This window comes from Azotobacter armeniacus (assembly GCF_054779355.1).
In genome coordinates, this window is the sequence record NZ_BAAGYK010000020.1 from 1 (window position 1) to 55,913 (window position 55,913).

At 68.0% G+C, this 55,913-nt stretch carries 50 protein-coding genes and 2 pseudogenes (1 of these 52 running past the window's edge); 33 read left to right on the top strand and 19 right to left on the bottom strand.

The window, feature by feature from the left end; translation table 11 throughout:
* Positions 1-177 precede the first annotated feature (177 nt).
* The 10 genes from ACYVD0_RS04770 to ACYVD0_RS04815 form a co-directional block, all read right to left on the bottom strand.
* Complete coding sequence (locus ACYVD0_RS04770; protein WP_460425736.1) at positions 178-564, bottom strand: type II toxin-antitoxin system VapC family toxin; 387 nt, start codon at positions 562-564, stop codon at positions 178-180.
* On the bottom strand, positions 561-806 hold the full coding sequence (locus ACYVD0_RS04775; RefSeq protein ID WP_460425737.1) for a type II toxin-antitoxin system Phd/YefM family antitoxin: 246 nt from the start codon (positions 804-806) through the stop codon (positions 561-563). Before ACYVD0_RS04775 ends, ACYVD0_RS04770 begins: the two co-directional genes overlap by 4 nt.
* Positions 807-940: 134 nt before the next feature.
* Positions 941-1,765: a peptidoglycan DD-metalloendopeptidase family protein gene (locus ACYVD0_RS04780; protein WP_460425738.1), complete on the bottom strand. Its 825-nt coding sequence runs from the start codon at positions 1,763-1,765 to the stop codon at positions 941-943.
* Between the two features lie 25 nt (positions 1,766-1,790).
* Entirely contained in the window at positions 1,791-2,555 is a 765-nt protein-coding gene (locus ACYVD0_RS04785; RefSeq protein WP_460425739.1) for a M15 family metallopeptidase, read from the bottom strand.
* A gap of 4 nt (positions 2,556-2,559) precedes the next feature.
* A complete protein-coding gene (gene xseA, locus ACYVD0_RS04790) occupies positions 2,560-3,930 on the bottom strand; it encodes an exodeoxyribonuclease VII large subunit (RefSeq protein WP_460425740.1) in 1,371 nt (456 codons plus the stop codon).
* A 73-nt stretch (positions 3,931-4,003) separates the two neighbouring features.
* Positions 4,004-4,876: a DMT family transporter gene (locus tag ACYVD0_RS04795; protein WP_460425741.1), complete on the bottom strand. Its 873-nt coding sequence runs from the start codon at positions 4,874-4,876 to the stop codon at positions 4,004-4,006.
* 136 nt (positions 4,877-5,012) lie between these two features.
* Complete coding sequence (locus tag ACYVD0_RS04800) at positions 5,013-5,777, bottom strand: AraC family transcriptional regulator (RefSeq protein WP_460425742.1); 765 nt, start codon at positions 5,775-5,777, stop codon at positions 5,013-5,015.
* Positions 5,778-5,908: 131 nt separating this feature from the next.
* Positions 5,909-6,886, bottom strand: coding sequence for a D-2-hydroxyacid dehydrogenase family protein (locus ACYVD0_RS04805; RefSeq protein ID WP_460425743.1), 978 nt, complete (start codon positions 6,884-6,886; stop codon positions 5,909-5,911).
* Between the two features lie 105 nt (positions 6,887-6,991).
* Positions 6,992-7,534 carry an ISAs1 family transposase gene (locus ACYVD0_RS04810; RefSeq protein ID WP_460425744.1) on the bottom strand — a complete coding sequence of 181 codons (543 nt, stop codon included), beginning with the start codon at positions 7,532-7,534 and terminating at the stop codon, positions 6,992-6,994.
* Positions 7,528-7,935, bottom strand: coding sequence for an ISAs1 family transposase (locus ACYVD0_RS04815; protein WP_460425745.1), 408 nt, complete (start codon positions 7,933-7,935; stop codon positions 7,528-7,530). Before ACYVD0_RS04815 ends, ACYVD0_RS04810 begins: the two co-directional genes overlap by 7 nt.
* A 186-nt stretch (positions 7,936-8,121) precedes the next feature.
* On the opposite strand from ACYVD0_RS04815, the gene ACYVD0_RS04820 reads away from it, so the two are divergent.
* The 3 genes from ACYVD0_RS04820 (at position 8,122) to guaA (ending at position 13,167) form a co-directional block, all read left to right on the top strand.
* Positions 8,122-9,975, top strand: a complete 1,854-nt coding sequence (locus ACYVD0_RS04820) for a 3'-5' exonuclease (RefSeq protein WP_460425746.1) — start codon at positions 8,122-8,124, stop codon at positions 9,973-9,975.
* Positions 9,976-10,038: 63 nt separating this feature from the next.
* Complete coding sequence (gene guaB, locus ACYVD0_RS04825) at positions 10,039-11,508, top strand: IMP dehydrogenase (protein WP_460425747.1); 1,470 nt, start codon at positions 10,039-10,041, stop codon at positions 11,506-11,508.
* A gap of 78 nt (positions 11,509-11,586) precedes the next feature.
* On the top strand, positions 11,587-13,167 hold the full coding sequence (gene guaA, locus ACYVD0_RS04830; RefSeq protein WP_460425748.1) for a glutamine-hydrolyzing GMP synthase: 1,581 nt from the start codon (positions 11,587-11,589) through the stop codon (positions 13,165-13,167).
* A gap of 164 nt (positions 13,168-13,331) precedes the next feature.
* On the opposite strand, the pseudogene ACYVD0_RS04835 reads toward guaA, so the two are convergent.
* Positions 13,332-13,475 (bottom strand): annotated as a pseudogene (locus tag ACYVD0_RS04835) (IS4 family transposase); the annotation flags it as partial.
* A gap of 355 nt (positions 13,476-13,830) precedes the next feature.
* Between ACYVD0_RS04835 and ACYVD0_RS04840 the strand changes: the two are divergent.
* The 3 genes from ACYVD0_RS04840 (at position 13,831) to tadA (ending at position 16,427) form a co-directional block, all read left to right on the top strand.
* The gene (locus tag ACYVD0_RS04840; protein ID WP_460425749.1) at positions 13,831-14,199 is read left to right on the top strand and encodes a 2Fe-2S iron-sulfur cluster-binding protein; all 369 of its coding nucleotides are present in this window, start codon (positions 13,831-13,833) and stop codon (positions 14,197-14,199) included.
* A 334-nt stretch (positions 14,200-14,533) separates the two neighbouring features.
* Entirely contained in the window at positions 14,534-15,907 is a 1,374-nt protein-coding gene (locus ACYVD0_RS04845; protein ID WP_460425750.1) for a multicopper oxidase family protein, read from the top strand.
* Positions 15,908-15,950: 43 nt separating this feature from the next.
* Positions 15,951-16,427 carry a nucleoside deaminase gene (gene tadA / locus ACYVD0_RS04850; protein ID WP_460425751.1) on the top strand — a complete coding sequence of 159 codons (477 nt, stop codon included), beginning with the start codon at positions 15,951-15,953 and terminating at the stop codon, positions 16,425-16,427.
* A 12-nt stretch (positions 16,428-16,439) separates the two neighbouring features.
* On the opposite strand, the gene mltF is transcribed toward tadA, so the two are convergent.
* Positions 16,440-17,903 (bottom strand): membrane-bound lytic murein transglycosylase MltF, encoded by a 1,464-nt coding sequence (gene mltF, locus ACYVD0_RS04855; protein WP_460425752.1) that lies wholly within the window; start codon positions 17,901-17,903, stop codon positions 16,440-16,442.
* A 148-nt stretch (positions 17,904-18,051) separates the two neighbouring features.
* Between mltF and purL the strand changes: the two genes are divergently transcribed.
* Together purL and ACYVD0_RS04865 are read left to right on the top strand one after the other, a co-directional pair.
* Positions 18,052-21,948, top strand: coding sequence for a phosphoribosylformylglycinamidine synthase (gene purL / locus ACYVD0_RS04860; RefSeq protein WP_460425753.1), 3,897 nt, complete (start codon positions 18,052-18,054; stop codon positions 21,946-21,948).
* A 117-nt stretch (positions 21,949-22,065) separates the two neighbouring features.
* A complete protein-coding gene (locus ACYVD0_RS04865; protein WP_460425754.1) occupies positions 22,066-22,383 on the top strand; it encodes an NGG1p interacting factor NIF3 in 318 nt (105 codons plus the stop codon).
* A gap of 66 nt (positions 22,384-22,449) precedes the next feature.
* On the opposite strand, the gene ACYVD0_RS04870 is transcribed toward ACYVD0_RS04865, so the two are convergent.
* Positions 22,450-22,770, bottom strand: a complete 321-nt coding sequence (locus ACYVD0_RS04870; protein WP_460425755.1) for a hypothetical protein — start codon at positions 22,768-22,770, stop codon at positions 22,450-22,452.
* A 406-nt stretch (positions 22,771-23,176) separates the two neighbouring features.
* Here ACYVD0_RS04870 and ACYVD0_RS04875 point away from each other — a divergent pair, with 406 nt between their 5' ends.
* Genes ACYVD0_RS04875 through ACYVD0_RS04885 form a run of 3 tightly spaced genes read left to right on the top strand, consistent with a single transcriptional unit; the run spans position 23,177 to position 24,852 of the window.
* Positions 23,177-23,539, top strand: coding sequence for a CidA/LrgA family protein (locus tag ACYVD0_RS04875; RefSeq protein WP_460425756.1), 363 nt, complete (start codon positions 23,177-23,179; stop codon positions 23,537-23,539).
* Positions 23,536-24,252, top strand: a complete 717-nt coding sequence (locus ACYVD0_RS04880) for an LrgB family protein (RefSeq protein WP_460425757.1) — start codon at positions 23,536-23,538, stop codon at positions 24,250-24,252. The genes ACYVD0_RS04875 and ACYVD0_RS04880 overlap by 4 nt, the downstream gene beginning before the upstream one ends.
* 9 nt (positions 24,253-24,261) lie before the next feature.
* Positions 24,262-24,852, top strand: coding sequence for an LON peptidase substrate-binding domain-containing protein (locus ACYVD0_RS04885; protein WP_460425758.1), 591 nt, complete (start codon positions 24,262-24,264; stop codon positions 24,850-24,852).
* Between the two features lie 10 nt (positions 24,853-24,862).
* Here the strand turns inward: ACYVD0_RS04885 and ACYVD0_RS04890 are convergent, their stop codons facing one another.
* Positions 24,863-26,182 carry a bifunctional DedA family/phosphatase PAP2 family protein gene (locus tag ACYVD0_RS04890; RefSeq protein ID WP_460425759.1) on the bottom strand — a complete coding sequence of 440 codons (1,320 nt, stop codon included), beginning with the start codon at positions 26,180-26,182 and terminating at the stop codon, positions 24,863-24,865.
* A gap of 202 nt (positions 26,183-26,384) precedes the next feature.
* On the opposite strand from ACYVD0_RS04890, the gene ACYVD0_RS04895 reads away from it, so the two are divergent.
* The 18 genes from ACYVD0_RS04895 (at position 26,385) to ACYVD0_RS04980 (ending at position 43,997) form a co-directional block, all read left to right on the top strand.
* Complete coding sequence (locus tag ACYVD0_RS04895) at positions 26,385-27,650, top strand: glutamate-5-semialdehyde dehydrogenase (protein WP_460425760.1); 1,266 nt, start codon at positions 26,385-26,387, stop codon at positions 27,648-27,650.
* The gene (gene nadD, locus ACYVD0_RS04900) at positions 27,650-28,294 is read left to right on the top strand and encodes a nicotinate-nicotinamide nucleotide adenylyltransferase (RefSeq protein ID WP_460425761.1); all 645 of its coding nucleotides are present in this window, start codon (positions 27,650-27,652) and stop codon (positions 28,292-28,294) included. The genes ACYVD0_RS04895 and nadD overlap by 1 nt, the downstream gene beginning before the upstream one ends.
* 20 nt (positions 28,295-28,314) lie before the next feature.
* Positions 28,315-28,668, top strand: coding sequence for an RsfS/YbeB/iojap family protein (rsfS, locus tag ACYVD0_RS04905; RefSeq protein WP_460425762.1), 354 nt, complete (start codon positions 28,315-28,317; stop codon positions 28,666-28,668).
* 7 nt (positions 28,669-28,675) lie between these two features.
* Entirely contained in the window at positions 28,676-29,143 is a 468-nt protein-coding gene (gene rlmH / locus ACYVD0_RS04910) for a 23S rRNA (pseudouridine(1915)-N(3))-methyltransferase RlmH (RefSeq protein WP_460425763.1), read from the top strand.
* Between the two features lie 15 nt (positions 29,144-29,158).
* Entirely contained in the window at positions 29,159-31,075 is a 1,917-nt protein-coding gene (gene mrdA / locus ACYVD0_RS04915) for a penicillin-binding protein 2 (protein ID WP_460425764.1), read from the top strand.
* Positions 31,065-32,210, top strand: a complete 1,146-nt coding sequence (rodA, locus tag ACYVD0_RS04920) for an FtsW/RodA/SpoVE family cell cycle protein (RefSeq protein ID WP_460425765.1) — start codon at positions 31,065-31,067, stop codon at positions 32,208-32,210. The genes mrdA and rodA overlap by 11 nt, the downstream gene beginning before the upstream one ends.
* Positions 32,211-32,224: 14 nt before the next feature.
* A complete protein-coding gene (mltB, locus tag ACYVD0_RS04925; RefSeq protein ID WP_460425766.1) occupies positions 32,225-33,253 on the top strand; it encodes a lytic murein transglycosylase in 1,029 nt (342 codons plus the stop codon).
* Positions 33,250-34,239 (top strand): septal ring lytic transglycosylase RlpA family protein, encoded by a 990-nt coding sequence (locus ACYVD0_RS04930; protein ID WP_460425767.1) that lies wholly within the window; start codon positions 33,250-33,252, stop codon positions 34,237-34,239. Before mltB ends, ACYVD0_RS04930 begins: the two co-directional genes overlap by 4 nt.
* A gap of 62 nt (positions 34,240-34,301) precedes the next feature.
* Positions 34,302-35,462: a D-alanyl-D-alanine carboxypeptidase family protein gene (locus ACYVD0_RS04935; RefSeq protein WP_460425768.1), complete on the top strand. Its 1,161-nt coding sequence runs from the start codon at positions 34,302-34,304 to the stop codon at positions 35,460-35,462.
* 70 nt (positions 35,463-35,532) lie between these two features.
* Complete coding sequence (locus ACYVD0_RS04940) at positions 35,533-35,811, top strand: YbeD family protein (protein ID WP_460425769.1); 279 nt, start codon at positions 35,533-35,535, stop codon at positions 35,809-35,811.
* The gene (gene lipB / locus ACYVD0_RS04945; protein ID WP_460425770.1) at positions 35,811-36,467 is read left to right on the top strand and encodes a lipoyl(octanoyl) transferase LipB; all 657 of its coding nucleotides are present in this window, start codon (positions 35,811-35,813) and stop codon (positions 36,465-36,467) included. The genes ACYVD0_RS04940 and lipB overlap by 1 nt, the downstream gene beginning before the upstream one ends.
* Positions 36,464-37,441, top strand: coding sequence for a lipoyl synthase (lipA, locus tag ACYVD0_RS04950; RefSeq protein WP_460425771.1), 978 nt, complete (start codon positions 36,464-36,466; stop codon positions 37,439-37,441). The genes lipB and lipA overlap by 4 nt, the downstream gene beginning before the upstream one ends.
* 381 nt (positions 37,442-37,822) lie before the next feature.
* Entirely contained in the window at positions 37,823-39,619 is a 1,797-nt protein-coding gene (locus ACYVD0_RS04955; RefSeq protein ID WP_460425772.1) for a pyruvate oxidase, read from the top strand.
* On the top strand, positions 39,619-40,725 hold the full coding sequence (locus tag ACYVD0_RS04960) for an enolase-like domain-containing protein (protein ID WP_460425773.1): 1,107 nt from the start codon (positions 39,619-39,621) through the stop codon (positions 40,723-40,725). Before ACYVD0_RS04955 ends, ACYVD0_RS04960 begins: the two co-directional genes overlap by 1 nt.
* Before the next feature lie 12 nt (positions 40,726-40,737).
* The gene (locus ACYVD0_RS04965; protein WP_460425774.1) at positions 40,738-41,709 is read left to right on the top strand and encodes a hypothetical protein; all 972 of its coding nucleotides are present in this window, start codon (positions 40,738-40,740) and stop codon (positions 41,707-41,709) included.
* On the top strand, positions 41,706-42,347 hold the full coding sequence (locus tag ACYVD0_RS04970) for a gluconate 2-dehydrogenase subunit 3 family protein (RefSeq protein ID WP_460425775.1): 642 nt from the start codon (positions 41,706-41,708) through the stop codon (positions 42,345-42,347). The genes ACYVD0_RS04965 and ACYVD0_RS04970 overlap by 4 nt, the downstream gene beginning before the upstream one ends.
* Complete coding sequence (locus ACYVD0_RS04975; RefSeq protein WP_460425776.1) at positions 42,337-42,834, top strand: hypothetical protein; 498 nt, start codon at positions 42,337-42,339, stop codon at positions 42,832-42,834. The genes ACYVD0_RS04970 and ACYVD0_RS04975 overlap by 11 nt, the downstream gene beginning before the upstream one ends.
* Positions 42,798-43,997, top strand: coding sequence for a GMC family oxidoreductase (locus ACYVD0_RS04980; RefSeq protein ID WP_460425777.1), 1,200 nt, complete (start codon positions 42,798-42,800; stop codon positions 43,995-43,997). Before ACYVD0_RS04975 ends, ACYVD0_RS04980 begins: the two co-directional genes overlap by 37 nt.
* A 75-nt stretch (positions 43,998-44,072) precedes the next feature.
* Here ACYVD0_RS04980 and treA read toward each other — a convergent pair whose 3' ends face one another.
* Together treA and ACYVD0_RS04990 are read right to left on the bottom strand one after the other, a co-directional pair.
* Positions 44,073-45,713, bottom strand: a complete 1,641-nt coding sequence (gene treA / locus ACYVD0_RS04985) for a trehalase domain-containing protein (RefSeq protein WP_460425778.1) — start codon at positions 45,711-45,713, stop codon at positions 44,073-44,075.
* 775 nt (positions 45,714-46,488) lie between these two features.
* A complete protein-coding gene (locus ACYVD0_RS04990) occupies positions 46,489-47,805 on the bottom strand; it encodes a lytic murein transglycosylase (RefSeq protein ID WP_460425800.1) in 1,317 nt (438 codons plus the stop codon).
* A 627-nt stretch (positions 47,806-48,432) separates the two neighbouring features.
* On the opposite strand from ACYVD0_RS04990, the gene ACYVD0_RS04995 reads away from it, so the two are divergent.
* Genes ACYVD0_RS04995 through ACYVD0_RS05010 form a run of 4 tightly spaced genes read left to right on the top strand, consistent with a single transcriptional unit; the run spans position 48,433 to position 54,569 of the window.
* Positions 48,433-49,707: a TolC family protein gene (locus ACYVD0_RS04995; protein ID WP_460425779.1), complete on the top strand. Its 1,275-nt coding sequence runs from the start codon at positions 48,433-48,435 to the stop codon at positions 49,705-49,707.
* A complete protein-coding gene (locus ACYVD0_RS05000) occupies positions 49,704-50,981 on the top strand; it encodes an efflux RND transporter periplasmic adaptor subunit (RefSeq protein WP_460425780.1) in 1,278 nt (425 codons plus the stop codon). Before ACYVD0_RS04995 ends, ACYVD0_RS05000 begins: the two co-directional genes overlap by 4 nt.
* Positions 50,982-50,991: 10 nt before the next feature.
* Complete coding sequence (locus ACYVD0_RS05005; RefSeq protein WP_460425781.1) at positions 50,992-54,216, top strand: efflux RND transporter permease subunit; 3,225 nt, start codon at positions 50,992-50,994, stop codon at positions 54,214-54,216.
* Positions 54,213-54,569: a DUF3147 family protein gene (locus ACYVD0_RS05010; protein WP_460425782.1), complete on the top strand. Its 357-nt coding sequence runs from the start codon at positions 54,213-54,215 to the stop codon at positions 54,567-54,569. The genes ACYVD0_RS05005 and ACYVD0_RS05010 overlap by 4 nt, the downstream gene beginning before the upstream one ends.
* Positions 54,570-54,622: 53 nt before the next feature.
* Here the strand turns inward: ACYVD0_RS05010 and arfA are convergent.
* The 3 genes and pseudogenes from arfA to ACYVD0_RS05025 form a co-directional block, all read right to left on the bottom strand.
* Positions 54,623-54,772: pseudogene (gene arfA / locus ACYVD0_RS05015) on the bottom strand (alternative ribosome rescue factor ArfA); the annotation flags it as partial.
* Between the two features lie 156 nt (positions 54,773-54,928).
* On the bottom strand, positions 54,929-55,381 hold the full coding sequence (locus tag ACYVD0_RS05020; RefSeq protein WP_460425783.1) for an Lrp/AsnC family transcriptional regulator: 453 nt from the start codon (positions 55,379-55,381) through the stop codon (positions 54,929-54,931).
* A 269-nt stretch (positions 55,382-55,650) separates the two neighbouring features.
* Positions 55,651-55,913, bottom strand: the end of a protein-coding gene (locus tag ACYVD0_RS05025; RefSeq protein ID WP_460425784.1) for an IS5 family transposase. The gene runs 487 nt beyond the window's last position; only the last 263 of its 750 coding nucleotides appear in the window; its start codon lies off the right edge, out of view — the gene reads right to left on this strand; the stop codon is at positions 55,651-55,653.

Genomic DNA, 55,913 nt, shown 5'->3' on the forward strand with positions numbered 1-55,913 from the left:
TGGCGTCGGGTCGCATCATGATGACGGGCTCCAGAAAGAAATCGGGAGCACAGCATCGGCGGGCCTTTACCTCGGTTGAAGATGGGGTTCATGGAGCGCTTTCGATCGAAGCGCTGCATACGATGGTTCATAGGGCTGCAGTCGGGGACAGACCCGGGTTTGCGTTCGGTTCAGGGGTCAAGCCTGCCACACCGGTCCAGGGTATTGCGCAACCAGCGCATCGGCTGTCAGCAGGACGATGCCCTCGACCATCGCCTGGGCGATCAGAATTCGGTCGAATGGGTCTTTGTGAATCGGTGGCAGGGTGTCGATCGCAACGCTGTGCTCGCTGGTGATCGGCAGTTCGTTGTAGCCATTGTCCAGCAAGCCTCTGCGTAGTACTCGCGCGTCGACCTGGAAATCGTTCCTGCCGAGGCCGCGTTTGATGGCGATTTCCCATAGGCTCGCGGCGCTGAAGAACAGTTCGTTTTCCGGTTCTTCAAGCAGTGCACGGGTATTCGCCGAGAGTCGCTCAGGTGTGCCGGCGGCCCACAGCAGCAGATGGGTATCGAGCAGCAGCTTCAAGCGTCGCCTCCAAACAGCTGCTCGATTTCTTCGCTGCCCATGCGGTCGAAATCGTCCGGCACAGCGATCTGGCCGGCCATGAAACCCAGACGTTTCACCCGTGTCGTGTCGGGGGCATCCAGTCGAGAGACTTTCACCAGGGGCTTGCCCGCCTTGGCAATGATGAAGGGCTCCCCTTTGACAGCTTGTTCGATCAAGCGCGAAAGATTGGTTTTCGCCTCATGGATGTTGACTGTGTGCATGGGGTTGTCTACTTGACTTAGTTCAATGAGCTTAGTCCGACATGGCGTCGCTGGCAAGGATGGCAGACCCAAGGGCGGGGGTCCCGGTTACTCCGCGAGCAGGAAACCGGGGGTTGCCGTTGTTTGCTCGACCATCACTTGCTGAACGCGCCGATGAAGATCGCCGGATCGACCCGGGCGTCGTTGAGGCTGACGTTCCAGTGCAGGTGCGGTCCGGTGGCCCGGCCGGTGGCGCCGACCCGGCCGAGCACGGCGCCGCGGGGCAGTTCGTCACCGACCTGCACCTCGACCTTGGACAGGTGGCAGAACATGCTCACGAGCCCCTGGCCGTGGTCGACGAACACCGTCTTGCCGTTGAAGAAGTAATCGCCGACCAAGGTCACCTTGCCGGCCGCCGGGGCTTTGACCGGGGTGCCGGCCGGCACGGCGAAGTCCAGTCCGGAGTGAGGGTTGCGTTCTTCGCCGTTGAAGAAGCGACGCAGGCCGAAGGGGCTGGACAGGGGGCCGGCGACCGGCTTGTCGAACAGCAGGTTGCTCGGCTGGCGCGGATCGAAGCGCCGGTAGGCGTCGGTCTGCTCGGCCAGCTCGCGCTCGATGCGCTTGAGGTCCTCCGGGTTTGGGTCGACCTGGCGCTGGTTCTTCAGGGTGATGCGCTGTTCTCGGTAGTGGCGGAGCTCGACCTGGAAGGCGAGGGAGCGGCCGTCCGCCTCGATCCGCTGCGTGCCCGGCTTGACCGACAGCGGGATGCCGACGATGGCTATCCAGCGCTTGCCGTCCTCGCGGACCGTTAGCACCGGCTTGTCCTGGTAGCGCACCTGCGGCGCCATGAGGCCGTCACCCAGGTCGATGACCGCCACGCCGCCGGGCACCGGCTTGTCCAGCAGGCGGCTAAGAAAGCCTTCGGCATGGGCGGGCAGGGCGAGGAGCAGGGCAAAACAGGCGGCGAGCAGGCGTGACATGACGGGCTCCGGCAATTCGAGGGTTTCAGGTCGGGCTGGCGAAGCGTTCGGCCAGTTGCTGCTGCCACAGGCCTTCCAGGCTGGGCGGCTCGGTCGGGCCGTAGAGCGCCGCCGGCTGGCCGCGGTACCAGGCCCACAGCTGGTCGCCGAAATCGTAGTGCCACCACTCGCTCGGCAGGTTGCTGAAGCCGGCCTCGAGCATGGCGTTATGCAGCAGCCGGCGGCGGTCGCGGATGGCCAGTGCGGCGCCGTCGCCGGCGGCCGCCGTCTCGTAGTGGGCGCTGAACGCGCGGGGACCGACCTCGTCGAAGTGCGAGCCCATGTCCAGCCCGCGGCCCTGGGTGTCGCACAGGGTCACGTCTACCGCACCGCCAGTCAGGTGCGGGCTCGGCGCCTGCGGGTCGCGGCTGGGCGGCGAGACGAACTGGCGGGTCAGGCGCTGCAGGGTCGCCGCGTCGGCCTGCGGATGATGCCGCGCCATGGCTGATTCCAAGGTGCGATACAGGTGCTGTTGCACGGCGATCGGCCGCCAACCGTCGAGCACCACCAGCGCCAGGCCGGCGGGCAGGCGCTCGGCGGCGCGCAGTAGGCGCTCGAAGACTTCCTGGCGCACCTGGCAGTCGTCGACGGCCTCGGGGATGCCGAGGTGGCGGTAGGCCGGGTAGACCCGCAGCGCGGGGGCCAGGCGCAGGGTGCACAGAGCTTCGCCGAAGTCGGCCACAGGGATGCGGGCGACCTGCGCCCAGTCGGGTTCGGCGAAGGCCGGAATCGCCCGGTTCAACTCGCTCATCGGTTCAGTCCGACTGTGGCTGGGGTGGGGAGGGGGCCTCGACGCGCAGATCCAGCTCGCCCTCGGCGAGACGCGCCCTGAGGCGCTGGCCGGGGCGGGTCTGGGCAGCGGCGCGGATCGCCCGGCCCTGTTCGTCGAGGAGGATCGCATAGCCACGGCCTAGGGTCGCCAGCGGGCTGACCGCCTGCAGGGTCTGCGCGGTGGCCTCGAGACGCTGGCGGCGCTCGCGCAGGGCGCCCTGCATGGCGCGCGGCAGGCGTTCGCCAAGGTGTTCCAGGCGCTGGCGCAGCAGGCCGAGCAGGCGCTCGGGATGCTGGGCGGCGAGGCGGGTATCGAGGCGCGCCAGGCGCTCGGTACTACCCTGCAGATGCCGCTGCATGGCGCGTTGCAGGCGCAGTTCCAGATCGTCGAGGCGCTGGGCCTGCTGCTGCAGACGCTCGCCGGGATGGCGCAGGCGCCGGGTCAGGCCGTCGAGCTGCAGGCGGCGGGTGGCGAGCAGGTGCTGCATGCGTTGCTGCAGGCGGCGCTGCAGACCGTCGAGGCGGCGCTCGAGGTCGCTGCTGTCGGGGGCCAGCAGTTCAGCGGCGGCCGAGGGGGTCGGCGCGCGCACGTCGGCGACGAAGTCGGCGATGGTCACGTCGGTCTCGTGGCCGACGGCGCTGACCAGCGGCGTTGCGCAGGCAGCAATGGCACGGGCCACGGCTTCCTCGTTGAAGCACCAGAGGTCCTCCAGCGAGCCGCCGCCGCGGGCCAGAATCAGCGCGTCGAAGCCCCGGCGGTCGGCCAGTTCGAGGGCATGGAGGATCTGCGCCACCGCCTCGCGGCCCTGCACCGCGGTGGGAATCAGGGTCAGCTCGATCTGCGGCGCGCGGCGGTGGAACACCGAGACGATGTCGCGGATCACCGCGCCGGTCGGCGAGCTGACGATGCCGATACGCTGCGGGTGGGCCGGCAGCGGGCGCTTGCGCTCGGCGGCGAACAGGCCTTCGGCGGCGAGCCGCTCCTTGAGCGCCTCGAAGGCAAGGCGCAGGGCGCCGTCGCCGGCCGGTTCGACCAGGTCAAGGATCAGCTGGAAGTCGCCGCGCCCCTCGTACAGCGAGACCCGGCCGCGCACCCGCACCGCCAGCCCGTCGCACAGGGCCTCGCGCACGCGCAGGGCGTTCTGCCGGAACAGCGCGCAGCGCACCTGGGCCTGGCGGTCCTTGAGGGTGAAATAAATGTGGCCGGAGGCCGGGCGGGCGAGGTTGGAGATCTCGCCCTCGACCCAGACCTGGGCGAACACGTCCTCCAGCAGCACGCGGGCGCGGCCGTTGAGCTGGCTGACGGTGAGGATTTCCCGGTCGAGGCCGAGACGTTGGAAGGGATCGGTGAGCATGGCCGGCATCATAAGCCGCCGCGGCGGCGTCGGGAACCGCGCTGGCACCTACCGGCCAAACGCAGCTATGGCATTAATTGAGATCGTCGACCGGCGGGGCGCGCCTGCTCAGGCGGGCGGAAATCACTGTGGCCAGCAGGATCAGCGCGCCGCCGGCGAGCATCCGCAGTCCGGGCCGCTCGTCGAACAGCCACCAGGCGAAGAGGATGCCGTAGACCGGCTCCAGGGCGAACACCACCGAGGCGCTGCGGGCATTGAGCATGCGCAGGCTGGCGACGAACAGGCTGTGCGCCAGGGCCGTGCAGAGCAGGCCGAGCAAGGCTATCCACAGCCAGTCGAGGGCGCGCACTGTCGGCAGTTGCGACCAGGCCAGCGGCAGGCTGCAGGCGAGGATGGCGAGGTTCTGCCAGAGCGCGGCCTGCGCCGGCTTCACGCCCGGGGTGGTGGCGCGGTTGGACACCGATACCAGGGCGAACAGCAGGCCCGAGAGCACCGCCCAGACCAGGCCGAGGGTAGCCTGACTGTGGAGATCCAGGCTCGGACTGACTAGCACCAGGCCTAGGCTGACCAGGGCGACCACGCCCCATTCGGCCGCACGCACCCGCTCGCGGAACAGCAACCCCTCCAGCAGCACGGTAAAGGCCGGGAAGCTGGCGAAGCCCAGGGTGGCCACCGCCACGCCGGACACCTTCACCGCGATGAAGAAGCTCCACCAGTGCCCGCCCAGGAGCAGGCCGGCGCCGGCCAGCGCCAGGCGGCGCCGCCAGCTGGGGCGCAGCCAGTTTCCGTTCGGGCGGGCGAACGGGAGCAGGGCGGCCACGGCGAACAGCGCGCGGCCGAACACGATTACCAGCGGCGCGGCCAGGGCCAGCTTGCCGAAGATGCCGGACAGGCCGAAGAGCAGGGCGCCCAGATGCAGGGCGAACAGGGCGGAGCGATGTTGCATGGGGAGTCCGAAGGCGATGGGGCGGAGGTTCATGCGGGGCGCATCCCGCAGAGGGTGCCGCGTGCACTGGAGGACGGTGCGGGACTCCCGGTCGATCCGGGCAGTCTAGGCAGGCCGCTGGCCGCGGTCTGTCGCGCTACTCGCAGCCTTTGTCGCGCGACTCGCGGCGCAGCTGGCGCGGGGTGACGCCGAGCTGGCGGACCAGAGCGGCGGTGAAGGCGCTCTGCGAGGCGTAGCCGACCCGTGCGGCGATCTCGCCGACCGGCAGGGCACTGCCCAGCAGCAGCTCGCGGCCCAGGCGCAGGCGCCGGGCGCGCACATGCTCCATGGGCGTCAGCCCGGTCTCGGCGAGGAAGCGCATATGGAAGCGCGCCGCGGACAGGCCGCACAGCCGCGCCAGGTCGGCTACCTGCAGCGGGTGGGCGCAGTGGCGGTCGATGTGCGCGTCGATGGCCGTCAGCGGCAGGCTCGCCGGCGCATGGGCTGCGCGGGCATCGCTGAGGCTGACCAGCAGCAGTGCGGCGCCCTGCTGGGCGATCACCTCGTCGTGCAAAGGGCTGGCCGCCAGCCAGCTCACCAACTGGCTCTGCGCGGTGTCGAGCTGGACCCGGCCGGGATTTTCCAGCAGCCGCCGGCTGGCATCGGCATGCCGGCCCAGGCGCTGCCGCAGCCAGTCGTCCGACGGCAGGTCCAGTACCAGGCAATGGCTACCGGCCGGGGCGACGCAGCTGTGGTGTTCTTCCGGCGGGACCACGGCGAGGCTCTGGCTGAGCACTTGGCAGCCGTGGCCGGCCACTTCGAAGTCCAGACAGCCGGACAGGCCGAACACCAGCTGGGCATGGGCGTGGCTGTGGGCGAGCTGTTCATGGTGGTAGCGGCGCAGGGACAGGACCTGGTGCATGCTGGGCTCCTCGGGCGAGCCAGCAGTGTATACCCGCAGCGATCCTGCTGCCGAAGCCCCCTCGCGAGCGCCCCGAGCGGCAACGCCGTACCGGAGCCTCGGTTGACCCATCGACTCAACCAGACAGGCCACTACTGCCCCGCCAGCACCTGCGGATTGGCCAAGTTGCGCGGCTCACCAGCGAAGAACGCCAGCAGGTTGTCGAAGGCGTCGCCGAAGTACAGCTCGTAGCCATGCTTCTCCACGTAGCCCAGGTGCGGGGTGCAGAGCACCCGCGGGTGGTTCAGCAGCGGATGGGCGGGGTCGAGGATCGGCTCCTGCTCGAACACGTCGAGGGCGGCGAAGCCCGGCCGGCCGGCGTCCAGCGCGCGGAGCAAGGCGCCGGGGGCGATGAGTTCGGCGCGGCTGACGTTGACCAGAAGGGCGTCGGGCTTCATCCGCGCCAGGTCCTCGGCACCGACGATGTGCCGGGTGGCGGGCACCAGGCGCAGGTTGAGGCTGAGCACGTCGGCCTCGGCGAAGAAGGCCTCGCGCGACTCGGCGGCGCGGTGGCCGTGGGCGCGCGCGGCGCTACGCGACTCTTCGCTGCCCCAGACCAGCACCGGCATCTCGAAGGCCTGGGCGTAGCGGGCCAGGCGCTGGCCGATCTTGCCGTAGCCCCAGATACCCAGGGTCAGCCCGGCCAGGCGTTCGCCGAGGTTGGTCTGCCAGCGGCCCTCGCGGCAGGCGGCAATGGCCGGCTGCAGCCGGCGGCGGGCGTTGAGGATCAGCGCCCAGGCCAGTTCCGCCGGGGCGATCGGCGAGCCGCGTCCCTCGGCCACGGCGACGCCGTGGCGGGTGCAGGCGTCGAGGTCGAGGTGGGCAGCGATCTTGCCGGTCTGGCTGATTAGCCTGAGCTGTGGCAGGCAGGCCAGCAAGGTTTCGTCGATGCGCGTGCGCTCGCGGGTCAGCACCAGTGCGTCGGCGTCGGCGAAGCGCTCGGCGAGCCGCAGCGGGTCATTCTCGGCATCATGGAAGATCTCCAGGCTGTGGCCGGCGTCGCGCAGCCGGGCGAAGCAGTCGAGGGTGTGGATGACGTCCTGGTAATCGTCGGGGATGACGATGTGCATGGCGGTGGCTCCTTGGCGGGTGGGACCGATTTCTAGCAGAAAGGGTTCGGGCCGTCACGGTCGGCAGGGCCTTCAGTCCGAGGCGATCCGGCCAGGGCAATCGCGCTATGAACCTTCTGCCCCAAATAGCAGCTGTGTTCGGTACGGCGCATGGGGGCAGGCGCGCATGCGCCGCCTGTCGATGCTCGGCTTGCTGCTGTCGTTCTGTCGTATCAGGTTCAGGGCGGCCCGACGTATCACGGCCAGGTTGCTGGCCGAGTGATCCTTGCGACTGCGATTGGCATCCTCCCGAAACTGCACATCCAATACCCAGTGCTGGCTGTTCTCGATGGCCCAGTGCTCGCGCACCACGCCGGCAAACTGCTCCAGATCGCCGATCGAACTCAGGAAATAGCGGCACTCGCGCGTTTCCTGGCCGCCCACCTGGCGAGTCGACTCCACTCGCCCCAGCGCCGTCAGCCCTTTCCACTCGGCCCTCGGCTCCAGCCAGTCCAGGTTGTGGCTCAGGCTGTAGCGACGCACCTCGAGACGGCCATGCTCCTTGTCGAGCGTTTCCAGGATCGGCAGCGCGCCCTTGCCGGTCTGATCGTCCAGCCAGAGCGCCACCTCCTCGCGCAGGGTCGGATGGTTGTCCTTCAGGGTCAGCACGTAGTCTGGGTCGCGAAGGCGCTCATCAGGTGTACGGCACTGCCGTTCCGGCGCGAGCCGCGCAGGGTCTTGCCGTCGAGAGCGATGTGCCGGGCGTCGAGGTCCGGCAGGCTGTCCTGCATCCAGCGCGCGAAGGCGTCGGCGAAGGCCTTGCGCTCCAGGCGCCCGATGACGTTGCTGAGGGTATCGTGCGAGGGAATGCCGTTGGCCAGCGGCAGGAACTCGCGCAGCCAGGCTTCGTTCTCGTGGGCGAAGTCCTCGATGCTGACCTGGTCGTCATAGCCGCACAGGCTGGCGCAGAGGGTGATCATGACGATGTCCTGCAGGGCCTGCAGCTTGTTGCGGGTTTCACGGCGGGGGTCGATGAGTTCGGCGAAGCAGGGCTGGGGATTGGGCAGCATGAGAGGGGCTCGAAAAGATCGATCCACTACCGGCCATCGTCGCCAAAGGCAAGAGGGATATAGCGCGATTGCCCTGGCGATCCGGCGGCGAAGTGAGACGCTCGTGCGGGAAATCCTCTACCATGGGTGGCTTTCGTCCCGCCCCGCCAGGGCGGAATCCGTCGCCACCGGATACCGGGAGCCCCCATGGCCGTACTCATTCCGCCGCTCAGCGCCTGTCTTTCCCGCATGACAGCGGGGCAAAGACGGGTTGCCCGAGTGCTGCAGGACAGCCTCGCAGACGACTGTCTGGTCTGGTACGACATTCGCCCGGGCAGGGCGCGCTGCCATTCCGACTTCATCGTCCTGCATCCCGGGCGCGGTCTGCTGTTCCTCGAGGTGCGGGACTGGACGGCGGGCAGCATCAAGCGGATATCCCTCTCCACCTGCACCCTGGAAACCGCCGAGGGGTGCCATGAGGTGGCGCATCCCCTGGCGCAGGCGCGGCACTGCGCCTTGCAGGTGGTGAACGATCTGCTGCGCAGTCCGCTGCTGCGCCAGGCCGAGGGCCGCGACGCCGGCAAGCCGGTCTACCCCTTTGGCTGGGGCGTGATCTTCAGCGATATCGGCCGCGCCCAGGTGGAGCAGGGCATCCCGCCCGAGGTGCGCGAGCGGCTGCTGCCGGAGCAGCGGGTCCTCTATCGAGACGACCTGCGCGAAACGGCGCCGGAGGCCTTTCGGCAGCGCCTGTGGCGGATGTCCGAGCCGGGCTTCCCCTGCCGGCTGACACGGGTGCAGATTGACCGCATTCGCTGGCATCTGTTTCCCGAGCTGCGCATCGGCGCCGACGGCCTGATGGCGCCGCTACCCGCGGATGCAGCGGCCGTCGCGCCGCTGTCGGACGGTATGCAGGTCATGGACTTGCTGCAGGAGCACCTCGCCCGCAGTTTGGGCGAGGGGCACCGGGTCATCCACGGGGTGGCCGGCTCGGGCAAGACGCTGATCCTCGGCTACCGCTGCCTGCAGCTGGCCGGGACGCTGGACAAGCCGATCCAGGTGTTGTGCTTCAACATCACTCTGGCGGCCAGGCTGCGCCGCTTCGTCGCCTCGCGCGGTATCGGCGAGCGGGTGCAGGTCCAGCACTTCCACGCCTGGTGCGAGCAGCAGCTCGAGACCTGGCAGCTGGAGGTGCTGGAGGGCGAGGACGAGTACTACTGGCGCGTTGCTGACTCGGTGATTGCCGGGCTGGCGCGCGGGCAGATTCCCCCTGGCCAGTACGGCGCGCTGCTGATCGACGAGGGGCACGACTTCGAGCCGGAATGGCTGCGTCTGCTCACTCGGCTGGTCGATCCCGAGAGCGGTTCGCTGTTGTTGCTCTATGACGACGCCCAGTCGATCTACCGGAAGCGCTCGGCACAGGGCTTCAGCCTGGCCAGTGTGGGCATCCAGGCCTGGGGCCGCAGCAGCGTGCTCCGTCGCAACCACCGCAATAGCCGGGAAATCCTCGAATTTGCCGGTCGTCTGGCCGGGGAGCATATGCAGGCCGGTGAGGGCGACATTCCACTGCTCGAGCCGCAGGCGGCCCGGGGTTCGGGGCCAGTGCCGGTGCTGCGCCGTTTCGAGCGGCTGGCCGGCGAGCTGGCCCACGCCGCTCGCTGTCTGCAGCAATGGCATGCCGAAGGCGTGCCCTGGAAGGACATGGCTGTGCTCTATCCGGAGGGCGGCGCTGGCCAGGCAATGGCCGAGGCGCTGGCCGGGCTCGGCGTGCCTCATGTGTGGCTGGACGGCCGCGCGGCCCGCAGCGGCTACTGTGCCGAGGCGGAGCGGGTGTCGCTCATGGCCATCCACAGCAGCAAGGGCCTGGAGTTCCCGGCGGTGGTGCTGCTCGATGCCTCCTTCGTGGCGCCGGGCGAGGTGGCCGACGCGGCGCTGCCCGAGCGCTTGCGCCTGCTCCATGTCGGCATCACCCGGGCGCGGGAGCGGTTGCTGGTCGGCTTCCACCGGAACAACGCGATAGCCCGGGCGCTGGCAAGAGACGAACTGCGCTGCTACGCACATTGAGCCGGCCCCGGTGGCTGGGTATAATATCGCGCTTCCATTTTTTCCCGCCTGGGAGCCCCCGCCATGCTGCGTATCAGTCAAGAAGCCCTGACTTTCGACGACGTTCTCCTGATCCCTGGATATTCCGACGTACTGCCCAAGGATGTCAGCCTCAGGACTTGCCTGACCCGCGGCATCGAGCTCAACATTCCGCTGGTATCTGCCGCCATGGACACCGTCACCGAGGCTCGTCTGGCCATCGCCATGGCCCAGGAGGGCGGCATCGGCATCATCCACAAGAACATGACCATCGACCAGCAAGCCGCCGAGGTGCGCAAGGTCAAGCGCTTCGAGGCCGGTGTGCTCCGCGACCCGATCACCATCGAGGCCGACGCTACTGTCCGCGACCTCTTCGAACTGACCCGCCAGCACAACATTTCCGGTGTGCCGGTGCTCTCCAACGGCGATCTGGTGGGCATCGTCACTTCCCGTGACGTGCGCTTCGAAAGCCGCCTGGATGCCCGGGTGCGCGAGGTGATGACACCGAAGGAGCGCCTGGTCACTGTCCGCGAGGGCGCCGACAAGGAGGAGGCCCGCCAGCTGCTGCACAGGCACCGCATCGAGCGCGTGCTGATCGTCGACGACGCCTTCCGCCTGAAGGGGATGATGACCGTCAACGACATCGAGAAGGCCAAGGCCTACCCGCTGGCCAGCAAGGACGACCAGGGTCGTCTGCGCGTCGGTGCTGCGGTGGGCACCGGTGCCGAGACGCCGGATCGCGTGGCGGCGCTGGTCGCCGCCGGGGTCGATGTGGTGGTGGTGGACACCGCCCATGGCCACTCCAAGGGCGTGATCGAGCGCGTGCGCTGGGTCAAGCAGAACTTCCCCGACGTCCAGGTGATCGGCGGCAACATCGCCACCGGCGAGGCCGCCAGGGCACTGGCCGAGGCCGGCGCGGACGGCGTCAAGGTGGGCATCGGGCCGGGCTCGATCTGCACCACCCGTATCGTTGCCGGGGTTGGAGTGCCGCAGATCAGCGCCATCGCCAATGTCGCCGCTGCCCTGCAGGGCACCGGCGTGCCGCTGATCGCCGACGGTGGCATCCGCTTCTCCGGCGACCTGTCCAAGGCCATCGTCGCCGGCGCCTACTGCGTGATGATGGGCTCCATGTTCGCCGGCACCGAGGAGGCGCCGGGCGAGGTCGAGCTGTTCCAGGGCCGCTCCTACAAGGCCTATCGCGGCATGGGTTCACTGGGGGCCATGGCGCAGACCCAGGGCTCGTCCGATCGCTACTTCCAGGACTCCTCCGCCGGCGCCGAGAAGCTAGTGCCGGAAGGCATCGAAGGGCGCGTGCCGTACAAGGGCGCGCTGGCGGCGATCATCCACCAGCTGATGGGTGGCCTGCGCGCCTCCATGGGTTACACCGGCAGCGCCACTATCGAGGACATGCGCACCAAGCCGCAGTTCGTGCGCATCACCGGCGCCGGCATGGCCGAGTCGCATGTGCATGACGTGCAGATCACCAAGGAAGCTCCGAACTACCGGGTAGGTTGATTCCGAGTTTCGATCTTCGACACGGGGCTGCTTGATTCAGCCCCGTGTCGTTTGTGAATTCCGTTACGAGAGACGGCCATGGCCCACCAAGACATCCACGCCCACCGTATCCTGATCCTGGATTTCGGTTCCCAGTACACCCAGCTGATCGCCCGCCGGGTGCGCGAGATCGGCGTCTATTGCGAGCTGCATCCGTTCGACATGAGCAATGAGGACATCCGCGCCTTCGCCCCGCGCGGCATCATCCTCGCCGGCGGGCCGGAGTCGGTGCACGAGGCTGACAGCCCGCGAGCGCCGCAGGCGGTGTTCGACCTCGGCGTGCCGCTGCTCGGCATCTGCTACGGCATGCAGACCATGGCCGAGCAGCTCGGCGGCAAGGTGCAGGGCTCGGATCTGCGTGAGTTCGGCTACGCCCGCGTCGACGTGGTCGGCAAGGCGCGCCTGCTCGAAGGCATCGAGGACCATGTGGACGACGACGGCGTGCTCGGCCTCGACGTGTGGATGAGCCACGGCGACAAGGTCACCGGGATTCCCCCGGGCTTCCATGTGCTGGCCAGCACCCCGAGCTGCCCGATCGCCGCCATGGCCGACGACAAGCGCTGCTACTATGGCGTGCAGTTCCACCCGGAGGTGACCCACACCAAGCAGGGCCTGCGCATCCTGACCCGCTTTGTGCGCGAGATCTGCGGCTGCGAAGCACTGTGGACACCGTCCAGCATCGTCGAGGACGCCATCGCCCAGGTGCGCGCCCAGGTCGGCGGCGCCAACGTGCTGCTCGGCCTCTCCGGCGGCGTCGACTCCTCGGTGGTCGCGGCGCTCCTGCACCGCGCCATCGGTGACCGGCTGACCTGCGTGTTCGTCGACAACGGCCTGCTGCGCCTGCACGAAGGCGACCAGGTGATGGCCATGTTCGCCGAGAACATGGGCGTCAAGGTGATCCGTGCCGACGCCGAGGCGCAGTTCCTCGCCAACCTCGCCGGTGTCTCCGACCCGGAGCAGAAGCGCAAGATCATCGGCCGCACCTTCATCGATGTGTTCGACGCCGAGGCCGCTAAGCTCGAGGGCATCAAGTTTCTCGCCCAGGGCACCATCTACCCCGACGTGATCGAGTCGGCCGGCGCCAAGACCGGCAAGGCCCATGTGATCAAGTCCCACCACAACGTCGGCGGCCTGCCGGAAGAGATGAACCTCAAGCTGGTCGAGCCGCTGCGCGAGCTGTTCAAGGACGAGGTGCGCAAGATCGGCCTGGAGCTGGGCCTGCCCTACGACATGGTCTATCGCCATCCATTCCCTGGTCCGGGCCTGGGCGTGCGCATCCTCGGCGAGGTGAAGAAGGAATACGCCGACCTGTTGCGCCGCGCCGACCACATTTTCATCGAGGAGCTGCGTAACTTCGACTGGTACCACAAGACCAGCCAGGCGTTCGTGGTGTTTCAGCCGGTCAAATCGGTCGGTGTGGTCGGCGACGGCCGCCGCTACGCCTGGGTGGTCGCCTTGCGCGCGGTGGAAACCGTCGATTTCATGACTGCACGCTGGGCGCACCTGCCCTACGAGCTGCTGGAGAAGGTCTCCAACCGCATCATCAACGAGATCGAAGGCATCTCCCGCGTTACCTACGACGTGTCGAGCAAGCCGCCGGCCACCATCGAGTGGGAGTGAGGCGGCGGCTCATGCAGCCGACGTCTGCCATCGCTCCGTTCATTTCCCGCCCTCTGGCTGCCGCCGACGTCCCACTGGGCGTCGGTGGTGCTTCCCCGCTCCGCCGGCCAGCGGCTTCTCCCTGTTCGGAAAAGCCGGTCGGACCCTGAGTGATCCCCACAAAATCACCCCAGCTCCTGGGCTTGCCGGTGGACCTCCCGCCGCAGGGCCAGCTCCGGGTCCCGCAGCCTCTCCCGGGAAATGTCTCCCGCATAAGTACGTGCATACTCCAATCCTGGCCGCCACAGCGAGAGCACGCGATTGCTCTGCTCCAGCATGGCCGGCATCACGAAATGATGATATTCGATATATCATTCGCATTTGATAATTAAGTGCAAGTAAGAAATATATTATGAAGTTTTCGACAAACCAGTCGTAAGTTTTATTTAGATGTCTGGCTAATGATTTTGATGATAATTTTCCCGAAATTTTCCGATGATTAAAATCATTGTGTTGGTGGCGCTTCGTAAGTATTATCGCCCTCACGGTCCTGTTGGTAAGGGGCTGTTCCTACAGAGTTTTACAGCTTTTCCAAGTTGCTATTCGTTGTTGGTGCATCTTTGCAGTTGTTGTGATGAATGCACTTGAGTTGGACTGGTAATTAATTGCAGAAAGGATTTTTGTATGGCTACGATTTATTTTTCTTCGCCGCTCATGCCGCACAACAAGAAAGTCCAGGCGGTCGCCGGCAAGCGTTCCACGCTGCTGGGTGTCGCTCAGGAAAACGGCATCAAGATTCCTTTCGAGTGCCAGGATGGTAAGTGTGGCTCTTGTCTGGTCAAGATCACCCATCTCGATGGCGAGCGCATCAAGGGGATGATGCTGACCGACAAGGAGCGGAGCGTTCTCAAGTCCATCGGCAAGCTGCCGAAGTCCGAAGAGGAGCGTGCTGCCGTGCGTGATATCCCGCCCACCTACCGTCTGGCCTGCCAGACCATCGTCACCGACGAAGACCTGCTGGTCGAGTTCACCGGAGAGCCGGGCGGCGCCTGATCGCCGCCGCTTTCGCCAAAACCTCATGGCTGTCGCGGCCATGAGGTTTTTCATTTTCGGCCTTCTTTTTTATAGTAGCCGGTTCTTTGCAATCTCCCGCCTGTTGTCCGCGCCTGCCTGGCCGGGTGCGCCGTCATCCCGGTAAAACTCCCGTGTCGTCCATCGCGTGCCCGGTTGCTTGCCGCCAGGGTCTTTCCGAGCGCTGCGAAAGGGTGGTTGATGCGGCGATGGTTGATCTCGATGGATAATGAGAAACTATTTCATCAATGGCCGGATGCCGCGCCCACGATCAACCGCCCGATGGCTGTGCCATGCCGGGCAGGAGCCTGACTTCATGAGTGCTACCCGTAGACAGATCCTCGCCGGCTTGGCCGGAGTTTCCGTGCTCGGCCTGGGCGCCGGCGGCGCGCGCTACTGGCTGGGCCGGCCAGGCGAGGTGAAAACCCACGACTACGAGCTGATCGCCGCGCCGCTGGATGTGGAGCTGGTGCCTGGGCACCGGACGTCCGTCTGGGCTTACGGCGGGCAGGCGCCGGGGCTGGAGCTGCGCGCGCGGCAGGGCGACTGGTTGCGTGTGCGCTTCGTCAACCGCCTGCCCGAGCCGAGCACCATCCACTGGCACGGCATCCGCCTGCCGCTGGAGATGGACGGCGTGCCCTATGTGTCGCAGCTGCCTGTGCTGCCGGGCGAGTATTTCGACTACCGCTTCCGGGTGCCGGACGCGGGCAGCTTCTGGTACCACCCGCACACTGACAGTGGCGAGCAGCTCGGCCGCGGGCTGGTCGGCCCGCTGATCGTCGAGGAGCGCGAGCCGAGCGGCTTCAGGCACGAGCGCACGCTGAGTCTGAAGAGTTGGCATGTCGACGGGCAAGGTGCCTTCAGCGCGTTCAGCGTGCCACGCGAGGCGGCCCGCGGCGGCACCGTGGGGCGGCTGTCCACGGTCAATGGCGTGCATGTGCCAACCCTCGAGCTGCCGGCCGGACAGATCGTGCGCCTGCGCCTGCTCAATCTCGACAACACCCTGACCTACCGCCTCAACCTGCCGCAGGCGGAGGCACGCATCTATGCTTTGGACGGCAACCCGGTGACGCCACAGCCGCTGGGCAAGGAGTACTGGCTGGGGCCGGGCATGCGCATAGAGCTGGCCCTGCGCGTACCGGCGGCCGGCACGGAATTGCCGCTGCGTAACGGGCCGCTGCGCCTGGCGACTCTGAAAAGTGTGGTCAGCAGCGAGCCGGCCGGTAACTGGCCGCCGGCCTTGCCGGCCAACCCCATCGCTGAACCGGACCTGGCCGCCGCCGAGACGCTGCGTTTCAACTTCGAGTGGACCGGTGCGGTGTCGGTCGACCTGGACCAAGGCGCGACGCACACGTTCTGGCAGATCAACGGCCAGGCCTGGGACATCAGCGACAAGAGCTGTGCCGAGCGGCCGATCGCCACCCTGAAGCAGGGGCAGAGCTACATCCTCGAGCTGCGCAACCTCAGCCAGTACCAGCACCCGATCCACCTGCACGGCATGAGCTTCAAAGTGCTCGACTCCAACCGTCGGCAGATCGAGAGGCCTTGGTTCACCGACACCTACCTGCTGGGCAAGCAGGAAACCGCGCGGGTCGCCCTGGTGGCGGACAATCCCGGGGTGTGGATGTTCCACTGTCACGTCGTCGACCACATGGAGACGGGGCTGATGGCGGCGATCCAGGTGGCATAAGGCGGCAGCCTATATTTTCTCATTCTCTACCCGATCCTTATTCATGAAGAACCTGCAGATCATCGACCGCAGCCAGGACGAACATTTCATGCGCGAGGCGCTGGTTCTGGCCGCCGAAGGTGCCGGGCTGGGCGAGGTGCCGGTGGGTGCCGTGCTGGTGCGGGAGGGCGCGATCGTCGGGCGCGGCTTCAATTGCCCGATTTCCCGTCGCGATCCCAGTGCCCATGCCGAGATGGTGGCGGTCCGCGCCGCCGCCGCCACGCTGGACAACTATCGGCTGCCTGGCAGCACTCTGTACGTGACACTGGAGCCCTGCAGCATGTGCGCCGGGCTGATCGTCCATGCGCGCATCGCCCGGGTGGTGTTCGGCGCAAGCGAGCCGCGCGCCGGGGTGGCGATCAGTCGCGGGGAGTTCTTCGCCCAGGACTTCCTCAATCACCGGGTGCTGGTCGAGGGCGGGCTGCTGGCGGAGGAGTCTGGAGCGATCCTCAAGGCCTTCTTCAGGGCGCGGCGCGGTTGAGGCTGGCGGGGTTTACAGCTGCGGCTTCGCGGTCGGCTCGTCTTTCGGCAGGCCGGGCACGTGCAGGCCGCTTTCGGCGATGCGCGAGCCTTCCATCTGCGGCTGTGTCACCCAGGTGAGGATGTCGTAGTAGCGGCGGATGTTGGCGACGAAGTGCACGGGCTCGCCACCGCGGGCATACCCGTAGCGGGTCTTGCTGTACCACTTCTTTTCCGCCAGGCGCGGCAGCATCTTCTTCACGTCCAGCCACTTGTTGGGGTTCAGGCCCGCGTTCTTGGCCAGCTTGCGGGCATCGTCCAGATGGCCGCTGCCGACGTTGTAGGCGGCCAGGGCGAACCAACTGCGGTCGGGTTCCTGGATGCTTTCCGGCAAGCTCTGGTGGACATGGACGAAGTACTTGGCGCCTCCGTGGATGCTCTGCTTGGGGTCCAGACGATTGGCCACGCCCATCGCCTCGGCGGTCCTTTGGGTGAGCATCATCAGGCCGCGAACCCCGGTCTTGGAAGTGGCGCTGGGCTGCCACTGGGACTCCTGGTAGCCGATGGCAGCCAGCAGGCGCCAGTCGACCCCCTGCATCTTCGCCGCCTCGCGAAAGTGCTGTTCGTAGCGCGGCAGGCGCTGCTGCAGGTGCTGGGCGAAGGTGTAGGCGCCGACATAGCCGAGCACCTCGACATGCCCATAATAGCGCTCCTTCAGTTGCTGCAGGATGCCCTTCTTCTGGGCCTGGGCGAGGAAGACGTCGACCTTCTCCAGCAGGCTGCGATCAGTGCCGGCGGCTACCGCCCAGCTCAGGCTGCGCGCATCGCCCAGGTCGAAGGCCACGCGTACCTTGGGAAAATACACCTGATTCATCGCCAGCTCGTTGGAGTCCACCAGGGTCAGGTCGATCTGGCCTTCGTCGACCATATGCAGCAGGTCGACGACTTCCAGCTCGGCGGTCTCCCCGTATTTCAGCTCCGGCAGCTGCAGTTTGATCTCTGCCAACTGCTCGGCATGGCTGCTGCCCTTGAGGACCAGGATGCGCTTGCCAACCAGGTCCTGCGGGCGGGTGGGGCGGCGCTGGCCGTTGCGGTAGACGACCTGGGGAGTGACGTCCATATAGGGGTGGGAAAACAGCGCTAGGCGACTGTGCGCCTGGCTGGGGATCAGGCCGAGAGTGGCCAGCTCGGGGCCGTTGGGCTGGTTGAGCAGGACGAAGATGGCGTCGAGGTTGTCCGCGGTCTCGATCTGCAGGCCGACGCCCAAATCGTCGGCGAAGCGCTTGACCAGTTCGTATTCGAAGCCAGTCTCGCCGTTGCGGTCCTGGAAGTAAGTGGCTGGGCTATTACGGGTAACGACCCGCAGCACGCCTTCCTCCTGAACCCGCTGGAGGGTCGACGGCCGGGGGGACTCGCTACAACCCATGAGCATCAGGAAAAGTAAGGTCGGCAACAGTCGGTGGGCGCGGCGCCCGCGGAGCGCGGTTCGGTCGGTCATTGGCGTAGTATACGCAAATCGGCAGGCGAGTGGCGTGGCTGGGCGTGGCCCTACCAGCAGGCGCGGCGCCCCGGCATCCTTAGCGTCCGGCACCTCCATGGAGTAGAATGAGCGGCTTCCAAGCTCCCCCTTCGAGGCTGTTCCGACGATGTTGATCCTGCGCGGCGCTCCCGCCCTTTCCACCTTCCGTCATGGCAAGTTGCTCGATCAGTTGACCCAGAAGGTCCCCGCCGTCAGCGGACTGTATGCCGAGTTTGCCCACTTCGCCGAAGTGACCGCCGCCCTCTCCGGCGACGAGGAGAAGGTGCTGGCCCGTCTGCTCAGCTACGGCCCCAGCGTGCCAGTGCAGGAGCCTGTGGGCCGGCTGTTCCTGGTCCTGCCACGCTTCGGTACCATCTCGCCCTGGTCGAGCAAGGCCACCGACATCGCCCGCAACTGCGGTCTGGGCAAGATCGAGCGCCTCGAACGCGGCATCGCCTATCATGTCGCCGGCGAACTGTCCGAAGCCGATGCCCAGGCCGTCGCCGCCGTCCTGTACGACCGCATGACCCAGCTGGTGCTGGCAAACATGGAGGAGGCGGGCGCGCTGTTCAGCCACGCCCAGCCCAAGCCGCTGACCGTGGTCGACGTGCTGGATGGCGGTCGCGCCGCGCTGGAGGCGGCCAACGTCAAGCTGGGCCTGGCCCTGGTCGAGGACGAGATCGACTACCTGGTGCAGAGCTTCGGCGAGCTGGGGCGCAACCCCCACGACGTCGAGTTGATGATGTTCGCTCAGGCCAACTCCGAGCACTGTCGGCACAAGATCTTCAACGCCAGCTGGGACATCGACGGACAGGCGCAGGAAAAGTCCCTGTTCGGCATGATCAAGAACACCTACGAGTTGCATCGCGAAGGCGTGTTGAGCGCCTACAAGGACAACGCCGCGGTGATCGAGGGCTTCTGCGCCGGGCGTTATTTCCCCGATCCCGAAACCCGCCAGTATGGCGCCAGCCAGGAGCCGGTGCACATCCTGATGAAGGTGGAGACCCACAACCACCCGACCGCCATCGCCCCCTTCCCCGGTGCCTCCACCGGCTCCGGCGGTGAGATCCGCGACGAGGGCGCCACCGGCCGCGGCGCCAAGCCCAAGGCCGGCCTGACCGGCTTCAGCGTCTCCAACCTGAACATCCCCGGCTTCGAGCAGCCCTGGGAAGAGCCCTACGGCAAGCCCGAGCGCATCGTCAGCGCGCTGGACATCATGATCGAAGGCCCGCTGGGCGGCGCGGCATTCAACAACGAATTCGGCCGGCCGGCACTGACCGGCTATTTCCGTACCTTCGAGCAGAAGGTCGGCAGCCCGCGTGGCGAGGAAGTGCGCGGCTACCACAAGCCGATCATGCTCGCCGGCGGCCTGGGCAATATCCGCGCCGAACATGTGCAGAAGGGCGAGATCTCGGTCGGCGCCAAGCTGGTCGTGCTGGGCGGGCCGGCCATGCTGATCGGCCTGGGCGGCGGCGCGGCCTCCTCGATGGCCACCGGCGCCAGTTCGGCGGACCTGGACTTCGCCTCGGTGCAGCGCGACAACCCGGAAATGGAGCGCCGCTGCCAGGAAGTGATCGACCGCTGCTGGCAGCTGGGCGAGGCCAACCCGATCAAGTTCATCCACGACGTCGGCGCCGGCGGGCTGTCCAACGCCTTTCCCGAGCTGATCAACGACGGCGGCCGTGGCGGCCGCTTCGAGCTGCGCAATGTGCCCAACGCCGAGCCGGGCATGAGCCCACTGGAAATCTGGTGCAACGAGTCCCAGGAGCGCTACGTGCTCTCCGTGGATGCGGCCGACTTCGAGCGCTTCAAGGCCATCTGCGAGCGCGAGCGCTGCCCCTTCGCGGTGGTCGGCGAGGCCACCGAGGAGCGCCGGCTGACGGTGGCCGACAGCCATTTCGCCAACAATGCCGTGGACATGCCGCTCGAGGTGCTGCTCGGCAAGGCGCCGCGCATGCACCGCTCGGTAAGCCGCGAGACGTCGCTGGGCGACGATTTCTGCGCCGCCAATCTTGAGCTGGGCGAGGCGGTCGAGCGTGTGCTGCGTCACCCGTCAGTGGCCAGCAAGAGCTTCCTGATCACCATCGGCGACCGCTCGATCACCGGCCTGGTGGCTCGCGACCAGATGGTCGGCCCCTGGCAGGTGCCGGTGGCCGACTGCGCCGTGACCGCCACCAGCTTCGACGTCTATACCGGCGAAGCCATGGCGATGGGCGAGCGCACCCCGCTGGCTCTGCTGGATGCCCCGGCCTCCGGACGCATGGCCATCGGCGAGACCCTCACCAACCTGGCGGCGGCGAGTATCGCGACGATCTCCGACATCAAGCTGTCGGCCAACTGGATGGCCGCCGCTGGCCACCCGGGCGAGGACGCACGCCTGTATGACACAGTGAAGGCAGTCGGCATGCAACTGTGCCCGGCACTCGGCATCACCATCCCGGTGGGCAAGGATTCCATGTCGATGAAGACCCGCTGGCAGGAAGCGGGCGAGGACAAGAGCGTCACCGCGCCGTTGTCCCTGATCGTCTCCGGCTTTGCCCCGGTGCAGGACGTGCGCCGCACCCTGACCCCGCAGCTGCGCCTCGACAAGGGCGAAACCGACCTGGTCCTGATCGATCTGGGCCGCGGCCGGAACCGACTGGGCGGCTCCATCCTCGCCCAGGTGTACGGCAGGCTCGGTCGCGAGGTGCCGGACGTCGACGACGCCGAGGATCTCAAGGCCTTCTTCGCGGTGATCCAGGGACTGAATGCCGACGGCCATCTGCTGGCCTACCACGACCGCTCCGATGGCGGCCTGCTGGCCAGCGTGCTGGAGATGGCCTTTGCCGGCCACTGCGGCCTGAACCTCTCTCTCGATGCCTTGGCCGATAGCCGTGACGAGATGGCCTGCGTGCTGTTCAGCGAGGAACTGGGTGCGGTGATCCAAGTGCGCCAGGACGCCACCCCGGAGGTGCTGGCACAGTTCAGCGCCGCCGGTCTGGGCGACTGCGTGGCGGTGATCGGCCGGCCGCTCAACGGCGCCGAGGTGACCATCAACTTCAACGGCGAGTCGGTGTTCGCCGCCGAGCGCCGCGTGCTGCAGCGCCAGTGGAGCGAGACCAGCTACTACATCCAGCGCCTGCGCGACAACGCCGAGTGTGCCGATCAGGAGTTCGACGTCATTCTCGAGGAGGACAACCCCGGGTTGTCGGTGAAGCTCTCCTTCGACGTCGAGCAGGACATCGCCGCGCCCTATATCAAGAAGGGTGCGCGCCCGCAGGTGGCGATCCTCCGCGAGCAGGGCGTCAACGGCCAGGTCGAAATGGCGGCGGCCTTCGACCGCGCCGGCTTCGCTGCGCTCGACGTGCACATGAGCGACATCCTCGCCGGGCGCGTCGATCTCGCCGAGTTCAAGGGGCTGGCGGCCTGCGGCGGCTTCTCCTACGGCGACGTTCTCGGCGCCGGCGAAGGCTGGGCCAAGTCGATCCTGTTCAACATCCGCGCCCGCGATGCCTTCCAGGCCTTCTTCGAGCGCAAGGACAGCTTCGCCCTCGGCGTGTGCAACGGCTGCCAGATGATGTCCAACCTGCACGAGTTGATTCCCGGCACCGAATTCTGGCCGCACTTCGTGCGCAACCGCTCGGAGCAGTTCGAGGCGCGGGTGGCCATGGTGGAGGTGCAGGAGTCTGCCTCGATCTTCCTGCAGGGCATGGCCGGTTCGCGCCTGCCGATCGCCATTGCCCACGGCGAGGGACACGCCGAGTTCGAGAACGGGGAGGCCCTGCTCGAGGCCGATCTGTCCGGCTGCGTGGCGCTGCGCTTCGTAGACAACCACGGCAAGGTCACCGAGCGCTATCCGGCCAATCCCAATGGCTCGCCGCGGGGGATCACCGGGCTGTCCAGCCGCGACGGCCGCGTGACCATCATGATGCCGCACCCGGAGCGGGTGTTCCGCGCCGTGCAGAACTCCTGGCATCCGGAGGCATGGCAGGAAGACGCCGGCTGGCTGCGAATGTTCCGCAACGCCCGGATCTGGGTGGGCTGACCGGGCGGTACTGTTTTCCGGGGTGCGCCGGTTTGTTCCGGTTGCATCCTTCCATCGCAGGGGGCAGTGGTCAGGAGCGATGTGATGCCTGACCCGCCTCGCCGTCGGGAGATTCCGATGTACAAGCTGTGCTTTTATGTGCCGGAGAGCCATGTGGAGACGGTCAAGGATGCCGTGTTTGCCGCCGGAGGCGGGCGCATTGGCGCTTACGACAGTTGCTGTTGGCAGGTCCCGGGGCAGGGCCAGTATCGCCCGCTGGAGGGCAGTCAGCCGTATCAGGGGCAGACCGGCAGGTTGGAGCAGGTGGCGGAATGGAAGGTGGAAATGGTGGTTGCCGATGAGCGGATTCATGACGCCGTCAAGGCGCTGAAAAAGAGTCACCCCTACGAAACGCCGGCTTTCGAGGTATGGCGGCTGTCCGACATGCAGTTCTGAGCCGGTCCGGGCAAGAGCGAAGCCATGGCTCGCCAGTGGCGAGTCCGGGCTGACAGGCACCCCCTTTCAAGGTCTTTTGCTTTTTGCCGCCTTGATGACGCGGGCAGTGGAGGCATGGGTGCGAGCCGTGGCTCCGTCGATCCACTCCCTGGGCTTGTCCGCCTTGGGGCCGCGCTTGCTCGTGGCGACGACCTGTTTGGGTACGATGCGTTGCGCCAGCTCCAGCTGGCGTCGGGCGAGTCCAGAGGCCGAGTCGTCATCCCGGGTGGGCCACTGATCCGCCGGCAGGGCGATGAGCAGGCCCTCGATGCGCCAGCGCTGCCGATAGAGCCGGATGATCTGCGTGGCGCCAGCCTCCTCGGGCAGATTGCTCCACAGCCAGAGCACGGATGCGTCCGACTCGCTCGATCCAACCGCAACTCGATGCGGCGCCAAGGCGTCTGTCCTTCCTCCACCTGGATGGTCTATTGGAGAGCCCGACCGGTTTCCACCTTCCCTTGGTCGTGCCACGGCCCTGTTGAACAATCGACGGATGCCTGGCGTGCTGGCGCACGATGAAATCAGCTTGTGCCGCATGGCTCCGCCGGAGAATCGACCCGGTGGACATCTTGAAAGCCGGGGACTAAAGCCTTTATCCCCGCCCGGCGGCTTTTGCAGGGGGCCGGGTAGACTTTCGCGCTTTATGGCGAGCCGCTCTGCCTGCCTATAATGGGCCCTTTCCCGTCCGTCTGCCTCGAGGCTGCCCTGCCGCGCAGGGATTTTTCAGGCGGGCGGCTCGACCTCGGAGGTTTATATGTTGTTACGAGGCCTCACCTGGCTGGTGTTGTTCCAATTGCTCGGCACGCTGGTCCAGACGCTCTGCCTGCCCATGCTGCCGGGACCGATCATCGGCCTGTTGCTGCTGTTCGTCTACCTGGTCTGGCGCGGCGAGGTGAGCGCGCCGGTGCAGGAGGCGGCCAGCAACCTGCTGCGCTATCTGCCGCTGCTGCTGGTGCCGCCGGCGGTGGGGGTGATGGCTTATGTCGAGGCAATCGCTGCCGATTTCTGGGCCATTGCCGGGGCGCTGCTGCTGTCCCTGCTGGTATCGCTGGCTTTCGTCGGCTGGCTGATGCAGCGGCTGATCGAGCGCCAGGCGCGCAGCGGGGGGGAGGCATGAGCCTCGACTGGCAGGGCGCCTGGCAGGCGCTGGTGCAGCATCCGCTGTTCGCCTTCGGCATCACCCTGGGTGCTTATCAGCTGGCGGTGGCTGCCTATGAGAAGACCCGCTGGGTGTTCCTGCAGCCGGTGCTGGTGTCGATGCTGCTGGTGGTCAGCGTGCTGCTGGTCTGCGAGGTGAATTACGCTGCCTATCGCGAGGGCGCGCAGATTCTCACCGTGTTTCTCGGCCCGGCCACGGTGGCGCTGGCCGTGCCGCTCTTTCTCAATCTGAAGCGGATTCGCCTGCTGTTCTGGCCGGTAGTGCTGACCCTGCTGGTCGGCGGTGTCTTCACCACCCTGCTGGGCGTGGGGCTGGCCTGGCTGTTCGGCACCGAGCGGCTGATGCTGATGACCCTGGCGCCGAAGTCGGTCACCTCGCCGATCGCCATGCTGGTGTCCGAGCAGATTGGCGGGGTGGCCGGCCTGGCGGCGGTGTTCGTGCTCATCACCGGCATCCTCGGCGTGGTGTTCGGCCCCGCGCTGCTGCGCCGCTGCAGGGTACGCCATCCGGCCGCGCTGGGCATGGCTCTGGGCCTGACCGCCCATGCGGTGGGCACCTCGCGAGCTCTGCAGGAGGGCGAGGAGTGCGGCGCCTTCGCCGCCCTGGGGATGAGTCTGATGGGGGTGTTCACCGCGGTCCTGCTGCCCTTGAGCGTGGCCCTGGTCGTCTGAGGAGGCGCGATGGACTTTCCGTTGTTTCCCCTGAATACCGTGCTGTTTCCCGGTTGCCGGCTGGATCTGCTGATCTTCGAGGCGCGCTATCTGGACATGCTCAGCCGTTGCCTGCGCCAGGGCACTGGCTTCGGCGTGGTGTGCATTCTCGAGGGCGAGGAGGTCGGCGAGGCGGCCAGCCGTTTTGCCGCGCTCGGCTGCGAGGCGCTGATCCGCGACTGGCAGCAGCGCCCCGGCGGGGTGCTGGAGATTCGCGTGGAGGGCGCGCGGCGCTTCCGGGTCGGCCGCACCGAGGTGCTGCGCGACCAGCTGACGGTCGCCGAGGTGGACTGGCTGCGCGAGGTCCAGGCGGCACCGCTGGCCGCCGAGCATGCTGACCTGGCCGCCCTGCTGCAGGCGCTGGCGGAGCATCTGCTGGTCAAGGCGTTGGGCATGGGCGGCATGGTGGCGGATCAGCAGGCGCTGGCCAACCAGCTGAGCTACCTGCTGCCGTTCGATCCGGAGGAGAAACTGAAGCTGCTGGCGATGGGCGAGCCGGCGCGCCGCCTGGCACACATCAAGCTCCTGCTGGAGAGCCTGCAGGGCGACACGCCGGGCTGACCCGCCCGGCTCACCGGTAGCGGTACAGCGCCAAGGCTTCCGGCAGCGCCCAGGTGGCGATGCCGCCGAGCAGCGCCAGGCACGGCGGCAGGATCAGCCACCAGGTCCGCGCGTCGAGTCCCTCGAGCGGGGTCTGCCATTGCACCAGGGCCAGACTGGCGGCGCAGAAGCCGCCGGCGAGCAGGCCGCCGGCAATGATGTCGGTGGGCCAGTGCACTCCCAGGTAGACCCGCGACAGGGCGATGCCGAGCGCCGGCATGCAGGCCAGCAGCAGCCAGGTGAGGCGCATCCGTGGGGTCTGGCCGCGACCGGCGAGAATGCCCAGGGTGAGGAAGAAGGCGAAGGCGGCCGAGCTGTGCCCGCTGGGCAGGCTGTAGCTGTGCAGCGGCTCTAGGAGGACTTCCGGGCGGCCGCGGGTGAACAGCATCTTCAGGCCGCCGTTGGCCAAGGCTGTGCCGAGCAGGGCCAGGCCGGCGAACAGTGCCGCGCGCCATTGCCGGACGACCAGCAGCAGCAGGCCGAGCAGCGCGCCGGCATACATCTGGGTGTTGAAGTCGCCCAGGCGGGTGATCAGCACCATCAGCCGGTCCAGGCTGGCGTGGCGCTGCTCCTGGATCAGCGTCAGCAGCCCCTGGTCGAGTTCGTGCAAATGGCTCCAGCCCAGCAGCAGGGCGGCGAGCGACGCCAGGCAGAGGCCGGCGGCCAGCGGCGTGGCCCAGCGCTGGCGGCGCAGGCTGGTCTGCACGATCAGTCCGAGGACTACCGCCAGACCGGCCGCCACCAGTCCAGCGTCGCTCCAGAAGCCCTCCGGCAGCGGCAGGCGCAGGGCCGCGCCGGTGGCCCAGCCGGGCAGCAGATAGGCCACCGCCCAGCCGGCGGCGGCCAGCAGGCTGACCAGGATGAAGCGCGGCAGCGGCATCTCGAGCATGCCGGCGATCATCGGCAGCATCGGTCGCAGCGGACCTATGTAGCGGCCGACCAGCAGGCTGACGATGCCGTAGCGCTGGAAATACACTTCGGCGCTGACCAACCATTCCGGGTGGTGACGCAGCACCGGCAGGCGCCGGATGCCCTGGTGGAAGTGCCGGCCCAGAGCATAGGAAATCGCGTCGCCGAGCAGGCCGCCGGTATAGCCCAGCAGCAGTGTCTGGCCGAGGGTCAGGGCGCCGCTGCCGGCCATCGCGGCGACAGCGAACATCAGCACGGTGCCGGGGACTATGATGCCGAGCACCGCCAGGCATTCGACGCAGGCGATCAGGAAGATGGCCAGGCCCAGCCATTCGGGGTGAAGGGTCAGCCAGCCGGTCAGACCGTCGAGCCATGCGCTCATCGGGCGGCGCTCCTTGTCGTGAGGCAGTGAGGGTCGGGGCGGTTCCGGGCAGGCCGCAGGCCGTGTCTCCCGGCGGCGCATGATAACAGCCGGCGGCGGCGGTCGGGGGAGGGTGCCCGCGACCATCTGCTTGACTACGCTGGGCGCAAGGCTGTGGTGTCGCTATAATCAGCCGCTTTCCCCGACTGCCAGACCCGAGACCATGACCGAGTCCGTGCTCGACTACATGACCCGCCTGGGCCGCGCCGCCCGCGAAGCCTCGCGGGTGCTCGCGCGCACCAGCACCGCGCAGAAGAACCGTGCCCTGGAAGCTGCCGCCGCCGCCCTGGGCTCCGCCCGCGAGCAGCTTGCCGCGGCCAACGCGAAGGATCTGGCCGCCGGCCGCGCCAGCGGCCTGGACGAGGCCATGCTCGACCGTCTGGCACTGACTCCGGCGCGCATCGACGAGATGATCGAGGGGCTGCGCCAGGTCGCCCGCCTGCCCGATCCGATCGGCGAGATCCGCGACATGCGCTACATGCCCTCGGGCATTCAGGTCGGCAAGATGCGCGTGCCCCTCGGCGTGATCGGTATCGTCTACGAGTCGCGCCCCAACGTGACCATCGACGCCGCCAGCCTGTGCCTGAAGTCCGGCAACGCCACCATCCTGCGCGGCGGTTCCGAGGCGATCCACTCCAACCAGGCGATCGCCGGTTGCATCCGGCTGGGCCTGGCCGCGGCCGGCCTGCCGGCGGCCGCCGTGCAGGTGGTGGAAACCACCGATCGCGCTGCAGTGGGCGCGCTCATCGGCATGCCGGAGTTCGTCGACGTGATCGTCCCGCGCGGCGGCAAGAGCCTGATCGAGCGCATCAGCCGCGACGCCCGGGTGCCGGTGATCAAGCACCTGGACGGCATCTGCCACGTCTACCTCGATGTCGCCGCCGACTTCGACAAGGCCATTCGCGTTGCCGACAACGCCAAGACCCAGCGCTTCGCTCCCTGCAACACCATGGAAACCCTGCTGGTGCATGCCGCCATCGCCGCCCGTGTGCTGCCGCCGCTCGGCGACATCTACCGGGCCAAGGGTGTCGAGCTGCGCGCCTGCACGCGCAGCCGCGAGCCGCTCGGCGCCGGAGTGCTGGAGGCCAGCGAGGCCGACTGGTCCACCGAATACAACGCACCGATCCTGTCGGTACGTGTGGTGGACTCTCTGGATGAGGCCATCGCCCACATCAACCATTACGGCTCGCACCACACTGACGCCATCGTCACCGAGAGCTTCACCGATGCGCGGCGCTTCCTCGCCGAAGTGGATTCCAGCTCGGTGATGGTCAATGCTTCGACGCGCTTCGCCGACGGCTTCGAGTATGGCCTGGGCGCGGAGATCGGTATTTCCACCGACAAGCTGCACGCCCGCGGCCCGGTTGGCCTGGAAGGGCTGACCAGTGAGAAGTACGTCGTGTTCGGCGATGGCCATGTGCGCGGCTGATGGCGAAAAAGATCGGAATTCTCGGCGGTACCTTCGATCCCATTCACATCGGTCATCTGCGCGGCGCCCTCGAGGTGGCCGAGCAGTTCGGCCTCGATGAGCTGCGCCTGGTCCCCTGCGCGCACCCGCCCCACCGGCAGTCGCCGCAGGTGTCGGCGGCCGACCGTCTGGCGATGGTCCGCTGTGCGGTTGACGGCGTGCCGCCGCTGACTGTGGACGATCGTGAACTCCGGCGCGAGCGACCGTCCTACACTATCGACACCTTGGAATCCCTGCGTGGCGAACTGGCCCAGGACGACCAACTGTTCCTCCTGCTCGGCTGGGACGCCTTCTGCGGTTTGCCGAGCTGGCATCGCTGGGAGGAGCTGCTCGACCACTGTCACATCCTGGTCCTGCAGCGCCCGGATGCCGGCAGCGAGCCGCCGGAAGCCCTGCGCAACCTGCTGGCGGCACGCAGCGTCGGCGATCCCCAGGCTCTCGCCGGGCCGGGCGGGCACATCGCCTTCGTCTGGCAGACGCCACTGGAGGTGTCCGCCACACAGATCCGTGAACGTCTGGCCGGCGGCCGCTCGGTCCGCTTCCTGGTACCCGATGCGGTACTGGCCTATATCCATGCGCACGGGTTGTACCCGGCGTCGAACTGAACAACACATACGAGTCGTCCATGCAAAACGAACAACTGGTCCAACTGGCGGTCGACGCCCTGGAAGATCTCAAGGCCAAGGACATCATAGTCATCGATGTGCGCGGCAAGACCAGCGTCACCGACTTCATGGTGGTCGCCAGCGGCACCTCCAGCCGCCATGTGAAATCCCTCGCCGACAACGTGCTGGAGAAGGTCAAGGAGCAGGGCGTGCGGCCGCTGGGCAGCGAGGGCCTGGAGGGCGGCGAATGGGCGCTGCTCGACCTGGGTGACGTGGTAGTCCACGTAATGCAGGTCGCCACCCGCCAGTTCTACGACCTCGAACGTCTCTGGCAGGGCGCGGAGCAGAGTCGGGCCCAGCACGGCGAGGAATGAACGCGCCGTGCGTCTGCGCCTGATCGCCGTGGGTTCGCGCATGCCGCGCTGGGTGGCGGATGGCTGGCATGAGTATGCCAAGCGCCTGCCGCCCGAGCTGGCCCTCGAGCTGGTGGAAATCCCCCTGCACACCCGCGGCAAGAATGCCGACCGGGCCCGCCTGATCCGGCAGGAGGGCGAGGCCATGCTGGGCAAGGTGCAGGCGGGCGAACGCATCGTCACCCTCGAGGTGACCGGCAAGTCCTGGAGCACCGAGCAACTGGCCGCCGAGCTGGAGCGCTGGCGGCTCGATGCGCGCACCGTCAACCTGATGGTCGGCGGCCCGGAGGGCCTGGCGCCGGGAGTCTGCGCGCGCAGCGAGCAGCGCTGGTCGCTGTCGCCGCTGACCCTGCCGCATCCTTTGGTCCGCATCCTCATCGGCGAGCAGATCTATCGCGCCTGGACCCTGCTGTCCGGGCATCCGTATCACAAGTGACCGCGGTTTGCGCAGATGCCGGAGCCGATTCGCCTCAAAGACCACGAGAAGGACGCGCGCCAGGTGCGCGCGCGGGCCGTCGTCGGCGCCACGGCTATCCTGCTGCTGTCGCTGGTGCTGGTGGTGCGCCTGTACTACCTGCAGGTGGTACAGTACGAGCAACATTCGACCCTGGCGGAAAACAACCGCATCCACGTGCAACCGATTCCGCCGAACCGCGGGCTGATCTTCGACCGCAACGGGGTGATCCTCGCCGACAACCGGCCGAGCTTCAGCCTGACGGTGACCCGCGAGCGCGCCGGCGACTGGCAGAAGGTGCTCGATACCATCGTCGCGGTGCTCGAGCTCGGCCCGGAGGAACGTACCCTGTTCGAGAAGCGCGTGCGCCAGGGGCGCCGGCCGTTCGAGCCGGTGCCGGTGCTGTTCGAGCTGTCCGAGGAGCAGATCGCCCGCATTGCGGTCAACCAGTTTCTCCTGCCTGGCGTCGAGGTGGCCGCCCAACTGGTCCGCCACTATCCACAGAGCGAGCACTTCGCCCATTCGGTCGGCTACGTCGGGCGGATCAATGAGCGCGAGCTGAAAAAGCTCGATCCGGTCGACTACAGCGGCACCCACCACATCGGCAAGACCGGAGTGGAACTGTTCTACGAGGACCTGCTGCACGGCCAGGTGGGCTACGAGGAGGTCGAGACCAACGCCCGCGGGCGGGTGCTGCGGGTGCTCAAGCATACCGTTCCGGTGCCCGGCAAGGACCTCATCCTGAGCCTCGACCTGAACCTGCAGAAGGCCGCCGAGGCGGCTCTCGGCGAGCGGCGCGGGGCGGTGGTCGCCATCGACCCGACCAGCGGTGGGGTGTTGGCGATGGTCAGCCAGCCGAGCTTCAACCCCAACCTGTTCGTCACCGGGATCAGCATCAAGGACTATGCCGCGCTGCGCGACTCGATCGACCGCCCTCTGTACAACCGGGTGCTGCGCGGCATCTATCCGCCAGGCTCGACGATCAAGCCGGTGATCGCCCTGGCCGGTCTCGACAGCGGGGTGGTGGAGCGCAGCACACGGGTCTTCGACCCGGGCTTCTATCAATTGCCCAACGTCAAGCACAAGTACCGCAACTGGAACCGCGGCGGCGACGGCTGGGTGAACATGGAGCTGGCCATTGCCCGCTCCAACGATACCTATTTCTACTCCCTGGCGCACCGCATGGGCATCGACCGCCTGCACCGCTACCTGAGCCATTTCGGCATCGGCCAGCGGGTCTCCCTGGACATGTTCGAGGAGGCTACCGGGCTGATGCCCTCGCGCGAGTGGAAGCGGATCAACCGCCGCCAGGCCTGGTATCCCGGGGAGACCCTGATCACTGGCATCGGCCAGGGCTACATGCTGGCCACCCCGCTGCAGTTGGCCCAGGCCACAGCCCTGCTGGCGAACAAGGGCAAGTGGCACCGTCCGCGGCTGTTGCTGAAGGCCGACGGCTTGTCGCCGGAGCAACTGATGGAGAGCGGCCTGTTGGCAGCGCGCCCGTCGCCGCCGGACATTCAGCTCAAGGACCCGCACAACTGGGACCTGATCAGCTCCGACATGCAGCAGGTCATGCACGGCGCGCGCGGCACCGCGCACAAGGTCGGCGCCACGGCGCACTACCGCATCGCCGGTAAGAGTGGCACGGCGCAGGTGGTGGCGATCCGCCAAGGCGAGAAGTACGATCGCAACAAGCTGCAGGAGCGCCATCGCGACCACGCCCTGTTCATCGCCTTCGCCCCCGCCGAGAATCCGCAGATCGCCGTGGCGGTGATGGTGGAGAACGGCGAGTCCGGCTCCGGCGTTGCCGCGCCGGTGGCCAAGCAGGTGATGGACGCCTGGCTGCTCGGCGAGGATGGCCGGCTGAAAGTGCAGTTCGCGGCGGCGCCGCAGGAATTCGCCAATGAGCACTAGCTTCGACCGCACCCTGTCCGACGAGGACGTGCTGCGCCGCCGTGCTACCCTGCTGCAGCGCCTGCACATCGACGGCCCGCTGCTCCTGCTGTTGCTGCTGCTTGCCGCCGGTAGCCTGTTCGTCCTCTATTCGGCCAGCGGCAAGAACCTGGACCTGCTGATCAAGCAGGCCAGCTCGTTCGGTCTCGGCATGCTCGGCATGCTGGTCATCGCTCAGTTGGAGGCGCGCTTCATCGCGCGCTGGGTACCGTTGGCCTACGTCCTGGGGGTGATCCTGCTGGTGGTGGTGGAGGTCATGGGCCATAACGCCATGGGCGCCACCCGCTGGATCAACATCCCCGGGGTGATCCGCTTCCAGCCCTCGGAGTTCATGAAGATCATCATGCCGGCGACCATCGCCTGGTATCTCGCCCGCAACAATCTGCCGCCGGGCCTCAAGCACACCGCCATCAGCCTGGTGCTGATCGGCGTGCCCTTCGTGCTGATCCTGCGTCAGCCGGACCTCGGCACCTCTCTCTTGATCCTCGCCTCCGGAGTCTTCGTGCTGTTCGTCGCCGGGCTGCCCTGGCTGTGGATCATCGGTGCGGTGACGGCCGTGGTGCCAGTCGCCGTGGGCATGTGGTATTTCGTCCTGCTCCAGTACCAGAAGCAGCGGATACTGACTTTTCTCGACCCGGAAAGCGATCCGCTGGGTACCGGCTGGAACATCATCCAGTCGAAGGCGGCTATCGGCTCGGGCGGGGTATTCGGCAAGGGCTGGCTGCTCGGTACCCAGTCGCACCTGGATTTTTTGCCGGAAAGCCATACGGACTTTATCATTGCGGTCCTGGCCGAGGAGTTCGGGCTGGTCGGCGTTTGTCTGCTGCTGCTGGTCTACCTGCTGCTCATTGCCCGCGGACTAATGATTACCGTGCAAGCGCAGACGCTGTTCGGCAAACTGTGGGCCGGCGGTCTGACCATGACCTTCTTCGTTTACGTATTCGTCAACATCGGCATGGTGAGTGGCCTGTTGCCGGTGGTGGGAGTGCCCCTGCCGTTCATTAGCTACGGCGGAACTTCACTAGTGACCCTGCTGTCGGGGTTCGGGGTTTTGATGTCGATCCACACCCATCGCAAATGGATCGCGCAAGTTTGAAGAGTAATGGATTGATGCACATACGGCATGGCCGGGTGGCCAGAACCCTGTCTTTGGCCAGCCTGGTGGGTTCCCTGGGGCTGGCCGGCGCGCTGTGCGGCGGTGCGGCGCTGGCTGACGACTATGCGGACTCGCCGCAGGTGGACGAGTTCGTCGCGGAGATGACCCGCGACTATGGCTTCGCCAGCGAGCAGCTGCTTGGCCTGTTCCGCGAGGTGCAGCGCAAGCAGCCGATCCTCAATGCCATTTCGCGGCCGGCGGAACGGGCCAAGCCGTGGAAGGAATACCGGCCGATTTTCATCACCGAGGCCCGCGTGGCCCGCGGCGTGGACTTCTGGCGCGAGCATGAGGCGGCCCTGGCCCGTGCCGAGCAGGAATACGGCGTGCCGGCCCAGGTGATTGTCGCGATCATCGGCGTGGAAACCTTCTATGGGCGCAACACTGGCAACTACCGGGTGATCGACGCCCTGTCCACCCTCGGTTTCGACTATCCGCCGCGCGCGCCCTTCTTTCGCAAGGAACTGCGCGAGTTCCTCCTGATGACTCGCGAGGAGCAGGTCGACCCGCTCACCCTGACCGGCTCCTACGCCGGCGCCATGGGCCTGCCGCAGTTCATGCCGAGCAGCTTCCGCGCCTATGCGGTGGACTTCGACGGCGACGGTCACATCGACATCTGGAAAAACCCGACCGACGCCATCGGCAGCGTCGCCAGCTACTTCAAGCGCCACGGCTGGGTCGCCGGCGGGCCGGTGGCCAGCCGTGCCGAAGTCAATGGCACCGAAGCCGAACAGGGCCTGACCGAGGGGCTGGATCCTGTGAAGAGCATCGGCGAGCTGCGCAGTCTCGGCTGGAAGACCCGTGACCGCCTCGATGACGGCCTGCCGGTCACCGCCTTCCGTCTGGACGGCGCGCAGGGCGAGGAATACTGGATGGGGCTGCCGAACTTCTACACCATCACCCGCTACAACCGCAGCGTGATGTATGCCATGGCTGTGTACCAGCTCTCCGATCTACTGCTCCAGGCACGGGGTGGCCGCCGATGACGAGGTGTGCCCTGCCGATCCGTCTGGCCCTGCTTGGCAGCCTGGCGCTGCTGGCTAGCTGCTCCAGCACGCCACCGGAGCGCGGCAAGTCGTCGAGCCCTGCCGCTGCGGTCCATTACCCGCGACCGCTCAAGGACGGCGCGCCCTGGTGGGACGTCGACGTCTCGCAGATTCCCGACGCGGTGCCCACGCCCCACAACGGCCCGGTCAAGGCCAACCCCTACACGGTGTTGGGCAAAACCTACTATCCGATGAACGATGGCCGCCGCTACAAGGCGACTGGCACCGCCTCCTGGTACGGCACCAAGTTCCATGGCCAGGCCACTGCCAACGGCGAACACTACGACCTTTACGGAATGAGCGCGGCGCACAAGACCCTGCCGCTGCCCAGCTACGTCCGGGTGACCAACCTGGACAACCAGAAGAGCGTGATCCTGCGGGTCAACGACCGCGGCCCCTTCTATTCCGACCGGATCATCGACCTCTCCTTTGCCGCAGCGAAGAAGCTCGGCTATGCCGAGACCGGCACCGCGCGGGTCAGTGTGGAAGGCATCGATCCGGATGAGTGGTGGGCTCAGCAGGGCCGCCAGCCACCGCTGGTGCTGGCCCGGCCGCAGATGGCTACGGTGCAGCCGACGACCCGCCCGGCGCCGCAGCCGATCGAGGAGTACTCGCCGCCGCCCAGCCAGCATGCGGCGGCCATGCTGCCCGTGGAGGTCGCCTCCAGCGATGCCGCCGCCGCCCCGGCCGGGGAGCTGTACCTGCAGGTCGGCGCCTTCGCCAATCCGGATGCGGCGGAGCTGCTCAAGGACAAGCTGAGCCGGATCAGCGCCACCCCGGCGTTCGTCAGCTCGGTGGTGCGCGACCGGCAGACCTTCCACCGCGTGCGTCTGGGGCCGATCGGCAGCCAGGACGAGGCCCGGCAGCTGCAGGACAGCGTGCGCCTGGCCAGGCTCGGGCAGCCGACCCTGGTCAAGCCCGATTGAGATCGGGACCAATCTCCATCGCCCGCAAGGGTGTGTTCGACTAGCCAACGACTCGAGAAACGATGAAAACCACCCGACTTGTGCAACGCCTTTTCCTGGTCCTCCTGATCTGCATGCCGAGCGCCTGGGCAGCAGAGCCCCAGGCCATCCCGGCACCGCCGCAGCTGGCCGCCACCTCCTACCTGTTGATGGATGCGGCCAGCGGCCAGATGCTGATCCAGAACAATGGCGACGAGCGCCTGCCGCCGGCCAGCCTGACCAAGCTGATGACCGCCTACATCGCCACCCTGGAGATCAAGCGCGGACAGATCAAGGAAGGCGACATGGTCACCGTCAGCGAACGCGCCTGGCGCACCGGCGGTTCGCGGATGTTCATCCAGGTCGGCACCCAGGTGAGCGTCAGCGACCTGCTGCACGGCATCATCATCCAGTCCGGCAACGACTCCAGCGTGGCCCTCGCCGAGCACATCGCCGGCAGCGAGGACGCCTTCGCCGACATGATGAACAGCACCGCGCAGCGCCTCGGCCTGACCAACACGCACTTCATGAACGCCACCGGCCTGCCGGCTCCCGAGCATTACTCCTCGGCCCATGACATGGCCAGGCTGGCCCGCGCCATCATCTACGACGATCCGGCGCATTATGCGATCTACGCGCAGAAGGAATTCTTCTGGAACAACATCAAGCAGCCCAACCGCAACCTGCTGCTGTGGCGCGACAAGACCGTCGACGGCCTGAAGACCGGCCACACCGAGGAGGCCGGCTACTGCCTGGTGGCCTCCGCGGTGCGCGACGGCCAGCGGCTGATCGCCGTGGTGTTCGGCACCAACAGCGAACAGGCGCGCGCCGCCGAAACCCAGAAGCTGCTGACCTATGGCTTCCGCTTCTTCGAGACCCAGACCCTCTTCCAGAAGAACACCGAGCTGGCCAACTCGCCGGTGTGGAAGGGCGCCAGCCGCGAGGTCAAGGTCGGCCTGGCCGAGGATCTGACCCTCACCGTGCCGCGTGGCCAGCTCAAGCAGCTGACCACCAGCAGCACCCTCGAGCCGCAGCTGATCGCACCGATCCCGCAGGGCGCCGTGGTTGGAAGGGTCGAGGTCCGGCTGGGCGACCAGGTGCTGCGCAGTGCCAGCCTGATCGCCCTGGAAGCCGTCGAGGAGGGTGGCCTGTTCCGTCGTCTATGGGATAGCATCCGCCTGTTCTTCTACGGTTTGTTCAACTGAACCTCTGCCGACCGCCGTCCGCCGCTTCCGGTGGACGGCCGTCCCCGCGGGCCGACCGCTCGCCGCCGCCATGACCGATACCGACGTACAAGCCCCGAAAATTGAATTTCCCTGCGAGCGCTATCCGATCAAGGTGATCGGCGATGCCTGCGAGGGTTTCGCCAACCTGGTCGTCGAGGTGATCCAGCGCCATGCCTCCGATCTGGACAGCTCCACCCTGACGCAGCGCGACAGCCGCAACGGACGTTACCTCGCCGTGCAGGTGCTGATCACCGCCACCAGCCTCGAGCAGCTCCAGGCCATCCACCTCGAGCTGCGCGCCACCGGGCGCGTGCACATGGTGCTCTGATGCCGGGCGTGATCGGCATTCGCGAGCCGGGCCTGATCGACTACCTGCCGACCTGGCAGGCGATGCAGCGCTTCACCGACCGACGTGACGCGGAAACACCCGACGAGATCTGGCTGCTGCAGCATGCCCCGGTGTTCACCCAGGGCCAGGCCGGCAAGGCCGAGCATGTGTTGTTTCCCGGCGAGATCCCGGTAGTGCAGGTGGACCGCGGTGGCCAGGTGACCTACCATGGCCCCGGCCAACTGGTTGGCTACCTGCTGCTGGACGTGCGCCGCCTGGGCATCGGCGTGCGCGAACTGGTCAGCCGCATCGAGCTCAGCCTGATCGAGCTGCTCGCCGGCTACGGGGTCGAGGCTCATGCCAAGCCGGACGCGCCGGGGGTGTACGTCGGCGACATGAAGATCGCCTCCCTCGGCCTGCGCATCCGCAACGGCTGCTCATTCCATGGGCTGGCCCTGAACGTGGACATGGATCTGGCACCCTTTCAGCGCATCAACCCCTGCGGTTATGCCGGCATGGTCATGACACAACTCAAGGACCAGGCCCGCGGGCCGGTCGAATTCGCCGAGGTGAGCAGCCGCCTGCGTGCACAGCTCGCTGCGCAGCTCGGTTACGCTGAAGCAAAGACCCTTACGGGCGGGATCGAAAGCATATGAGCACGACGGAAACCACGGGCAAGGGCCCGGCCAAGGTTGAGACCGGGGTCAAACTGCGTGGCGCGGAGAAGGTCGCCCGCATCCCGGTGAAGATCATTCCGACCGAGGAGCTGCCGCGCAAGCCGGACTGGATCCGCGTGCGCATGCCGGCTTCTCCCGAGGTCGAGCGGATCAAGCAGCTGCTGCGCCAGCACAAGCTGCACAGCGTCTGCGAAGAGGCCTCCTGCCCGAACCTCGGCGAGTGCTTCGCCGGCGGCACCGCGACCTTCATGATCATGGGCGACATCTGCACCCGCCGCTGCCCGTTCTGCGACGTCGGCCACGGCCGGCCGAACCCGCTCGACCCGGACGAGCCGAAGAACCTCGCCGTGGCCGTCGCCGACCTGCGCCTCAAGTACGTGGTGATCACCTCGGTGGACCGCGACGACCTGCGCGACGGCGGTGCCCAGCACTTCGCCGACTGCCTGCGCGAGATCCGCAAGCTCAGCCCTGGCACCCAGCTGGAAACCCTGGTGCCGGACTATCGCGGGCGCATGGAGATCGCCCTCGAGATCACCGCCAGCGAGCCGCCGGATGTGTTCAACCATAACCTGGAAACCGTGCCGCGCCTGTACAAGGCCGCCCGTCCGGGCTCGGACTTCGAGTGGTCGCTGGACCTGTTGCAGGAATTCAAGAAGCGTGTGCCGGGCGTGCCGACCAAGTCCGGGCTGATGCTCGGCCTCGGCGAGACTGACGAGGAAGTCATCGAGGTGATGCAGCGCATGCGTGAGCACGAGATCGACATGCTCACCCTCGGCCAGTACCTGCAACCCTCGCGCAGCCACCTGGCGGTGCAGCGCTTCGTCCACCCCGACACCTTCGCCTGGTTCGCCGAGGAAGGGCAGAAGATGGGCTTCAAGAACGTCACCTCCGGCCCGCTGGTACGCTCCTCCTACCACGCCGACCAGCAGGCCCACGGCGCCAAGGGCGACTGATCGCCCGCTGGCCCCGTAGGGGGCCTTTCCTGAGCCGGATGGCCGGGCAGGGCGGCTGGCTCGCGCCACGCATCGTGCCTGCCATCCGCGACTGTCGCCTGCCGTCGAAAATCACGAATCTTTTCCCGGCTTCCCGGTCAAGACCTTGGTGACCCCGAGGTCCGGCCCTGGCCGTTCGTCAGCCGGCGGGCGCATGCCGCCGTCTCCCGCCACAGGCCGGATCGTCCGGTGTCCCCGGAGCGGATGACCGCCCGGGACGCAGAGGGCCAGGCATCCAGGAGCGAAACCTGCCTCCCCATGGCCGCTTGCGTGGCAGGGAGAGGCGCAGCCCATCGATGGCCTGGCCTGGATTCCGGCCCCTCAAATCCAGCGAGGTTTGCCATGGCAACGACAGTCGGTGACTTTCTGGTCGAACGCCTGTACCAGTGGGGTGTGCGACGCATCTACGGCTATCCGGGCGACGGCATCAACGGTGTGTTCGGCGCCCTGAGCCGTGCCCAGGAGAAGATTCGCTTCATCCAGGTCCGACACGAGGAAATGGCCGCCTTCATGGCCTCGGCGGAGGCCAAGTTCGGCGGCGGCCTGGGCGTCTGCATCGCCACCTCGGGGCCTGGTGCCTCGCACCTGATCACGGGTCTCTACGACGCCCGCCTGGACCACATGCCGGTGCTGGCGATCACCGGCCAGCAGGCGCGCACCGCCATGGGCGGGCACTACCAGCAGGAGGTGGACCTGGTGTCCATGTTCAAGGACGTGGCCGGCGCCTTCGTCCAGCAGGCTAGTGCGCCGGAGCAGGTGCGCCATCTGGTCGACCGGGCGATCCGCATCGCACTGGGCGAGCGCCGGGTGACCGCCATCGTCCTGCCCAACGACCTGCAGGAGATGGAGTACAGCGAGCCGCCGCACGCGCACGGCACCTTGCACTCCGGCATCGGCTACAGCCGGCCCAGGAAGGTGCCCTACGACGAGGACCTGCGGCGGGCCGCCGAAGTGCTCAACGCCGGCAGCAAGGTCGCCATCCTGGTCGGCGCCGGCGCCCTGCAGGCCACCGACGAGGTCATCCAGGTCGCCGAACGGCTCGGCGCCGGCGTGGCCAAGGCGCTGCTCGGCAAGGCGGCGCTGCCCGACGACCTGCCGTGGGTCACCGGCTCCATCGGCCTGCTCGGCACCGAGCCGAGCTACAAGCTGATGGAGGAGTGCGACACCTTGCTGATGATCGGCTCCGGCTTTCCCTATTCCGAATTCCTGCCCAAGGAGGGCCAGGCGCGCGGCGTGCAGATCGATCTCAAGGCCGACATGCTCAGCCTGCGCTACCCGATGGAGGTCAACCTGGAGGGCGATGCCGCCGAAACCCTGCGCGCCCTGCTGCCGCTGCTGCGGGAGAAGGAGGATCGCCGCTGGCGCGCCGACATCGAGGACTGGCGCGGCGACTGGGAGAAGAAGCTCGAGAGCCGCGCCCTGGTGTCGGCCACGCCGATCAACCCGCAGCGGGTGGCCTTCGAGCTGTCGCCGCGCCTGCCCGAGCGTGCCATCGTCACCTGCGACTCCGGTTCCTGCGCCAACTGGTTCGCCCGCGATCTGAAGATCCGCCGCGGCATGCTCTGCTCGCTCTCCGGCGGCCTGGCGTCCATGGGCGCCGGCGTGCCCTACGCCATCGCCGCCAAGTTCCTCTACCCTGACCGCGCGGTGGTGGCCATGGTCGGCGACGGCGCCATGCAGATGAACAACATGGCCGAGCTGATCACCGTCGCCAAGTACTGGCAGGAATGGCAGAGCCCGAGCTGGATCTGCTGCGTGTTCAACAACGAGGACCTCAACCAGGTCACCTGGGAGCAGCGGGTGATGGCCGGCGACCCGAAATTCGAGGCCTCGCAGAATATTCCCAACGTGCCCTATCACCGCTTCGCCGAGTCCATCGGCCTCAGGGGCATCTACGTCGACCGCGAGGATGCCGTCGCCGCCGCCTGGGAAGAAGCCTTGGCCGCCGACCGGCCGGTGCTGATCGAGTTTAAGACCGACCCGGACGTGCCGCCGCTGCCGCCGCACATCACCTTCGAGCAGGCCAGGAAGTTCGCCAGCACCCTGCTGCAGGGCGACCCGGAGCAGGCCGGCATCATCGCCCAGACGGCCAAGCAGGTGCTCGGCAGCGTCCTGCCCAAGGGCAAGGACAGGCAGTGATGGCCGCGCCAGACCTGAGGGTCGTCAGTGTGCGCGCCTCGGCCTATCGTATCCCCACTGACCGGCCCGAGGCCGACGGCACCTTCCAGTGGGAGGCGACGACTTTGGTGCTGGTGGAGGTCGAGGCCGGCGGCCAGACCGGCCTGGGCTATACCTACGCCGATGCCGCCTTGCTGCGGCTGATCGACGACAGCCTGGGCGAGCTGGTCGTGGGCGCCGATCCGATGGCGCCCGCCCGGGTCAGCGGGCAGCTCTGGGCGCGGGTGCGCAACCTGGGCCGCGCGGGCCTCGCCGCCTGCGCCATCTCGGCCCTCGACACGGCGCTCTGGGACCTCAAGGCCAGGTTGCTCGACCTGCCCCTGGCGACCCTGCTCGGGCGCTGCCGCGACAACGTGAGGGTATACGGCAGTGGGGGCTTTCTCTCCTACTCGGATTGCCAGCTGCGCGAGCAGCTCGGCCGCTGGGCGGTGGAGGACGGCTGCCGCTGGGTGAAGATGAAGATCGGCGGCGAGGCCGGGCGCGAGCTGGCGCGGATCAGGACGGCGCGCGAGGCGATCGGCGGGGCCGGGCTGCTGGTCGACGCCAACGGTGCCTACGGCAGCCGCCAGGCCATCGCCCTGGCCCGGCGCATGGGGGAGCTGGGCGTCGGCTGGTTCGAGGAGCCGGTCAGTTCGGACGACCTCGACGGCTTGTGCCGGGTGCGCAGGGCTATGGATGCCGCTGGTCCGGATCTGGAGATCGTCGCCGGCGAGTACGCCTACACCCCCGACGACTTCCGCCGCCTGCTGGAGCGGGGGGCCGTGGACGTGCTGCAGGCCGACCTCACCCGGTGCGGCGGGATCAGCGGCTTCCTGCGCGCGGCGGCACTCTGCGAGGCCTTCCATCTCGACCTGTCGGCGCACTGCGCGCCAGCCCTGCACCTGCCGGTGGCCTGCGCGGTGCCGCGGCTGCGGCATGTCGAATGGTTCCACGACCACGTGCGCATCGAGGCGATGCTCTTCGACGGCGCGCCGCAGCTGCGCCAGGGGCGGATCGCCCCCGACCTGACGGCGCCCGGCCATGGCCTGCGCCTGCGCCGGGCGGACGCCCGGGCCTACGCGGCCTGAGGCGCGCCCATGGTGTCCCGGACCCGACTGCAGTGGCTGGCGCTGGGCGCGGGCGGCGCGCTCGCCTGTGCCGCGCTCTGCTGGCAGCACCGCGAGGCGCGGCGGCAGGCCGCGGCCCGGCCCGGCGGCGAGTCCCTGCAGGAGCCGCTGCACCAGCTCGACCGGGGGGCGGGCGTGCTGGCCCTGGCCGTGGCGGCCGACAGCACCCTGGAGCATTACCGCGGCGACTTCCGGAACCGCGCCATGTACGCCCCGCTGCTCAGCTCCGGCCTGTCGCTGCTGGCCGGCAGCCGGCGCCTGCGTGAAGCCCTGCCGCAGGCGCACCGCCTGCGCGACGTCATTGCGCTGGGTTCGGTGCTGACCGGGCTGGCCGGGACCGGCTTCCACCTCTGGAACATCGCCAAGCGCCCGGGCGGCATCGGCTGGAGCAACCTGTTCTATGCCGCCCCGCTCGGCGCGCCGGCGGCGCTGGTGCTGTCCGGCCTGCTGGGCGGCTGCGCCGAGCGCCTGCGCTGCGCGACCAGCGATGGCGTGCCACGGCTGTTCGGACTGCCGGCCGGCAAAACCCTGGCGCTGATGGCCGCCGCGGGGCTGCTGGGCACCTCGGCCGAGGCCGGGCTGCTGCACTTTCGCGGCGCCTTCCAGAACCCGGCCATGTTCCTGCCGGTCAGCGCCCCGCCGGTCGCCGCAGGACTCCTGGCCGGCAGCGCCCTGGCCGGGGCCGGGAGTCCCCGGCTGCACCGGCTGTCGCGCTACTGGCTGCGCTTCACCGCGCTGATGGGGCTGGCCGGGACCGGCTTTCATACCCTCGGCGTCGCGCGCAATTGCGGCGGCTGGCGCAACTGGCGGCAGAACTTGCATGCCGGTCCGCCATTGCCGGCACCGGCCGGCTTCACCGGCTTGGCGCTGGCCGGTCTGGCCGCAGAGCGGCTGCTGGACCGGGAGCGGCAGGCCCTGGTGCACCAGGGGGAGAGGCAGGCATGAGCACGCGCTATCCCGGTTATGACGTCTTGGCCAAGCGTCACAGCCTGTCCTGGAACGAGCCGACGCGCCGAGCCGTGGATGCCCGGCTGGCGCTGCCGCGCGAGCCGAGGTTCTTCGCGCCGCACGAGTGGCGCATCCTCGAGGCGGCCTGCGCACGCATTCTGCCGCAGCCGGCCGGGCGTCCGCCGGTGCCCCTGGCGGCCATGGTCGACGCCAAGCTCTTCGAGCGGCGCGGCGATGGCTATCGGGACAGCCGCCTGCCCCCACTGCAGCAGGCCTGGCGCCAGGGCTTGGCGGCGCTGGAGGCCGAGGCGAAGGCCCGTCATGGCCGGGCCTTCGCCAAGCTGGCGGGGGGCGTGCAGGATGCGCTGCTGCGCGCCATGCAGGACGGCGAACTCGACCACCCGGCCTGGGGCGGCATGCCGGCGGCGCTGTTCTTCTACCACCGCCTGCTGCATGACATCACCTCGGCCTACTACAGCCATCCGACGGCCTGGAGCGAGATCGGCTTCGGCGGTCCGGCCAGCCCCCGGGGCTATGTGCGGCTGGGCGCCAATGCGCGCGACCCCTGGGAGCCGGCCGAGATCAGGACGGGCCAGGAGGGCAAGGCCCTGGAGCTGAACCGGCGTGTCAGGTGATCCCTTCCTCGAAGCCCTGGAAATCCCGCGCGGGCGCGACGGCCGGGCACCGGACGTGTTCCGGCGCGGCGGCTGGGTGCCGATGCGCGAGTACCCGGAACGCGAGCCGGTGGATTTCGCTGTCGTCGGCACCGGCGCAGGCGGCGGCACCCTGGCCTGCCGGCTGGCCGAGGCCGGCTTTTCCGTGGTCGCCTTCGACGCCGGCGCTTGGTGGCGACCGCTGGAAGAGTTCGCCTCCGACGAGGCGCACCAGGAAAAGCTGTTCTGGACCGACGAACGCCTGTGCGATGGCGACGATCCGCTCAAGCTCGGCACCAACAACAGCGGTAGGGCGGTCGGCGGCAGTACCGTGCACTTTGCTATGGTCTCGCTGCGCTTTCGCCCCGAGTGGTTCAGGTCGCGTAGCCTGCTTGGCTATACGGTATCGACTGGCCGATCGACTGGCGGGAGATGTGGCGCTACTACGCCGAAGTCGAGCAGGCGCTGAAGATTGCCGGTCCGCTGCGCTATCCCTGGGGACCGAAACGCCCGCGCTATCCCTACCGCCAGCACGAGGTGAACGCCCCCGGCCTGGCCCTGGCGCGCGCCTGCGAGGCCCTGGGCGTGGCCTGGGCGCCAACGCCGCTGGCGACCCTCTCCGCGCCCCGCGAGGATGCCCCGCCCTGCGTCTACCGCGGCTTCTGCGTCGCCGGCTGTTCGACCAACGCCAAGCAGAGCGTGCTGACCACCTGGATACCCCGGGCGCTCAGGGCCGGCGCGGAAATCCGCGACCTGGCCATGGTCGGGCGCATCGAGACCGGCGCCGACGGCCTGGTCAGCGGCCTGCACTACCACCGCGAAGGGGCGTGGCGGTTCCAGCGCGCCCGCCACGTGGTGGTCGCCGGCTACGCCATCGAGACGCCGCGGCTGCTGCTCAGCTCGGCCTGCGCGCGCCATCCGCACGGGCTGGGCAACAGCTCCGGGCTGCTCGGCAGGAACCTCATGGTGCATACCAATCAGGCGATATGGGGACGGCTGGCGGAGGAGGTGCGCTGGTACAAGGGGCCGCCGTCGATGGCCCTGTGCGAGCACTGGAACTACGAGGACCGGGGCAAGGACTTCTTCGGCGGCTACGCCTTCATGAGCCAGGGCCCGTTGCCCGCCGCCTGGGTCGCCAGCCAGACCGGCAACCGCGGCCTGTGGGGCCAGGCTCTGGTGGACGCCATGCAGCACTACAACCACCAGGTCGGCCTGAAGATCGTCGGCGAAACCCTGCCGCAGGCGCGCAACCGGGTGAGTCTGGCCGACGAGCGCGACCGTTTCGGCCTGCCCGTCGCCCGTGTCACCTGGTCGCTGTGCGACAACGACCGGCGTCTGGTGGCGCACGCCCTGGCGTTCATGCGCCGCGGCCTGGACGCCATCGATGCCTGCGACATCTGGGCCGAGTCCGACAATACCGCCCATCTCGCCGGCACCGCGCGGATGGGCTTCGAACCGGAGGGCAGCGTGGTCGACGCCGACTGTCGCAGCTGGGACATCCGCAACCTGTGGATCTGCGACAGCTCGGTGTTTCCCACCGTGGGGGGCGTCAACCCCTCGCTGACCATCCAGGCCATCGCCTGCCGGACGGCCGACCGGATACGCGAGCTGGCCAGGCGTGGCGAGCTGTAGCCGCTGAGGCGCCGCATGCCTGGCGGAGACGAAGCCCCCCGAAGGGGGGCTTGTCCCCGCTCGGGGCTCGGGTTCCTATTGCCTTGCCACCGCCTCCTGCTGCGGATAGAGGCCCAGCAGTTTCAGGGTGACGCCGTTGGTCCAGCCGAAGCCGTCCTGCAGCTTGTATTCGCCGCCGCCACCGCCGAGGTTCTCGCCCTCCACGCTGTATTTCTCCACCAGCTTGTGCTCCTTCTCGAACAGCGCCTGCACTTGGGCGAGGAAGTTCCGGGCGATGGTCTGCGCCAGCTGCTCCTGGCCGTAGCGGCGCAGGCCGGACACGGCGATCCACTGCAGGGGCGCCCAGCCGTTGGGGGCGTCCCACTGCTGTCCGTTGTCGATTTGCGTGGTGTTCAGCCCGCCTGGCTTGACCAGGCTTGCTTCCACCGTCTTGGCGGTGAAGCGGGCCCGCCCAGGGGAGGACACGCCGACGAACAGGGGATACAGTGTGGCGGCAGTGACCTGGTCACTGAGCTGGTTCTTTTTCCAGTCGAAGTCGCCGTAGTAACCGGCGCTATTCCACAGATGCCGTTCAATCGCCCGCTTGCGCCGATCAGCGCGTGCGCTGTAGGCGTCCGTGCAGCTCGGCATGGTGTTCTTCTCGCACGCCAGGGCGATGGTGGTTTCCAGGTGGTACAGCAGGCTGTTCAGATCGACCGGAACGATGGCGGTGGTGCGGATGGTCGCCATGTTCTTGCGGTCTTCCAGCCAGCGGGAGCTGTAGTCCCAGCCGCTGGCGGCGCCGGCGCGCAGGTCGCGGTAGACCTCGTTGGCCGGACGTCCGTGGGCCTGTTCGGCGGTCTCGCGGTCCTGCATGTAGGACTCCTGGCGCGGCGTGTCGCGATCGTCCCAGTAGCGATTGAACAGGCTGCCGTCGGCCAGCCGTACGACATAGCGTGCCGCTTCGCCGGGCTTGAGGGTCTGGGAGCCTTCCATCCAGTAGGCATATTCCTTCTGCAGTTGCGGCAGATAGCGGCGATAGGCATCGTCGCCCTCCGTTTGCGCCACCAGTTCGACCATGAGCGAGAAGAAGGGGGGCTGCGAACGGCTCAGGTAATAGGAGCGGGTGCCGTTGGGGATATGGCCGTAGGTGTCGATCAGGTAGGCGAAGTTGTCGACCATGTGCCGGGCCAGTTGCTTCTCACCGCTCTCGACCAGGCCCAGCATGGTGAAGTAGGAGTCCCAGTAGTACATCTCGCGAAAGCGCCCGCCCGGCACCACATAGGGGTAGGGAAGCGGCAGCTTGCTGCTGTGTGCGGGGACCTCTACATGCTGGCGGGTGAGAGCCGGCCAGAGCTTGTCGATGTGCTCGCGCAGGCTCACGCCCGCGGTGGTCGGTTGGGTTTCTGCCGGGGCGGAGGGCTCGAAGTTGTCCGCCACGAACTGCCGGAGGTCGAAGCCGGGCTGGTTGCGCCGGGCCAGGTAGTCGGCACGGATGGCGGCGGGATCGCGTCGCGGCACGGCGTCCACGAAGTGCTTCTGGTCGTCGAACAGCCATTGCTGCTGGACGCTCTGGAAGAGTTCCGGGTAGGTCTCGTCGGGGGTGAGCGACCGTTGTGTGCTGGCGTCCTGGTGGGTCCAGGTGTCCTGTGCGAAGGCCGTGCCGGCGCTTGCGAGCAGGATCGAAAGGGACAGGGCGAGCAGGGGGCCCGGCTGGGGGTGACGAAGGGTTTTCATAGGCTATCCGTGGGGTCTCGTTGTTGTTGTGAAGAAATTCCGGATACGTCATTTCCCGCTGCCTTCGCGGGTAGACTGTGGCTGGCCGTGGAATGCAGGCGCGGCTGGCGTTGTTCTAGTAGCCGCCGATGTCGTCGGCGGCATCGCCTTTGGCCGAGACTGCATTGCTCCTCCCGCTCTCGCCGAAGCGACACGGGATGACTGGCGCGTGACCGACGTTCGGCGATCTGCGCAGGGCAGTGAAGGTAAGGGGAGGCGGGAGGGGAAAACGTCGTTCCTGACGGTAGCGCCGCTGCGCGGGCCAGGCGCCGGACCGGGACCGGATTTGCCGCAAGCGGCGGCGCCCGTGCGCACGAGCCTTGCTGGGGTGGGCCATAAGGTACCTCGGTACTTGGATAGCGCTATCTCAGCAGGTCGAAATGCACTGCAGGGCAGAGTCTGTCATCGCTATCTTGTTGTTCTTGTGGACTGCCACCAAGGCTGTCCCGAAGCGGGCGGCTGGAAAGGGCCGCGCCATATGGACAGCGCTACCTTAGCGTTCGGGTTTTTATTTGGCAAGTCGCTCCGGGGCAATCCACGGGCTCATTGGGGAGGCGAGCGGTTCGTCAGGCATTGCAGGAGAACGAGCAGCGTATCGGTGCCGATAGCGGAGCTATTCGTGCCCAGCGGTCGTTCCGTGGGACTCTGGGCGCAAAGATATTCGCCCCTGCGGCTTCAAGGCTTCATCTTCGGTGCGGTTGTAGCAGGGATGGGCCTCTGAGCGGCCGGGACCGCCTCACTGCAGGCGCAGGGCCTCGAGCAGCTCGCTGGTCGGGTAGCCATCGGCCGGCCAGCCGAGGGTCTGCTGAAAGCTGCGCACTGCCTTGCGGGTATTGGCGCCGATGATGCCGTCGGCACTGCCGGGGTCGAAGCCGTTGCCGGACAGCAGGTTCTGCAGCTCGATGCGCTCGCTGCGGCTCAGCGGCGTATCGCCATGCGGCCATGCGGCGACGATCTGCCCGCGGTTCTGGAATCGCTCGGCGAGCAGTCCGATGGCCAGCGCGTAGGAGGTCGAGTTGTTGTACTTGAGGATGCTGCGGAAGTTGCCCAGCACCAGGAAGGCCGGGCCGCGGTGCCCGGCGGGCAGCAGCAGGCTGGCCTGCTCGCCGTCCTGGGCGCTGGTGGCGGGCAGGCTCAGGCCCAGCTGGCGCCATTCATGCAGCGACTTGCGCGTGGCCATGTCGGCCTGGGCGTAGTCGAAGCCCTTCGGCAACCGTACCTCGAAGCCCCAGGGTTGCCCCCGGCGCCAGCCGGATGCCTGCAGGTAGTGGGCAGTGGAGGCCAGGGCGTCGGCGGTCGAGTCCCAGATGTCGCGGCGCCCGTCACCGTCGAAGTCCACCGCATGGCTGTGGTAGGTGGTCGGGATGAACTGGGTCTGGCCCATGGCGCCCGCCCAGGAGCCGATCATCCGCTCCGGCCGCACGTCGCCGTTCTGCAGGATCGACAGGGCCGCCAGCAGCTGGTCGTGGGCAAACTGCGGGCGACGTCCCTCGAAGGCCAGGGTGGCCAGCGAGCGGATCACCGACTTGTTGCCCATGACCTGGCCGAAGTTGCTTTCCAGCCCCCAGACCGCCACCAGCGCCTGGCGGTCGACGCCATAGCGCGCCTCGATCCGGCCCAGCAGTTCGGCATGCCGGCTCAGCAGGGTCTGGCCGCTGCGCACCCGCTTCTCGGCCAGGGCGCCTTCCAGGTATTCCCAGACCGGCCGGGTGAACTCCGGCTGGCTGCGGTCCGCGGTGACCACCCCGGGGTCGGGGCCGACGCCGGCGAACGCCCGGTCGAACACCAGCGGCTGGATGCCGCCGGCCAGCGCCTCGCGGCGGAAATTCTCGCGCCAGTCCTCGAAGCTGATGGCGGCGAGCGGCGCGGTCGAGAGCGCAGACGGCGCGCCGACCGTCGTCAAGGGTGCCACGCTGGGCGCGCTCGGGGTTGGCGCGGCGACTGCCGGGGCGGAGTCAGCGGCGGGGGTGTCGACGCAGGCGGTCAGCAGGGCCAGTGCGCTGCCGGCGATCAGCTGGCGGAGAATCTGGCCGGGGGCCGGGGTGCTGAGCATCGGTACATCTCGAAGGCTGCAATCAAGCGGCGACCATAACATGTCGGGGAAAGGCTTGTCCGCCCGGACCCGCCGGAAGGGCACCGCCCCGGTTGCGTCGCGCTGCCGGCGCGTGTAGGGTGACCCGCGCTTCCTGTCACCCCCTCTCGACAGCGGATTGCCCAGGTCCTCGTAGCCATGTCCGGTTTTCCTCATCATCGCCCCGCGCTTGTCCCGTGCCTCGTCGCACTGGCGCTGCTGCTGGCCATGCTGGTGACTCCGGTGCTGACCTCGCTCGGCGAGCTCCACGACCTCTCCCATGCTCCGCACGGCGCACATGCCCATCTCGGGCACGCGTCCGGCCACGGCAGCGACCCGGGCGCCCAAGTGGAGGTGGACGATGAGAGTGGCGGAGGCCTGCATGCGCTGCTCCACTCCGCCCATTGCGCCGGGCATGTTGCGCAGGTCGCCCTGTCCGCCTTCCCGTGCCTGAGCGCCGTTACTCCGAGCCGTGTCCGCGCGCTGGACGAGACGCCGCTCCTGCCCGTGTCGCCCCCCCACGCGCCCTACCGACCGCCGATCGTCGCGTAAGCACCCGCCTGGCCTGTAGCCGGCACTCCCTTACCTTGATCCGATCGGAGCTTCTTCATGCGTTCACGACTCGCGGCGCTCGCCGCATTGGTCGCGGTATTCCCCGTGGCCTGGCCCGCGCTCGCCGCCGACCGTCTTTCCCTGGACGACGCCTTCGCCCGCGTCGCCGCCACCCATCCCGAACTGCGCCTGTTCGACAGCCGCGGCGCGGTGTTCGCCGCGGAACGTGACCGCGCCGCCCTGCGTCCGGCGCTGGTCGCCGGCGCCACCCTGGAGAACGCCTTCGGCACCGACGAAGCGCGTGGCCTGCAAGGCGCCGAGCTGACCCTGAGCCTGGCCTCGGTGCTGGAGCGCGGCGGCAAGCTTGATGCGCGGCAGATCCTGGCCCGCAGCCGCATCGACGCCCTGGCGGTCGAGCGCGAGGCGCGGCGCCTGGACCTGCTGGCCGAAGTGGCCCGGCGCTATCTGGCGATGGTCGCGGCCCGCCGCCAGGGCGAGATCGCCGAGCAGGACATCGCCCAGCGCCGGCGGACCCTGGCCGGGGCGCGCCGGCGCCTGCAGGCCGGCGCCTCGCCGGAGTCGGTGGCCCTCACCGCAGAGGCGGCCCTGGCCCGCGCCGAGCTGGAGCGGGCCAGGGCCCGGCAGCGCTTGGATGCGGCGCGCCAATACCTGGCGGCGCTCTGGGGCGAGCGCGATCCGCAGTTCGAGGTGGTCGTCGCTGATCCCGCGCGACTGCCGGAGATCGCCGACTTCGCCGCGCTGAGCGCACTGCTCGAGCGCACCCCGGAGCTGAGCCAGTTCGTCGGCCAGCGGCGCATCCGCGAGGCGCGTCTGCAACTGGCGCGCAGCCAGGCGGCGGCGGACCTGAGCTGGCAGGTCGGCGTGCGCCGCCTCGAGGCGAGCGACGACTTCGGCCTGGTCGGCAGCCTGTCGCTGCCGCTGGGCGCGGAGCGCCGTGCCGAACCCGAGATCCGCGCCGCCCAGGCCGAGCTGACGGCGCTGGAGATCGAGCGCGAGGCCCGCGAGCTGTCGCTGCATTCCACCCTGGCCGAGGCGCACGGCCGTTACCGCGCCGCGCAGCTCGAGGTCCGCCGCCTGCAGGCCGAGGTCATCCCCCTGCTGTCCCGCGCCGAGGGCGCCGCCGAGCGTGCCTATCGCGCTGGCGCTGTCAGCTACCTGGAATGGGCCCAGCTGCAGTCCGAGCGGACTGCGGCCCGCCGCCAGCAGCTCGACGCCGCGCTCGACGCCCAGCGCACCCTCATCGAAATCCAGCGACTCACCGGCCAGGCATTCGTCGCCGCTCCGTCCACCGACCAAGGAAACGCCCCATGAAAGCATCCCTCCCGGCCGGTCTGCTGCTGGCCCTGACCCTGGCGCTGACTGCCTGCGACGGCCATTCGCCGGCCGAGTCCGCCCCTCACGAGCATGCCGGCGAGCACGGCGGGCATGGTGAACATGAAGAGCACGACGAGCTGCGCAAGGGCGCACATGGTGGCCGCCTGCTCGAGCAGGGCGCGCTGGCCGTCGAGCTGGGAATCGCCGAGGACGGCACGCCGCCGAAATACCAGGCCTGGCTGTACCGCGACGGCCAGTTGCTGCCGCCCGCGGCCGGCAGCATCGAGGTGCGCCTCAGGCGCCTTGGCGACAGTGCCGAGAACCACCGGCTGGAAGCCCAGGCCGATGGCAGCCTGATGGCCTCCAGCGTGGTCGGCGAGCCGCATTCGTTCGACGTCGAGGTGCTCGCCACGGTCGAGGGCCAGGCGCTGCGCTGGGCCTACCCGAGCTACGAGGGACGCACCGAGATCGAGCGGACCATCGCCGAGGAGGCCGGCATCCGCGTGGCGCCGGCCGGTCCCGGGGAGATCGCCGACGCGCACGAGGTTCAGGGGCTGCTGACCCCGGTCGAAGGCAAGGTCGCCAAGGTCGCGGCGCGCTTTCCCGGGCCGATCCGCCGCCTCGCCGTCAACGTCGGCGACCCGGTGCGCGCGGGACAGACCCTGGCCAGCGTGGAAAGCAACCTGAGCCTGACCGAGTACCTGGTGACCTCGCCGATCTCCGGCGTGGTGCTGGCGCGCAACGCCAGCCTCGGCGCCCTGGCCGGCGAGAGCGCGCCCTTGTTCGAGGTCGCCGACCTGTCGACCCTGTGGGTCGACCTGCACCTGTTCGGCGCCGATGCCCAGCACATCCGTCCGGGCCTTCCCGTCGAGGTGACCCGCCTGAGCGACGGCGCCAGCGCCCGCAGCGTGCTCGAGCGCGTGCTGCCCGGCACCGCGACGGTCAGCCAGAGTACCGTGGCCCGTGCCAGCCTGGCCAACGCCGACGGCTTCTGGCGTCCCGGCTCGGCGGTCAAGGCGCGCATCGTCGTCGCCCGCCAGCCGGCCGCGCTGGTCGTGCCGCTGGCGGCGCTGCAAACCTTCCGCGACTGGGAGGTGGTGTTCGTTCGCGTCGGCGACACCTACGAGGTGCGCCCGGTCGAGCTGGGCCGGCGCGACGCCGAGCGGGTCGAGGTGCTGGCGGGGATCGAGCCGGGCGATGATCTGGTGGTCGAGCAGAGCTACCTAGTGAAGGCGGACATTGAAAAGTCCGGCGCTTCCCACGATCACTGAGGGTGCCGCGATGCTCGAGAACATCATTCGCTTCGCCATCGTCCAGCGCTGGCTGATGCTTGCGCTCACCCTGGCCCTGGCGGGCCTGGGCGGCTGGAGCTTCACCAAGCTGCCGATCGACGTCACCCCGGACATCACCAACGTGCAGGTGCAAATCAACACCGAGGCTGCCGGCTACTCGCCGCTCGAGGCCGAGCAGCGCGTGACCTTCCCGATCGAGACCGCGCTGGCCGGCCTGCCCGGCCTGGACCACATGCGCTCGATCTCGCGCTACGGCCTGTCGCAGGTCACCGTGGTGTTCCGGGACGGCACCGACCTGTACTTCGCCCGCCAGCAGGTCGGCGAGCGCCTGCAGCAGGTGCGCGCGCAGCTGCCGGCCGGCCTCGAGCCGGCGATGGGCCCGATTGCCACCGGCATGGGCGAGATTTTCATGTACACGCTCGATGCCGACCCGGCGGCGCGCAAGCCCGACGGCACGCCTTGGAGCGCCACCGACCTGCGCACCCTGCAGGACTGGGTGGTGCGGCCGCAGCTGCGCAACACCCCCGGGGTCACCGAGGTCAACACCATCGGCGGCTTTGCCCGGCAGATCCACATCACCCCCGATCCGGCCCGGCTGGTCGCCCTGGGCTTCACCCTGCACGACGTGGTCCGCGCGGTGGCGGCGAACAACCGGAACCTCGGCGCCGGCTACATCGAACGCAACGGCCAGCAGTTCCTGGTCCGCGCCCCCGGGCAGATCGCCGACCTCGACGCCCTGCGCGACATCGTGCTGGACCGCCGCGAGGGCGTGCCGATCCGCGTGCGCGACGTGGCCGAGGTGGGCGAGGGGCCGGAGCTGCGCAACGGCGCGGCCACCCAGAACGGCAGCGAGGTGGTGCTGGGCACGGTGTTCATGCTGATCGGCGCGAACAGCCGCGAGGTCGCCCAGGCCTCGGCGGAGCAGCTCGCCGAGGCGAACCGGAGCCTGCCGCCCGGGGTCAGCGCCAACCCGGTCTACGACCGCACCCGCCTGGTCGAGCGCACCATCGAGACGGTGGCCAAGAACCTGGCCGAGGGTGCGCTGCTGGTGATCGCGGTGCTGTTCCTGCTGCTCGGCAACTTCCGCGCGGCGCTGATCACCGCCATGGTGATTCCGCTGTCGATGCTGCTCACCGTCACCGGTATGCTGCGCGGTGGGGTGTCGGGCAACCTGATGAGCCTGGGCGCGCTGGACTTCGGCCTGATCGTCGACGGCGCGGTGATCATCGTCGAGAACTGCCTGCGCCGCTTCGGCGCCCTGCAGCAGGCGCTGGGCCGGCCGATGACCGGCGGCGAGCGGCTCGACACCGCGGCTTCGGCCACCGCCGAGGTGATCCGCCCGAGCCTGTTCGGGCTGGGCATCATCACCGCCGTCTACCTGCCGATCTTCGCCCTCGGCGGCATCGAAGGGCGGATGTTCCAGCCGATGGCTATCACCGTGGTGCTGGCCCTGAGCGGCGCCATGCTGCTGTCGCTGACCTTCGTGCCGGCGGCCATCGCGCTGTTTTTGCGCGGCCGCGTGGCGGAGCACGACACCCGCCTGATGCGCTGGGCGCGGCGCGGCTATGCGCCGCTGCTGGGCTGGTCGCTGCGCCGGCGCGGCTGGGTGATCGCCGCGGCGCTGGCGCTGGTCGCCGCCTGCGGGCTGCTTGCCACCCGGCTGGGCAGCGAGTTCGTGCCGAGCCTCGACGAGGGCGACATCGCCCTGCATGCGCTGCGCATTCCCGGCACCAGCCTGGACCAGGCGATCCGCATGCAGGCGACCCTGGAGGCGCGGATCAAGCAGTTTCCCGAGGTGGAGCGGGTGTTCGGCAAGCTCGGCACCGCCGAGGTGGCCACCGACCCGATGCCGCCCTCGGTGGCCGACACCTTCCTGATCCTCAAGCCGCGCGCGCAGTGGCCCGACCCACGCAAGCCCAAGGCCGCGCTGATCGCCGAGATCGAGGCAGCGGTCAAGCGGTTGCCGGGCAACAACTATGAGTTCACCCAGCCGATCCAGATGCGCATGAACGAGCTGATCTCGGGGGTGCGTGCCGATGTGGCGATCAAGCTCTATGGCGACGACCTGGAGCGGCTGGTGGCGGTCGGTCAGGAGATCGAGGCGCTGGCCAAGCGGGTGCCGGGCGCCGCCGACGTCAAGCTGGAGCAGGCCACCGGGTTGCCGCTGCTCAGCGTCGTCCCCGACCGCCAGGCGCTGGCGCGCTACGGCCTCAACCCCGGCGCGGTGCAGGACACCCTGGCCACGGCGGTCGGCGGCGAGGTCGCCGGCCAGCTGTTCGAGGGCGACCGGCGCTTCGACATCGTGGTGCGCCTGCCCGAGCGCCTGCGTCAGGACCCCGCGGCCCTGGCCGACCTGCCGATCCCGCTCGGCGACGGCCTCAACGCCGACGAGTCCAGCCGCGCCGCCGCCTGGCTGTCCGGCGCGCCGCAGACCGTGCCGCTGCGCGAGGTGGCGAAGCTGGAGATCCAGCAGGGGCCTAACCAGATCAACCGGGAGAACGGCAAGCGCCGGGTGGTGGTGACCGCCAACGTGCGCGGGCGCGACCTCGGCGGCTTCGTCGCCGAGCTGCGCCAGCGGGTGGCCGCCGAGGTCACGGTGCCGGCCGGCTACTGGGTCGACTACGGCGGTACCTTCGAGCAACTGATCTCGGCCAGCCAGCGCCTGGCGATCGTGGTACCGGTCACCCTGGCGCTGATCTTCGCCCTGCTGTTCTGGGCCTTCGGCTCGGTGCGCGATGCGCTCATCGTGTTCAGTGGCGTGCCGCTGGCGCTGACCGGCGGGGTGATCGCCCTGGCCCTGCGCGGCATCCCGCTGTCGATCTCCGCCGGGGTCGGCTTCATCGCCCTGTCCGGGGTGGCGGTGCTCAACGGGCTGGTGATGATCGCCTTCGTGCGCCGCTTGCGCGAGCGCGGCGCGGGCCTCGAGACGGCGCTCGTCGAGGGCGCCCTCGGCCGCCTGCGCCCGGTGCTGATGACCGCTTTGGTGGCGTCGCTCGGCTTTTTGCCGATGGCGCTCAACGTCGGCGCCGGCTCCGAGGTCCAGCGGCCGCTGGCGACGGTGGTCATCGGCGGGATCATTTCTTCGACCCTGCTGACCCTGGTCGTGCTGCCGGCGCTGTACCGCTGGCTGCATCGGCATGCGGAATCGCGCGAGCCACAGCCGGAGGACCGGATGGCTGCCCCGGGCCGCCTGGAACAGGAGCTGAGCTCTTGACCGCCTTCCTGATCAAGGTGCTGGTGACCGCGCTGCTGGTGGTGCTGATCAGCGAACTCGGCAAGCGCAGTTCTTTCGCGGGGGCGCTGCTGGCCTCCTTGCCGCTGACCTCGCTGCTGGCGCTGATCTGGTTGTATCGGGATACCGGCAGCGCTCTGCAGGCCGCTGTCCTGGCGCGGGGGATCTTCTGGCTGGTGCTGCCGTCGCTGGCCTTCTTCCTGGTCTTTCCCGCGGCGGTCAAGCTGGGCTGGAGCTTCTGGCCCGCACTGGGGGCGGGCGTGCTGGCGACGCTGCTGGCCTATGCCGTCCTGCTCGGGATCGACCGGTTGTTCCGGCTGGGGTTGTTCGTTTAGGCGGCCCGGCGGCGCAGGCTCCGCTCTTGCATGGCGTGATTGGCCCGGCCCGAAAAGACCGAAGCCTTCCGGTCGTCGGACCGGAAGGCTTCGCGGCGGTAGCTACCCTTGCCTTTCTTCGGTTGTTCCTGGCGGCAGCGGAACAGCGGTTGGGCGACCAGGGATTTGGCTTTGTTCGGCCGGGAGCGGGATTTCGTGGCCATGAGCGTCCTCCTGTAGGGCCTGCTCCATGCAGGCGCGCGCATCATGCGCGGCTGGTCAAAAAATGTCCAGTCGCACGGTCGCGGAGCCCGGAACATCGGCCAGGAGCGGACGCTCCGGCTGAGCCGTACTTCGGACACGATCTTGTAAGTGGGGCGTTACAGCGGTAGGGCTCGGTCTGCAATAACCCGTTTTATGACCAGGGTTGAGGTCAATCGTTGGACGTTAGGCAGTGCCGACAGTCGTTCATCATAAAGCTGCTGGAATGCCGAAAGATCTCGAGTAACGACGTGTAGAAGGTAATCGGGGTCGCCGAACAATCTTTGCGCCTCGATTATCTGCGGAATCTCCAGAAGAGCCGTCTCGAACTCCGCAACCGCTCGGCTAGTACCTTCCCGCATGGTCACGAAAACCATAGCCGAAAAGCTCAGCCCCAGGGCGTCCGGCGCCAGATGAGCGCGATAGCTCTGAATCACTCCCGCCTCCTCCATCGCACGGACACGGCGATGGCAAGGTGAGAGGCTCAGACCCACTCGCTCTGCTAGCTCTGTCAGCGAGAGGCGACCGTCAGCTTGAAGCTCGGCAAGAATCTTTCGATCAATTCTATCCATGTGGAAGAAATTATCCCTGACAGGCTAGCGCTCTGGAAGATTTGAAAGAAAATTCTATCAGAATCTCTCTATTCTCCTCTTTCCCTTATGACTCCCGGTAGCTCTCACTCTTCAACAGGGGGACTGCCCTTCACGTCCGCGAGAAAGAGCCATGCAGTTATCCGCAGTCGATGCACTGGCGAAAGGGAAGATCCAGTGACTATCAGCATGTTGGCTGCCTTCTGGGCGGTTTCGTTTTTGTTCGTGATCACCCCTAGGGGGTGTTGACGTCACATGGGGAGCCACAGGAACCCACAGGCCATGGCTACCCTGCTCTCGTAATTTCGCTTCAGCTTGTCGTAGCGGAACGCCACGGCGCGGTAATGCTTCAGCCGGGCAAAGGCATTCTCGACCAGATGCCGGTAGCGATACAGCCCCCGGTCCAGATCGCCATTGCCCTTGATCGAGTTGCGCTTTCGGGGAATGACCGCTTGAGCGCCCTGCGCCTCGATCTGCTCGCGGATGCACTCGCTGTCATGGCCCTTGTCGGCCA

Excerpts from the sequence above, each read along its gene's own strand:
- ACYVD0_RS04780 (WP_460425738.1), bottom strand. The coding sequence starts at position 1,765 with ATGTCACGCCTGCTCGCCGCCTGTTTTGCCCTGCTCCTCGCCCTGCCC.
- mltB (WP_460425766.1), top strand. The coding sequence starts at position 32,225 with ATGCACATACGGCATGGCCGGGTGGCCAGAACCCTGTCTTTGGCCAGC.
- ACYVD0_RS05020 (WP_460425783.1), bottom strand. The coding sequence starts at position 55,381 with ATGGATAGAATTGATCGAAAGATTCTTGCCGAGCTTCAAGCTGACGGT.
- ACYVD0_RS04960 (WP_460425773.1), top strand. The coding sequence starts at position 39,619 with ATGGCCGCGCCAGACCTGAGGGTCGTCAGTGTGCGCGCCTCGGCCTAT.
- ACYVD0_RS04995 (WP_460425779.1), top strand. The coding sequence starts at position 48,433 with ATGCGTTCACGACTCGCGGCGCTCGCCGCATTGGTCGCGGTATTCCCC.
- ACYVD0_RS05005 (WP_460425781.1), top strand. The coding sequence starts at position 50,992 with ATGCTCGAGAACATCATTCGCTTCGCCATCGTCCAGCGCTGGCTGATG.
- mltF (WP_460425752.1), bottom strand. The coding sequence starts at position 17,903 with ATGACCGACCGAACCGCGCTCCGCGGGCGCCGCGCCCACCGACTGTTG.
- ACYVD0_RS04940 (WP_460425769.1), top strand. The coding sequence starts at position 35,533 with ATGACCGATACCGACGTACAAGCCCCGAAAATTGAATTTCCCTGCGAG.
- xseA (WP_460425740.1), bottom strand. The coding sequence starts at position 3,930 with ATGCTCACCGATCCCTTCCAACGTCTCGGCCTCGACCGGGAAATCCTC.
- ACYVD0_RS04930 (WP_460425767.1), top strand. The coding sequence starts at position 33,250 with ATGACGAGGTGTGCCCTGCCGATCCGTCTGGCCCTGCTTGGCAGCCTG.
- ACYVD0_RS04800 (WP_460425742.1), bottom strand. The coding sequence starts at position 5,777 with ATGCACCAGGTCCTGTCCCTGCGCCGCTACCACCATGAACAGCTCGCC.
- rodA (WP_460425765.1), top strand. The coding sequence starts at position 31,065 with ATGAGCACTAGCTTCGACCGCACCCTGTCCGACGAGGACGTGCTGCGC.
- ACYVD0_RS04875 (WP_460425756.1), top strand. The coding sequence starts at position 23,177 with ATGTTGTTACGAGGCCTCACCTGGCTGGTGTTGTTCCAATTGCTCGGC.
- guaB (WP_460425747.1), top strand. The coding sequence starts at position 10,039 with ATGCTGCGTATCAGTCAAGAAGCCCTGACTTTCGACGACGTTCTCCTG.
- ACYVD0_RS04990 (WP_460425800.1), bottom strand. The coding sequence starts at position 47,805 with ATGCTCAGCACCCCGGCCCCCGGCCAGATTCTCCGCCAGCTGATCGCC.
- ACYVD0_RS04815 (WP_460425745.1), bottom strand. The coding sequence starts at position 7,935 with ATGCTGCCCAATCCCCAGCCCTGCTTCGCCGAACTCATCGACCCCCGC.
- ACYVD0_RS04880 (WP_460425757.1), top strand. The coding sequence starts at position 23,536 with ATGAGCCTCGACTGGCAGGGCGCCTGGCAGGCGCTGGTGCAGCATCCG.
- ACYVD0_RS04785 (WP_460425739.1), bottom strand. The coding sequence starts at position 2,555 with ATGAGCGAGTTGAACCGGGCGATTCCGGCCTTCGCCGAACCCGACTGG.
- treA (WP_460425778.1), bottom strand. The coding sequence starts at position 45,713 with ATGAAAACCCTTCGTCACCCCCAGCCGGGCCCCCTGCTCGCCCTGTCC.
- purL (WP_460425753.1), top strand. The coding sequence starts at position 18,052 with ATGTTGATCCTGCGCGGCGCTCCCGCCCTTTCCACCTTCCGTCATGGC.
- ACYVD0_RS04845 (WP_460425750.1), top strand. The coding sequence starts at position 14,534 with ATGAGTGCTACCCGTAGACAGATCCTCGCCGGCTTGGCCGGAGTTTCC.
- ACYVD0_RS04980 (WP_460425777.1), top strand. The coding sequence starts at position 42,798 with ATGTGGCGCTACTACGCCGAAGTCGAGCAGGCGCTGAAGATTGCCGGT.
- lipA (WP_460425771.1), top strand. The coding sequence starts at position 36,464 with ATGAGCACGACGGAAACCACGGGCAAGGGCCCGGCCAAGGTTGAGACC.
- ACYVD0_RS04820 (WP_460425746.1), top strand. The coding sequence starts at position 8,122 with ATGGCCGTACTCATTCCGCCGCTCAGCGCCTGTCTTTCCCGCATGACA.
- ACYVD0_RS04805 (WP_460425743.1), bottom strand. The coding sequence starts at position 6,886 with ATGCACATCGTCATCCCCGACGATTACCAGGACGTCATCCACACCCTC.
- ACYVD0_RS04775 (WP_460425737.1), bottom strand. The coding sequence starts at position 806 with ATGCACACAGTCAACATCCATGAGGCGAAAACCAATCTTTCGCGCTTG.
- rsfS (WP_460425762.1), top strand. The coding sequence starts at position 28,315 with ATGCAAAACGAACAACTGGTCCAACTGGCGGTCGACGCCCTGGAAGAT.
- ACYVD0_RS04795 (WP_460425741.1), bottom strand. The coding sequence starts at position 4,876 with ATGCAACATCGCTCCGCCCTGTTCGCCCTGCATCTGGGCGCCCTGCTC.
- nadD (WP_460425761.1), top strand. The coding sequence starts at position 27,650 with ATGGCGAAAAAGATCGGAATTCTCGGCGGTACCTTCGATCCCATTCAC.
- ACYVD0_RS04955 (WP_460425772.1), top strand. The coding sequence starts at position 37,823 with ATGGCAACGACAGTCGGTGACTTTCTGGTCGAACGCCTGTACCAGTGG.
- ACYVD0_RS05000 (WP_460425780.1), top strand. The coding sequence starts at position 49,704 with ATGAAAGCATCCCTCCCGGCCGGTCTGCTGCTGGCCCTGACCCTGGCG.
- ACYVD0_RS04865 (WP_460425754.1), top strand. The coding sequence starts at position 22,066 with ATGTACAAGCTGTGCTTTTATGTGCCGGAGAGCCATGTGGAGACGGTC.
- mrdA (WP_460425764.1), top strand. The coding sequence starts at position 29,159 with ATGCCGGAGCCGATTCGCCTCAAAGACCACGAGAAGGACGCGCGCCAG.
- tadA (WP_460425751.1), top strand. The coding sequence starts at position 15,951 with ATGAAGAACCTGCAGATCATCGACCGCAGCCAGGACGAACATTTCATG.
- lipB (WP_460425770.1), top strand. The coding sequence starts at position 35,811 with ATGCCGGGCGTGATCGGCATTCGCGAGCCGGGCCTGATCGACTACCTG.
- ACYVD0_RS04895 (WP_460425760.1), top strand. The coding sequence starts at position 26,385 with ATGACCGAGTCCGTGCTCGACTACATGACCCGCCTGGGCCGCGCCGCC.
- ACYVD0_RS04885 (WP_460425758.1), top strand. The coding sequence starts at position 24,262 with ATGGACTTTCCGTTGTTTCCCCTGAATACCGTGCTGTTTCCCGGTTGC.
- ACYVD0_RS04970 (WP_460425775.1), top strand. The coding sequence starts at position 41,706 with ATGAGCACGCGCTATCCCGGTTATGACGTCTTGGCCAAGCGTCACAGC.
- ACYVD0_RS04935 (WP_460425768.1), top strand. The coding sequence starts at position 34,302 with ATGAAAACCACCCGACTTGTGCAACGCCTTTTCCTGGTCCTCCTGATC.
- guaA (WP_460425748.1), top strand. The coding sequence starts at position 11,587 with ATGGCCCACCAAGACATCCACGCCCACCGTATCCTGATCCTGGATTTC.
- ACYVD0_RS04890 (WP_460425759.1), bottom strand. The coding sequence starts at position 26,182 with ATGAGCGCATGGCTCGACGGTCTGACCGGCTGGCTGACCCTTCACCCC.
- ACYVD0_RS04840 (WP_460425749.1), top strand. The coding sequence starts at position 13,831 with ATGGCTACGATTTATTTTTCTTCGCCGCTCATGCCGCACAACAAGAAA.